The organism is Streptomyces sp. NPDC046308 (genome assembly GCF_055588065.1).
In genome coordinates, this window is sequence record NZ_JBVJFB010000009.1 from 170,386 (window position 1) to 225,294 (window position 54,909).

The following is a 54,909-nucleotide window of genomic DNA, read 5'->3' on the forward strand; positions in this document are numbered from 1 at the left end:
ACGAGATCTGCTCCGGCAACGCCTGGCTGCACAGCGTCTCGGTGCCCGTCTCCAACAGCTACCACCCCACGGCCGCGGGCCACTCCGGCGGATACCTGCCGGCCTTCCGCTCCGCCGTGTGATCTCCCCGGGCCGTACCCCGGGGCCTTCCGCACCCCGAAAGTCGACGCGGGTAGACCCGCTGGTCCACCGCTCCGCATCCGCGATCCGCACCAGGAGGAACAAGGCTCATGAAGTCCCCCGTATCCGCAGGTCCGCGGCCCGGCTACGCCGCCCCGAGCCGCGCCCGAGGAAACACACTCCGCTCCGTCCTCACCGCCCTCGCCCTCGTCCTCGGCGCGCTCTTCGCCCCGGGCATCGGCGCCGGGGAGGCTCAGGCGGCCACCAAGATCAGCCACGCCACCGCGACGTCGATGTTCCGCGGCTCCGGGATCACATGGTCCTCGTCCGGCGGCTGCTCGGACCGCAACAACCCGACCTGTACGTCCTTCGAGCAGCTCAACCTCGCCACGGCGAAGGGAGCGCAGACCCTCAAGAGCGCCAGCGGCTGCTCTCTGAACATCACCGGCGGCACCGAGACGGGCCACGCCGGCGGCACCTACTCCCACTGGAACGGCTACAAGCTCGACTTCAGCAAGTACACGTGCGTCGGCAGCTACATCAAGAACACGTTCACCTACATCGGGGTGCGCGGTGACGGCGCCCCGCAGTGGAAGTCCGGCGCCGGCAACATCTACGCCGACGAGGGCAGCCACTGGGACGTGACGTTCTACAACTGCGGCGGCTGCTGAGCCGGAGCCCGCTGCGTAAGGGGTGCGGTCCGCCCGGACTTCCGGTTCGGGCAGACCGCACGACGGGTGCCCGCGCGGTGCTGCGGGTGACGGACACCGTGTGGTCGGTGGCCGGTGAGGCGGACCGTCCAGGCGCCCCGGCACGCGCGATCCGCGCATCAGTCACGTGGGGGGCGTCGTCCGTGCTGCTACGGGCTGGCGTTCCTGTCCGACGAATTGCGGCGATACGTCAGTTGCGCCCTCCGCTGCCAACTCGGTCGCGCCCTCCCGGCCGTAGTTACCCGACTGGAACGACGCGAGTCGTACCCGCCACCGGCAGCGGCCGGGCACCGGCCCAGTCGGCGCCCGGCCGAAAATGGCGGTCGGCGCCGCTTGGGTACCGCACTCTGCCGGACCGACGCGGGGTGGAGCAGCTCGGTGGCTCGCTGGACTCATAACCCAAAGGTCGTAGGTTCACATCCCGCCCCCGCTACCGGAGGCGGACGCAGCCGAGCGCAGCAGACGAACACCGCCACGGCGGGGGCGGTCACGATGTGAAGGCAGCTCGGCGCGCCGCTTCTGTGCCGCGGCCTCCCGCTCGGCGAGCAACCCGACGGACGCCCTCGACCACGTCGTCAGCATCGAGGTGGTGGACCAGCCACCACTGGCGGGCATCGTGGTTGGCGACTCCCTCCCACGGCCACACCAGCCACACCAGCCGGTTCCACGCCTGCTTTTGGGCCTTGAGCGTCTCGATGCCCTCGTCTTCGAAGCACTCGTTGCGGGCGTCGATGTGCCGGCCGAGCGCTTCCTTCAGGGTGCGACCGGGCAGGCGCCGAGCTTGTTGCCATCGTCTTGCCCGACTCGACGAGAATCTGCGGCTTCCGGTCCGAGACGTAACGCCGGACCCTCTCCTAGGAGACCTCCGCGGTGTGCTCCTCGACAGGTGCCCTGGTCGCGACGACGCGCCGACCGTACGGCCGTGCACCCGAGCGAGGGCTGGACGCGCCCTTGCCCCGGCAAAACTCGGCGAGTCTGCCGGGGCGAGGGCGACCACGGGTGGTTCCGGTGCGGTCGTCGGGTCGTGGGTCCTGCACCGACGACCGCACGACGGCACGGAACGTCGCGGTCAGGAGGCGGCGCTCGGGTCAGCGGATCTCGGTGACCCGGTGCTCCTTGCGCGCACCACAGTTGGAGTTGTACACCTGCACGTGCACGTTGCTGATGCCTCCGCCCCAGTCGACGCAGTGGCCCTTGCCGTACACGTAGGCCGGGCCCGCGTACGACGTGTACCGGCCGTAGTCCTCGCCCCGCGCCGAGGTGTCGGGGACTTCGATCCAGAGGGCCATGTCCACGGCCGCACCCGGGTTGTTGCGGATGGTGGCGACGCAGTTCTTGCCGTTCGAGGCGTTGTACGTCAGGTAGACGGTGCCCAGCGAGCCGATGGCGGCCGAGTTCACGGTCTTGTAGGCGCTTCCGCAGACCTTCTGCGGCGTGGTGTTGGGCGCGGCGGTGGCGGGCGTCGCCAGCGCGGTCGTGGCCCCTAGGGCGAGGGCGGCGAATGCGGTGGTGGTGAGGACGGGACGGGTGAATTTCATGTTTCCCCCTGGTCGTCATTGGAGTTGGTCGCTCCTGCATGGTGTGACATGCAGGAGTGGCGGAGTGGTTGCGCATCGTAGGCAAAAGATGCAAACCGCCACCTGATTGGCGCATTCTCGGCGCTCCCGGGCCTGGGACGCTTCGAGAGTGAGCAGCCCTTTCCCCGAGACAGGGCGACCTGATTGGACCCGGGGGCGCAATGCCGGTGCCCCGCGTCGATCCGGCCGAGCCCGGCGGTGGGTGTCCGGCGGCCGCTGGGAGATTGCGCGGGTCCGGGTAAGGGACCCGCGACACGACGACAACGTCCACGGCCCCGGGACGGTCATGACGCGCGCGGTGGGCGGTGACGACGCCCCTTCTCACGCAGCCGGCCCGGCGGCCGTAGCCAACCCCCTCAACCGCCCTCGAGTCGTCGCCCCGGGTTTCGACTACCAGGACGGATGAGCTCCGAGCGGAACGGGAACGATGCCGTCGGCGCCGGTGGTGACCTCGCCTGCCGTTCGTCGACGGGCGGAACGCCGCCCGTCGAAGCAGGAGCGCCGGCGCGCCCGGGACCGGCCGACCGCCCCCGAATACTTCGATCTCCCTCAGGACGTCGGCCGAGCCAACTACGCCAAGCTGTGGGGCTGATCGTGAACGTGAAGACGTGGGGGACCGCAGGGACCGCGGCCGCCGTGCTCCTCGGCAGCGATTGGTATGCCCGGGAGAGCAGCGGCACCTCCCACACGGAGGGCCCGCGCGGGACACCGGCGCGGGACACCGATGCCGAGGTGGCGACGAGCGCGCGGGACATCGCCGGGGTGGAGGCCGCCGGCGAGGCCGCGCACGACCCGCAGGCCGTCGGCGCGGACCCCGACCTCGTCACAACGCCGGTACGGATCGTGCAGACGGTGAAAGGTCCACCGACATCGACGCCGACGCGCTCGCCGCCCTGGCGGCAAGCACGTTCGGGTGGTGCTGGCGCCGCCGGCACGGGCGTACGGCGAGGCCCCCGACCCGGGGAAGTGGGGTCGGGGGCCTCGCCGTGATGGGACCTGTCCGCGGGTCAGTGGCGGAAGGCGTCCTTGGTCTTCTCCTTGGCCTCGCGGGCGTCGCCCTTGGCCTGCTCGGCACGGCCTTCGGCGGTCATCCGCTCGTTGCCGACGGCGCGGCCGAGGGCTTCCTTGCCCTTGCCCTTGGCCTGCTCGGCATGGGCCTTGCTCTTCTCGGTGCCCGACATCGGGGACCTCCTCGTCGTTGTACGGATCGGTCGTGAACGCTCTTCTGCTCCCATCCGCTGCCTGTAAACGCGGTGGGTCTTTGAGTTGTCGCGCCCTGCTCCGAGCGGGGCCTGCATTCCGATGCGGGCCGGCCGGGCCGGACCGTGGCAGGCTCAGGGCGGCCGTGGCGTTCGCCCGCCCTGGAGGGGGCTGCCAGCCGGTACGAAGGGCCCGGCCCGGCGGCAGCCGCGCCGCACGCCATCGACCACCTGGGCCGGAACGCTTCCTCACCCCGCGTCAGCGAGCCGGAGGGGCGCACGACTACGACGAGCGGGGACTACCGGACCGGACATGGAGAGGTCTCCGGCCCGGACGGCAGCGTCGGCCCCGGTAGCCGGACCGATGCCTGGCCCGCCGCTGTCACCAGAGCAGCCTTGCCGACCACACCCGGTGCATCGTTGCTTGATGAACCTGGAGGCTCCTTCTGTCCGCATGTCAGAGATGGCAGGGCTGTCTCGTCTCAGGCTGTGAAGACGGGTTCCGAGAAGAACCCGCCTCGACAACAAGGAGCAGGTCATGAGCGAGAAGAAGAGCACGCACCGGGAGATCGCGCTGGTCACCGGGGCGAACAAAGGGATCGGGCGTGGCGTTGCCGGAGAACTCGCCGCGCGGGGCATGACGGTCGTGATCGGGGCCCGAGACCCGCAGCGCGGCGAGGAGGCCGCTGCGGCGCTGCGCGTGACCGGCGCCGATGCGCACGCGGTCAGCTTGGACGTCACCGACCGGGCCACCGTCCAGGAAGCCGCGCGACGCATCGAGGAGTGCTTCGGACGGCTCGACGTACTGGTCAACAACGCCGGCATCACCGGCTCCGGACAGGTGTCACCCGAAGACGCCTACGATCAACTCCCCAGCTCCGTCGATCTGGACATGGTCCGTGGGGTGTTCGAGACCAATGTCTTCGGGGTGATCGCGGTGACCAACGCCATGCTGCCGCTGCTGCGGCGGTCACCGACGCCACGCGTGGTCAACGTGAGCAGTCACGCCGCGTCGCTGACTCTCACGAGCGATCCGGACGGCCCCTTCACGGCCCTGCTGCCCTCGGCCGCGTACGCGCCGTCCAAGACCGCGCTGACCGCTCTGACCGTGCAGTACGCCAACGAACTGCGCAAGGACGGCATCCTGGTCAACGCGGTCGCCCCCGGCTTCGTCGACACGGACAGCAACAACCACACCGGGTTCCTCACGATCGCGCAGGGAGCCGCGGTCGTGGTGCGCCTGGCCACGCTCGGCGCGGAGGGGCCGACCGGCGGGTTCTTCGGTGCGGAGGGCCCGCTGCCCTGGTGAGGGCGGCCCCGGGCAACCGCGTTGCACCGGGGCCGGGCAGCAAGCAGTGGTAACGGAGTGCCGAGGGGCCCGGCTTCTGCCACGAGGAGCCCTGCCGCCCCTCGTGGCAGTGTGACTTCAAGGAGGATCGGCCGATGACAAAGACCCAAGAGTTCCAGGAGCTGCGGCCGCTGCTCTTCTCGATCGCCTACCGGATCCTGGGCAGTGTGAGCGAGGCAGAGGACGCGGTCCAGGAGACATGGCTGCGTTACGAGGCCACATCCACCCGGCCCGGATCGGCCAAGGCCTTTCTGTCGAGGGTGGTCACCCGGATCTCGATCGACGTGCTGCGCTCGGCCCGCGTCCGGCGGGAGGAGTATGCCGGACCGTGGCTGCCCGAGCCGCTGCTGACCGATCCGTACGAGGATCCGGCCCGGTCGGCGGAGCTTGCCGACTCGCTGTCGATGGCGGCCCTGCTCCTGCTGGAGCGGCTCACCCCGCTCGAGCGCGCGGTCTTCGTGCTGAGGGAGGTGTTCGCCTTCGGCTTCGCGGACATCGCGTCGGCTGTGGGGCGGTCGGAGGCGGCCTGCCACCAGCTCGCCGTACGGGCACGCCGTCACATGGACGCGGGCCGGGTCCGGTTCGAGGCCGATCGGAAGGAACGCGAGAACCTAGCCGAACGGTTCTTCGACGCTTTCCGGGAGGGAGACGTCGACGGGCTGGCCGCGCTGCTGGCCGCCGATGTCCACATGATCGGCGACAGCGGCGGCAAGGCCCCGCAGTTCAAGCCCGTCATCTTTGGTGCCGAAAACGTGCTCCGGGCGCTGGCGACGTTCGGCCCGCTGGTGATCAGGAGCGGGGGCCTTGTGGAGCCGCACCAGGTGAACTGCCAGCCCGGCTCGGTCTTCCGCGACAGGGAGGGCCAGGTCCTCAGCACCTGGGCGCTTGACGTGCTCGACGGGCGGATCCAGACGATCCGCACGGTGAACAACCCCGACAAGCTCGGCCACATCGGTCCTGTAGGGGATGCCTGGGAGGCTCTCCGCAAGGTGAGCCAGGCACACCGACCCGCGGATTGACTGATGAGCCGCCCGCGCTCACGGGTGGGGAGAGCAGTGGTTCGCCCGCGGAAGGCGACTGCGAGTAGCGGGCGCGAGCTGAGAAGGGAGAGAGCCGAGCGCGTGGGCACGTCATGGCTGGCGGGTGCCGGCGCCGATCCCGATCCGAGCGGCTGACCTCGCAGTTGCGGCGGCAGCCGCTCCAACCCGCCTTGATCTGGCCGGCGGAGACGGCGTGGAGGTTCGGGTCCGTGACCTGGTGGAGGCGAAAGCGTCTGCTGCTGGTTCAGAGAGTGGGTCGCGCAAGGCATTTCCGAGGCCGTCCACGCCATCGCCCTCCAGGCGTACGACCGCATGATCGGCCTGAAACTGTCCGAGACATCCGTCGACGGCTGCATCACCAAGGCCCCGGGCGGCGGCGAGTGCCCAGGCCGGTCCCCGGTCGACCGCGGGAAGCAGGGCTTGAGGCGCTCGCTCGCCTCCAACGCGTGCGGCGTCCCGCTCGGCCTGGTATCGCCGCAGGGGCCACCGCCACGACTCGCCTCTTCTCGGCCCGACCCTCGAAGCGGCCATCGGACAGGTGGGACCCCTGCCCGAGATGTGAACGTCAACCTCGACCGAGGCTACGACAACGACAAGTCGCGCACCCTGCTCCGGGAGTTGGGCTTCACCGGTGAGATCGCCCGCAAGGGTGTAGCCGCCCCGATCCAGGTCGGCAAGCGGTGGACCGTGAAACGGACGACCCCGTGGATGATCGGCTACGGCAAGCTCCGGCGCTGCACCGAGAGGCCGGTCGGTCTTAATCGAGTGCGAGAGGGCCGGTACGGGTGGTACAAGGACCGCGTGACTGATCATCTTTCCTTCCCCACCCTGCTGCGCATGATCGACGAGCGTTCCGCAGCGTTCCGCGCCGCCGTCGCCGCGGCCCCCAGCCTCGACGCCGACGTCCCGTCCTGCCCGGGCTGGACGCTGTACGACCTGGCGAACCACCTCAGCGAGGGGGACCGCTTCTGGGCCCACATCGCGCTGAACACCGCGCCGGGCGACGAACGGCCGAGCAAGGACGGGCTGGCGGCGCCCAGGGAGCGCGAGGCGCTCATCACCTGGCTGGCCGACTCGACGCAGCAGCTGCTCACTGCTCTGCGCGAGGCCGGCCCGGACCGGGGCTGCTGGGCCTGGTGGGAGCCGCTGGCCTCGCCGCACACGGTGGCCGCCGTGGCCCGCCGCCGCGTCCCGGAATCGCTGATCCACACGTACGACGCCCAGCTGGCCTCCGGTACCCCGCAGGAGCTGCCGACGACCGAGGCGGTCGACGCCATCGAGGAGTTCCTCGCCACCGTCTGCACCGGCACGGTCCCGTGGCCGGGCGAACCCGCCACCATGGACTACCACGCAGCCGAGGCCGGCTCCTGGCGCCAGACGGTGGACGCCGCCGGTTCCCGCTTCACCCGCCTCACCGCGGCGGAGGCCGCCGAGAGCAAGCCCACCGCCGCCATCTACGGCACGGCGAGCGAGATGGCCCTGCTCATGTACATGCGCATCCCGGCCGGCTCGCTGCGGATCGAGGGCGACGCCGACCTGCTCCGACAGCTGCAGGACTGGGGCTGAGGCCGACCGGCAGATGGATCACTTGAGGCGTCGGGTGATGGGGCGGCCGTCCTCGCGGTAGCGGCTCGTCGAGCGTCGGATGAGCATGCGGAGCCTGATGAGAGTGGCGGCGGCGAGATAGAGGCGGAAGTGCACGACGCATAGCCGGAGCCGTGGACCAGCGCGAGCAGGATGTACTCGAAGACGGTCCGGTCTGGAATCCGTCTCCGGTGGCAACCCAGCGGAGGGCTCTCGGCGTATCCCTTCGGCACGGCAGCAGAGCGGCGAAGTGGCCCTGCAGGGGTTCCGTAAGGCATGCGGGCACCGCAGGCACGAGCCCTCCGGTGATCACAGAGGGTCAAGAACCCCAGATCCCTCAGGCTCGCCCCTGCCTTGCGTTCGGGCCCGCCTGGGCTGCCCCCACACACCATTTGCCAGTCAGTCTAAGCTCGTTGTAGAAGTCGCCCAGGAACTCGCGGTCGGAGTCGAAGGGTGCGTCGGCGAACACGAGTGCCGCGTGTGGGGGTGCCGGCTTGTAGGCGAAGCGGTCGCTCACCACAGTGCGGAAGATCTCGCGGATTCGTGGTCCGGGGCCTGGTCCGGTGTTCCCGGGCGGCTGGGTGGGCATGTTACAGACCCTAGTGCCAGGGCTCGGTGCCCTGGCTGGCGGGACCCGCTGGTCAGCCAGCTTCGACCCTGTCGGACTGGGGCGGCAAGGTCGAGGAACTCGGCCGATCGCTCACCGCTCAGAGCAGGCCAGCCCAGGGGTCATCATCCGGTTCGGGCTCTTCGGGGTGGAGCATGCGGCGAACGCAGCGCAGGAGTCCCGGTTCACCGGATCCGGCGGCGACGGTCATCCACGGCAGGGCGTCCATGGTCTGCGCGCGTTCCTCGTTGGCCAAGGTGTCAAAGAGGTGGTGCAGGTCCCCGGGGGCGGGTTCGTCTGTAAGGCAGAGCCAGGCAATCGCCGCGGCCAGGCGGGCTTCAGGGCCTTCTGTTCGGTTCTGCCACTGCTCGCGGAACCACGAGGCGGTCGGCTGGTGTGTGTGGGCCCGGGTGGTCTCGGCTGCGGCGAGGAGCAGTGCGGCGCGGACCGTAGCGTCGCGTTCCGTGGCGAGCCTGGTGGCGAAGGCGTTTCGGACCGTGCGGTCCGGGTCGACTGCGGTGGCCAGCGCGTAGGTGGCGTCGATGCGGAGGGTGGGTCTGGGTCGTCGAGAAGGGGCAGGAGTGTGGGTGTTTCGGCAGTGATCGCGGCTCGGGCAGCGGCGACCGACCAGCCCGCGGGGTAGCCGGTCACCTCAACGCCGTAGTCGTCATAGTCGTCTGGGGCGTGGCGCCGAGGGTCAGTGCGGTGGAGAAGGAACTCCTCGCGGGAGGCGACGCCGAAGTACCGGGCGCGGGCCGGGGCGGAGAGTACACCGAGGGCGTCGGCACGGTATGGGTGACGGAGATCGGTGGCGATGTGGATCAGGAACGGTACGGCGAGGGCTGCTGCCGCCCGGCTGTCGTTGGCACACAGACCGTCAAGCACGCCCGTCGCGCGGCAAGGGGGGCTGTCGCCGGTGTGCAGCAGGTGAGCAGCCTCCCGGGCACGGTCCCCGTGGGGGAAGTTCCCCCACGGGACGGCGTCGAGGAGGAAGGCGCGCTTGGCCTCGGGCCGGATGACGGCCACCACCGCCCTCACATCGAACACGCCTCCCACAAACGAGGCCAGATCCGCTCCGTCCACCAGCGCACGGCACATCGCGAACGTCGGATCGGTCCGCCAATCCCCCACACCACACCCCCACCAGGATTCCCAGAAACTCGATCATGCACTCCCTTCCCCGATGGCCGACGGCCGGGCGTCCAGAGCACCTCCCGACCCACCACGAACCGCCGCGAATCCGGAGAGCACCCTGCTCAGGGAAAACCTTCCGCAATCTATTTGGCCGACTAGCGTGCTCAAGCACCAACCATCTCGGTCAGTCTCACCAATCCGCACAAGGCACTGCCCAGCCAGGTCCACGCTCACTGGCCAGCAGAACACTCCGGGCCAACGAGAACGCACAGTCACAGCTGCGGCCGATCGACGGAGCAGTGCCATTGGCCCTTGTATTCGAACATTTGGTTGAATTAGCGGATGACGTCCATCCGCTTCCCTGACGACCTGCTCGCGACCTTCAGGCCGCGTGGCTGCGCACCTACGCCTACCTGGCCCGTCGGCCCGCGCAGGCCGGCACCACGACGCTCCGACGTCGGCTAATCACGCTCTCCTGCCGCATCGAGGCGCACCTTTTCTGGGTGGTTCCGGGCCGCTCCCGGGCTGCCCGGGTCGACCTGCGCCGGCGCGCCCTGGCCCGCGCGTGGGTGGCTGCGGCGTGAGCGGTGAACTGGGCGGCCCGAGACCGGTGCCCGGGTTCCCCGACGACGTGGTCGCGCTGCAGCAGCGGCGGACTCGGATTTTTAACCGGCTGGCTGGAGATCCTCCGGGAGACGGGCACGCGCTGCGCATGGCACGGCTCGGGCTCAGCTCCGGGTAGACGCTCACCCGCACTGGGCTGTCACCGAGGCCGGCTAGAGCGGTCCCGCCCGGCGAAGCCGAGCCGGCCACGGTCGCGTCCCGGCGGTGGAGCGGTGAGCGCCCCGGCACCCGTGGCTCCGCACTGGCCGACCACCCTGGTCCTGGTCGACGGCCGGGCTCTCCAGGTACGGCTGTACGAAGGTCAGGACCTTCCCGACCGCTGGGTCCACAAGATCGGCATGCCCACGTACGTCACCCTCGGAGGCGGACCGGCCCAGCCGTCGGAGTACACGGTGCGGGTGACAGCCGACCTGCGGAGTCGGGCTGGACGCTCCAGATCCTCCCGGCGGCCAGGACATGGGCACCCTGGAAGCGCTTGGCGCCCTGCATGCGGCCCAGGGTCGACGCGCCGTGACTGCACGGCCGCCGAGGTGCCGGTCCAGGCGCTGGCGGCCGGCTCGGGAGGCGCATAGCGGCCCGTCACTGGCCCCGGGACGTCTTCGGACCCTGGTCACCTGGCTCCCGCACTCCGAAGGGCTGCAGGTCAGAGCCCTTGGTCTCGGGCCGGTGCCGCTCGGGCGGGGGCTTGTCACGTGCCTGTGACAGTCGGCGGACTGCGTCGTGAAGTGCGGCGGTCAGTCTTTTAACCAGACGGACAAAACAGACATTTCACCACTGTCCTTCGATTCTTACCCCCACCCCCTCTTTTTGGAGTAATTCTCATGGCTCGCACTTCTCGGAAGCAGCGTTTCTCGATGTTCGCCGTCTCGGCCGCGATCGTCGGGGGAGGCGTGCTGCTGCCCACCAGTGCATTCGCCGCGCCGGCCAAGCCGCAGGTCGGCGAGTCGGTCACGCTGGTCGCCGAGCACGCCAAGAGCGGCCACGAGAGCAAGGGCAAGAAGGACAACCGCAACCACAAGGGCAAGAAGCACGGCAAGAAGAACCAGGGCAAGGGCAAGAAGCACGGCAAGATCAAGGACGTCGAGAACATGCCGGGCTGCAAGTTCTACCAGGGCACCGTCTACTGCGAGCACAAGCCCGAAAAGCCCGCCCCCACCCCGGAGACCCCGGGCACGGAGACCCCCACGACGGAGACCCCGGGCACGGAGACGCCCACCCCGGAGACGCCGACCACCGAGGAGGCTCCCGCCGCGGAGCAGACCCCGGCCGCGGAGGAAGCTCCGGTACAGGAGTCCGAGTCCTCCCCTGAGACCGGCGAGGCCCCGGCGGAAGCAAGCCCAGGCGCTGCCGGCTGAACCGGAGACCCGCCGGCGTAGCTTCCCGCGCCAGACCGGTTCAACCGGTGCAACGTTCGTGCAGCGGATCAGCCCCTCCGTGCCCGTCGGGGCACGGCAGGGGCTTTGGTCTGCCCTGCCGCCCGGATGCCGCTCCTACCCGAATCGGACCGCAAGCGCCGGATCGGCCAAGGTGACGCGATGGGAAGTCCGGCGTTGTCCTGCATGGATGCGCTCCTCAACAGGTCACAGAGCCGCGCCTGAATTGATCAGCGGGGGCGAGGCCTCCCCGGGGCGCTGACCGCGACGCGCAGCCCACGTAAGCGCAGTGGTGGGTGGCGGTCGGGGGCAGCCGTTCGGCCGGGTCCATGTCGGCCTTGGATAGGTTTGACTTCGCGGTGACGAGAACGGCCACCTGGTGCTCAGGGGTGAACCTCCTCCCGCTGAGTGGATCTCCCGACTTCATAGATGGCCTGACGTGCGGATGGAGCCCCGCAGGGCAGAGGAACCCCCCGTTGGCAGCCGAATCCATGGACGTGGCGGGAGGGGGCGGTCAGCGTCGGGAGCGGCTGCGGGTGATCAGCCAGGTGCCGCCGACGATGAGCAGGGCGAAGACGGCCAGCCCCGCGCCCAGAGCAGTGAGCAGCCACAGGCGCTCGCGCAGCTTCAGGGTGCCGCTGAGGGTGACTTGGAGGGAGCCGACCGCGAAGGCGATCGCCGAGGTGAATACGGCGACGAGTTCGACGGCCCGTACGCCGGAGCGATGCATGGCGCGCTCCAGGTCGGCGTTGGCGGTGTCCTGGCGCCGCCAGCGGGCCTCGTGCTCTGCCTCGCGTGCCGCCCGTAGCCGGGCCTCCTGGATGGCGTCCCGCTTGACGAGGTATTGCTCCAAGAGCAGTTCGCGACTGAAGGCCCCATGGCGGGCGAGCATGGCCAGAGCGGCGTCGACGTGTGACAGGGCCTGCTCGTGGTCGGCGCACAGGTGGTGGGCGGTCGCGAGGCGGAAGCGGAACATGTGGTTGTCGGGGTAGGTGTCCACCGCCTCCTGCGCGAGCCTGCGAAGGATTTCGCCCTGCCCGTCGAAGGGCACCGAGAACGCCAGCCCGTTCAGGCACACGTCCACCACGTGCCGCGAGCGGTGCGGAGCCGTCCACGCCCGGTCGAGGAGGTCGCGCGCGTGTTCGGTGGTCAGGGCGCGGCTGCCGAACGCCGCGAAGGAGCGCAGCGCCAGGACCACAGGCTCGTCGCGGCGGGGGCCGGCTGTGGTGGCGAGGGCGGAGGTGGTGAGAACGGCGTTCAGGTCGTCGAAGGCGAAGTTCGCGCGGAGTTTGCCCGCGTGGTAGAGCAGCACGGTCAGGGCCAGGTCGGCGGCCTCAGGGGTTCCGGCTATGTCTCGGGCCGCTTCGTCGAGCTGTTCGCGGGTCTCCAAGTGGGACCGGTTGATGAACCCGTTGCCCAAGGTCCACTGCTCGCGGACGGCGGAGCGGCATCCGGCCGTGGTGTGCACGGCGATCCAGCGTGCGCAGGCCAGCGCGGTGTTCGAGGACGGACTGTCCGCGAAGCGCCGCCGCCAGTAACGGTCGGCGCAAACGAACAACGGATCGGTCGCGAAGTCCGCGGACCGCACCTCGAAGTCGGGTTCCTGCCCGCTCTCGTGCAACTGGAGGGCGGCCTCCTCGGCGATGCGACCGAGCTCGGCGGCATCGGCGCCCACCACCTGCGCCAGCCGGACCCGGATCTGCTCGTGCACCTGTTCCTGAGCGGCCGACGTGTCCATCACTTCCCCCTGTGTGATCGTTCTCCCACGGGAAAACCTACAGGTGCAGGTCAACGCGGCTCCACCAATGGGCGCGGCGTTCCCGGCCACCCCGAACGGGCCGGGCTGGTCGCGTCCGCCCTGCGTGGTCGGGCGAGCCTGACCGGACTGGAGGCCGACCGCCGGGCCGCGCGGGAGCAGGCGGAGCGGATGAGTCGGCGACCGGGTGTTGCCCCCGAGCCCCACGTGGAGACCTTGAGGCCGCGCACGACGCGCTGTCCCGCGTGCAGTGGTCGGCGGGCGGTCCACGTCGATTCGCCCCTGGTTGAGGCCGGCGTACATCGTCCGTGTTCACGTTGATGTTCCGGCAGGAGCGTCAGCTCGACCGCGAGTGCACCGCACCCGGCGCACACAGCACCGCGTCCGCCCACTCGAACAGCACGTTCGCCGCGCACGGCCAGACACACGTACAGCTCTCCCCGGAGCGGCTTCAGGCAGCACGTGATCAGACCAAGGTCGCCTCTGCCGCCGCCAAATCCACAGGCCCGCCGCCCCGTTTGAGTCATTTCCGCCGCCGGACCCCACAGGGCGGGGTCAGGCTCCCTCGGGGGTGATCAGGCAGAAGGGATGGCCGACGGGGTCCTCGTACACGCGGTATCCGATCGGCTTGTCCGAACCATCCAGCAGCGTCGCGCCGAGGGCGAGCACCTGGGCCTCAGCCGTGTCGAGGTCCGGGACCATCACGTCGATGTGCATTTGCTGAGGACGCGCGGAATCCGTCCAACGCGGCGCGCGAAAATCGTCCACCCGCTGGAAGAGGACCACCGGGGTGCCAGCCGCGTTCTGGAGCACGACGAAGTCGCCGGTGTCGGGCTGTCTTGAGAGCGACAGCAACTTCTCGTAGAAACCGGCGAGTTCATCCGGGTCGGGACAGTCGATGACAACGGTGTACAGGTGTCCGATCATCCGGCTCAGTCTGCCACTGCTCGCGAGCGGGCCGAACGGCAGGGAGCTTGTGGCTGGACTTTCGGTGACCTTGAGCAGAATCGAGCTCGCAGACTGGCGAGGGGAAGTCGCGGCGGAAGCCGGGCGGTGCGATCGGCTGTGTGCCTGCAAGGTCACTCACCTGGGGTCGACAGCCGGTCGGTCAGCGCGGTGAGCAGTTCGCGCTCGCGGGTCGTGCTCAGGCCGGCTCGGCGGGAGCGGTCCAGCCCCTCGGCGCGCTCCCACCGCAGGAGATCCTCCAGCATCTCCACGCGCGGGCGGTGGCGCAGGCCGGCCGCGCGCGCGGCGGCCCCGCTGCGTGCGGAGAAGCCCGCCCATTGCGGATCCGTCATCCACATGGCCAGCGACTCGGGACCCATGAACTGCCCCACCCCCTGATCCAGGAGCCACTGCGGGTCCGCCGTCGCCACCGGGCCGTCGTGGCCGGCCACGCGCCGCGACAGGTCGACCCACTCGTCGAAGGGGACGACGGGCCCGACGGCGTCGAAGGTCCCGGTGGATCCCCGCTGGGCGAGGTCCAGCAGCCAGCCCGCGAGGTCGCGCACGTCGACCGTCTGTGTCGGCAGTCCGGGGGAGTGCGGTACGAGCATGGGCTGGTCCACCTCGCGGGCGGAGCGGGCCACCCAGTACCCCGTACGCCCGCTGTGGTCGCCGGGTCCGCCGATCAGGCCGGCCCGGGCGACGACGAGCCGCTCCCCGACCGCGGCGCGCGAAGCCGCTTCGCAGGCGACCTTCGCCTCCCCGTACTCGTCCCGTTCGACGTACTGCCCCTCGGTCGGCGCCAGCAGCGCGGCCGACTCGTCGGCACCGACCGTGCCGTGGTCGGCGTAGGCGCTGACGGAGGAGACGTAGGTCCAGTGCCGGGCCCGCCCCGCCAGGGCGCGGAGCGCCCCGTGGACGAAGGCCGGCTGCCACGACACCTCGATCACGGCGTCCCAGTCGCGGTCGACCAGGCCGGCGTAGGCGCAGTCCTGCTTCCGGTCCGCCGCCACCAGGCGTGCTCCGGGGACGACCGTCCCGCTCTCGCCGCGCGCCAGGCACGTCACGGCGTGCCCGCGCCCCAGCGCCTGCCCTGCGATCTCACGGCCCAGCCACGCGGTTCCGCCCAGTATCAAGAGGTCCATCCGCCCACTTCAGCAGATCGGGAGCGCCGGAAGCCCCGCGGTTCGCGCTCGGCGAAGGGTCGTCACAGGTCGCGCCGCATGCAGGCGCGGGGCCACCGGTCCAGGCCGTGTTCCGACTCGCGGGCGCGGATCTCCCGCAGGCCGGGGGTGAGGGCGCCGTCGTCCAGTAGCCGGAAGCCGCAGCGCGCGTAGTACGGGGCGTTCCACGGCACTTCGGTGAAGGTGGTGAGCGTCAGGGCGGGCACCCCCTCGCGCGCCGCGAGGCCGGCCAGGTGTTCCAGCAGGGACCGGCCGATTCCGCGGCGCGCACGCTCCGGACGTACGGACACCTGCTCGACGTGGAAATTGCCGTCGACGCGATCGGCGATCAGGTACGCGACCGGGACGCCGGGGTCCGGGTCGACGCCGGCACCGTCGACCCAGACCCAGGCCATCGCAGCCCGCTGGTAGCGGCCGAGCTCGTCGAGCGTCAGCGGTTCGTCGTCGGCTATCTCCGCCATGCCGATGTCCCGGAAGGACATCCCGGCGGCCCTCTCGATGTCCTGGAGGGCGGTCAGTTCGTCCATGTGTGCTGCGCGAAGGGGCATGGGCGCATTGTCGGGGGCAGGGCCGTCCGCGGTCACCCGGATATCGCCGCCCCGACACGCCCCTAACCGGTCGGTCCGGCCGGGCGGTTGTGCTCCGTACGAGTTCTCTTGGGGTGCCCGTTCGGCCCCAGAGCCGAGTCCATGATCATCATTTTGGCCCTCCATTGGTTTGATACGGCTATGCCACGAATGCGACGGACGCGACCGACCAGGACGTGGGGCGCCGTTGCTGCGGTGACGGGGGCCATGCTGGTCGTCGCCGCAGCGCCGGGCCGGGCGCCCGATACGGACACGACGGAGCGGACCCTCGCCGGTCCGCAGCGGGAAGCAGCGGTCACGCTGCTGGTGGGGAGGGTGCTGGAGGAAGGCCACGAGGCCGACGGAGGGCGGTGCGCGGTACGGATGTTCCGGCCCGGACTGTGCAGCGGCTGGCAGGAGCAGCGGGTGCTCGCCACCGCCCGCGGGGTGGGGTCCGTACTGAAGGAGCCCGCCCTGTACGAGGGCTACGCGGCGCGCGCCGCCCGGCAGCAGGTGCTTCCCACGGACGCCGGCGGGCCGCTCGAGATCGCCCTCGCCGATTCCGGCCGCATCACGGACGTGACCGTGCAGGACGGACACGGGCGCCGGCTGGCCGGGGAGCTCGGCCCGCACAGCGAGCGGTGGCTGAACACCGAGCCGCTGCGGGCGGGGGAGACGTACACCGTGCAGGTCGGCGCCCAGGACGCGGACGGCACCCCGGTCGGCGTGACCATGGCCTTCCGGACCGCCCCGCCCGCCGACGGCGGCAGGCTGACGGCCGAGTTCGGGCCGGGCCCAGGCACGTACGGGGCCGGGGAGATCGTGACGGCGTCCCTCAGCCGGCCGGTGCCCGCCGAGGACCTTCCGGCCCGCGCCCGCCTGGAGCAGGCCCTGCAGGTGACCTCGGAGCCGCACGTCGAGGGGGCCTGGCACTGGGTCGACGACTCCACCCTGCACTACCGGCCCCGTACGTACTGGCCCGCGCACACCGTGGTGCGCGTGCGCAGCGGCCTCGACGGGGTCGAGCTCGGGGACCACGACTACGGAGGCCCTTCCGACGACGTGCAGTTCACCATCGCGGACCGGATCGAGGCCGTCACCGACTCCGCCACCCACCGCATGACCGTACGCCGCAACGGCCGGGTCGTCAGGACGATCCCCGTGACCACAGGAAAGGCCGGCTTCCGGACCCGCAGCGGAATCAAGGTCGTCCTGGGCAAGGAGCCCAAGGTCCGGATGCGCGGGGACACCGTCGGCATCCAGCGCGGCACCAAGGAGTTCTACGACCTGCCCGTCCTCTACGCGACGCGCGTGACCTGGAGCGGCGAGTACATCCACGCCGCGCCCTGGTCGGTCGAGGCGCAGGGTGAGGAGAACGTCAGTCACGGCTGCACGGGCATGAGCACCGAGGACGCCGCCTGGTTCTTCGACACGGTCCGCGAAGGCGACATCGTGGAGGTGGTCAACAGCGGCGGGGCGAAGATGGCCCCCTTCGACAACGGCTTCGGCGACTGGAACATGGACTGGCGGACCTGGCTCGCGGGCAGCGCCCTCGCGGACGGGGCGGGAGACACGCACGGTTCACCGCCCTCCCCGTCCCGGCTGCACCCGACCACCTGACGCCCCGCCACCGGTCCCCGCCCGGCCCGGCCGGCCCGGCCGGCCCGGCCGGCCCGGCCGGCCCGGCCGACCCTGGCCTACGATCACCACATGATCAAAGGAGTGATGTTCGACTTCTCCGGCACGCTGCTGCGCATCGAGTCGACCGGCGAGTGGCTCGCCGCCGCCCTCGCGGCGACGGGCGTGTCCCTGGCCGAGGGGGAGTTCGACGAGACGGTGCGGCGGCTGACGGAGTACGGCGCACTGCCGGGCGGGCCGGCGCCCCGGCAGGTGCCCGCGCACCTCGAAACGCTCTGGCGCGAACGGGACATGAGCGCCGACCAGCACCGGGCCGCCTACGGCGGACTGGCCCGGGAGGCCGGCCTGCCGGCACCGGAACTGCTGACTGCCCTCTACGACCGCCACATGAGCCCCGCCGCCTGGCGCCCCTACCCTGACACCGGGCCGACGCTGCGCGAACTGCGCCGGCGGGGGCTGCCGGTGGCCGTGGTCAGCAACATCGGCTGGGACCTCCGGCCGGTCTTCCGCGCGCACGGGCTGGACCAGCTGGTCGACGCCTACGTGCTCTCCTTCGAGCTCGGCGCGCAGAAGCCCGACCCGGAGATCTTCCGGGTCGCCTGCGGCCGGCTCGGACTGGCGCCCGCTGACGTCCTCATGGTCGGCGACGACCGCCACGCGGACGGCGGCGCGCGGGCCCTCGGCTGCCCGGTCCACTTCGTGGACCACCTGCCGGTCGACCAGCGCCCCGCCGGGCTGGAGCCGGTCCTCGGCCTGCTCGCATCGCCTTAGCCGAGGCGGACGAGGGGTCGGCCTCAGACCGCGGCGCCGGCCTCAGGCCGCGGCGCCGGCTCAGGCCGCGCCGTCGTCCACGTTCCACTGCCGCGGCAGCGCCCCGTCGCAGAACACGCAGAAGAAGTCGTCCTCCCGCACGATGTTCAGCTCCCGGCAGGCGGGGCACCTGCGGAACACCACCTCGTGGGTGAAGCCGGGCGGGTGCGCGAGCCCCAACCGCGTCCAGCGCGTCCGCGACGGCCGGCCAGGAGCCGGGGTCGGGGCAGTAGCCCGTCGACTGGTTGCTGACCTCGTGGACCGCCCAGCGACCGGACTCCCGGCGGAAACCGATCTCACCGGCGCCGAGGACCGGCAGGCCGCCGGCGCACACCACGTGCTCACTGCGGCGCGGCGCCAGCCGGAGGACACCGGTGGTGTCGACGACGAAGGTGAAGGGCTCGGCCCGTTCCGTCGGCGTCCGGGCCGACACCGACGCCCAGGCGTCGAAGTCCGCCGCCGAGCGGATCGACCGCCCCTCGCTCCCCGGCCCGACCAGCGCCCGTAGTTCGGCCGGCCCGACGTACCGGTAGCGTCTTCCCCGCCCCTCCATGTCCGGCACCCTAAACCGGCAGGCGGAAAGCCCGCCGCCTGTGCCATCCTCGGGGCCATGCCCGATACCGGCTCCGACACCGACGGCGGACTCGCCCTCAACCGAGCGCTGTGGGACGAACGTGCCCGGATCCACGGCTCGACGCCCACCGACCGGTTCTACGACGTCGAGTCGTTCGTCGCCGGGCGCGAGACCCTGTACGCCCTCGAACGGGAGCTGGCCGGCGACGTGGCCGGCAAGGACCTGCTGCACCTGCAGTGCCATTTCGGGATGGACACGCTGAGCTGGGCCCGTCTCGGAGCCCGCGTCACCGGCGTCGACTTCGCGCCGACGGCGGTCGAGCGGGCCCGGCTGCTGGCCGACCGGACCGGTCTCGACGCCACGTTCGTCGAAGCCGACACCCAGCGCCTGCCCGCCACCCTGGCCGCCCGCTTCGACCTGGTCGTCGCCACCTACGGGGTCCTCTGCTGGATCGCCGACCTCGACGGCTGGATGCGCGGTGCGGCGATGGCGCTGCGCCCCGGGGGCAGCCTGGTCGTCGTCGATCTGCATCCGGCATTCCAGGCGGTCGCCGCCCTCGATCCGCTGGTCGTCGACTGGCCCTACGGCGGCGGCGCGCCCCACCTCGAGACGGTGACCAGCACCTACGCCGACCCAGGCCTGAGCCTGCCGGCGCAGGACTCCGTCCAGTACCCGTACTCGATCGGGGAGATCGTCACCGCGGCCGCGTCCGCCGGCCTCACGGTGAAGCACCTGGGCGAACACGTCGCCGCCGAGCTCGACCCGCGCGGCTTCCTGCCCCAGGGCCAGGACGGCCTGTACCGGCTCCCGTTCGGGGACTCCCACCTCCCCGTCCTGTACTCACTGCGCGCCGAGTCGCCGCCCCCGCACTCCTCCTAGTACGCCGCCTGGTGCGGCGGGAAGGGGTGGACCCCGGGGGCCTCAACTGTGGAACTGGCTGTAGTGCCGGGCGAACTCGTCCAGGTAGCCCGCCTGGCCCCGGTACTTGATCTCGTCGAAGTCCGGGGCTGCCTTGATCTGGTCCTTGGTCCGGTCGACGTAGACCTTCCGCTCGGCCGTGTCGATGCGCTGGATGGTGCCGGCCGGGAGGAGCACGTGCTTGCCGAAGATCCAGACGCCCGTGTCGACGACGAGATGGGCGGCGTCGACGGCATCGGAGTGCTTGTCGACCTTCCCGATGCCGCCATCGGTGGCCTCGACCTTGAACCCGACGAGGTCGAGGCCCGGCTCGTGTCCCGAGGCCGGGTCGTAGCCCCAGATCTCTTTCTCGGTCATGGTTCATCCCTCTCCGTACGAGGTGACCGTCCCTGGCGGGCACGCGTCACCGCCCCGCACCACCGGCTCCCGGGCGCCTCCACGGATACGGCCGGCCCATGCGCGGGCGGCAGGCACCCGGTCGGCCGTCCCTTTCAGTCCCAGGATGCGCCTCGGTTGAAGCTTTGCCTGCGGCAGGTGCACGGCGAGTAAGCGAGGGTAAACCCTTCATGACCCCGTTGAGGCCCCCGTTTGCCTTCGGTTGAAGGGATGATTCCGTATGGCTCCTCGTATTCGTCGATCCTCGGCCGGAAATCCCTCCGATGTCACTACGGGGAGAGCGTCCGGCGGCGGCCCTCTGGCCGGCGATCCGGAGGTGGCGCGGGCCGTGGGGATGATCATGGCGTTGACGCCGTGCTCCGCCCGGGACGCCCGCGTCGTCCTCGCGGCGGCGGCCCAGGCCGCCCACGTCACACCCGCCGAACTGGCCCGGGTCATCGTCGCCGCGCCGCACGGTACGGCGCTTCCGGCCCACGTCGAGCGGGCCCTGCGCCACGCGGTGGAATCCGCCCGCAGCCCGGTGCGTCCGGCGCCCGCACCGGCTCCACCGGTGGCCATGCTCGCCAACCGCGCCCTCACCGAGAAGCTCCTGGCCCGGTTCCGGGCCTGTCAGGCGAGCCTGGCCGCGGAGCCCGGCAGCGAGGAGGCGCGCCGCGAGATGGACGACGTGACGTACACGCTGTGCGTGCTGATGGGCCGACTCCGCGCGTACGACGCCGTCATGGCGGCACAGGACCGCCTCGACCTGTCCGCGTAACGCCGACACGGGGACAGCCGTTTTCGGCCAGGGAGAGTTCTCTGCCCCAGGGGGTCGGTGTGTTGTCTCCAGCATCTCCTCCACGCGGGCGCCGGTGTGCCGCAGGAACTCCACGGTGGCACAGGCCCAGAAGGCGCGGTGCTCGACGCGGTCGCCTTGGCCCGGGTAAGCCGTTTGCGGTCGGCGGTCTCGGCCGCCTTGGGCGGCAGGGCGCCACCCACGGGCCCCAGCGGCCATCCCGGCCGCTGCGGCATGACCCGCGACGGACTGCCGGCGGCCCTGGCCGGCACTTGCAACGCGGCGTAGGGGTGCCGCATGGGCCGCGCCCTTCGGGGCAGGCGCCGACGAGTGGATCCGGGCGACCGCCCGGACGGATCCGAATCGGAGGTAATCATGGGACACGGCGGAGACGTGGTGCGCGAACTGACCTTTGACCACGACGAGGTGAAGGAGTACTTCGCGCAGCTGCGCGCCACCACCGACGGGAAGCGCCGGCGCGAGCTGGCCGATCTGCTGACCATCGAGCTGGTCCGCCACTCGGTCGCGGAGGAGGAGTACCTCTATCCGGCCATCCGCGAACACCTCGACGGCGGCGACCGGATCGCGGACAAGGAGATCGCGGACCATGCCCGGACGGAGAAGCTGCTCAAGGAGCTGGAGCAACTCGATGCGGAGGCAGCCGAGTTCGCCGACCTGGTGGAGGAACTGCGCACCGAGGTGCTCGCCCACATCAAGGACGAGGAGGAGAACCTCTTCCCGGCGCTGCAGCACAACTGCCGGCAGAGCGAACTGGACCGCCTGGGCGACAGCATCCGCCGCGCGAAGAAGCTGGCGCCCACCCGCCCGCACCCGGGCACTCCGTCGACGCCGCCGGCCAACAAGCTGCTCGCCCCCGGCATCGGCCTGGTCGACCGCGCCCGTGACCTCGTCACCGGACGGGGCAAGGGAGCCTGACCGGCCCGGCCGGCCCTGAGGGGCTGACCGTCACTCAGGGCCGGCCACGGGGGCCGATGACGCGCAGCCGCTCCAGGAGGTACAGGAACGCGTCGGCCAAGGGCGCCGACCGGTGGTCGTCGTCCAGCCGCCGCCAGTCGATCTGCTCCCGCAGCATCCGCGCCATCGGCAGCAGGTCCCCGAAGTCGCAGTAGTGCTCGCACAGGGCCGCGAGCTTGCTGTCCATGAGGTCCGTGGGCGACAGCACCGGCATCCAGACCGAGTCCACCGGCACAAGCACCGCCCGGTCCAGCAGCTCCCTGCTCACCGGACGCCGGGCGAGCTCGAAGATCAGGTCGATCTCCTCCCCTCCGGACCGGCCCTTCACCAGCCAGTCCTCGGGGGCACGGCGCATCGCGATGCCGCCGTCCTCCAGGGCCTTGATCACGGCCTCGGAGTCCTCGGGACGCACGCAGAAGTCCGTGTCGTGCTGGAAGTGGGCCGGGACGCCGTGCGCGAACGCGGCGACGCTGCCGGCGAGCGCGAAGGGCTGGTCCGAGGCCTTGAGGAGCGCCGCCACGCGCTTGGTGGTCTCCAGAATGGCCTGCGTGTGGTCCTGTGGCAGCCGGGCCCGGTCCTCGGCCTGAAGATCCCGGTCTGTGCTGGGACGTGCCTTCATGCGGCGCGCCTTACCGTTCGGATGCCGGGCAAACCCGCCTTGCCGCCCGCGCGGCCACCACCGGGCGCGAGCGGCGTCTGCCGGGCGGGACACGCGGCACACCCATCGGTAGACAGCCGACACACGGCGAACGGCCGCCTTCCTGTACTGGGGGCGGCCTCATCGGCTTCGCCGGCGGGACCGGCGTGGATCCGTCCCCCTGCCGGCGGCGAAACTGGTCCGCCCCGGGTTCGTGACCACGGGGCGGCAGCCGAAATCTGCCCGGCCCGTACGTCCTCAAACCACCCGGCCTCAAACCACCCCGCGGGGCATCACCGGAGCCCGCGCCCCCACGAGCCGGCCGAAGGCCAGGGCGTCCGCGACGGCCGCCCCGCCCGCGTCGTTGTTGAAGTAGGCGAAGACGTCGGCCTCCGGAGGCCAGGCGTCCGCGATCCGCCCGGCCCATGACGTCAGCGCGGTCCGGCCGTACCGGGGGAAGGGCCGGGCGCGGCCCTCGTGGAGGCGTACGTATCCCCATGCGGCCGTCCGCCACAGCGGCGTGACGGGCCGTGAACCGCGGTCCGCCCAGCACAAGGCGGCCCGGCGCGCGACGAGCACGGAGCGCACCTCGGCGGTCCACCACGAGTCGTGCCGCGGCTCGACGGCCACGCGCGTGCCGCGCGGGAAGCAGGCGAGACAGGTGTCCAGGGCCTGCGGGTCCGCGCGCAGGGTCGGCGGCAGTTGCAGCAGCACCGGCCCCAGGCGGTCGCCGAGCGCACCGCTGTGGTCCATCAGGCGCCGGACGGGCTCCTCCGGGTCCCGGAGCCGCTTGATGTGCGTCAGGAAGCGGCTCGCCTTCACGGCCATGAGGAAGCCGGGCGGCGTGCGCTCCCGCCAGGCGGCGAAGGTCGCGGGGTCCGGCAGCCGGTAGAACGCGTTGTTGCTCTCGACCGTGCCGAAGTGCCGGACGTACTCCTCCAGCCACAGCCGTTGCGGCACGCCCGGGTACAGGACCCCCGCCCAGTCCTTGTACTGCCACCCCGAGGTGCCCACATACACCGGCATGACGCCGTTCACCCCTCGCCGCCCGCAGGGACCTCCCATCCGAGGCCCTGCTCCTGCACGGCTGCTGCCCGCTGCGCCGGTGGCCATGCCTGCCCGGGCCCGGTGCCTGCCCGGCTCCGGCACCGGGGTGTACCGGGGTGTACGGCAGTGGGGTATGCGGCAGGCGAAAACCGGGCGATTGGGCGAGTCGACAGCCGCGCAAGGGGTATAAATCGGGGTGAAGCCGACTGAACGGTCCGGTTTCCCGTCGGAGGCGGAGGCCCCCTCTCATGACTCCGAATACGTCCAGTGCCACCCCGCACCCCTCCCGCGCCCACCCGTCGTACACGGCGTGCCGCGACCCGGCCGATCCGCTGGCCGAGCCGCGGAAGGCCAGCACGGCCGACGCGCGGACCCTGTCCGTGGTCCTCTTCCGGAGACTGAGCACCCTGACGGAGGGAACCGCGGAGTACTCGTACGTCCGCAACACCCTCATCGAGCTCAATCTCAGCCTGGTCAAGTTCGCGGCCCGCCGCTTCCGCGGCCGCAGCGAACCCATGGAGGACATCGTCCAGGTCGGCACCGTGGGCCTGATCAAGGCCATCAACCGGTACGACGTGACGCGCGGGGTGGAGTTCACCTCGTTCGCCCTCCCCACCATCACCGGCGAGATCAAGCGCTTCTTCCGCGACACCAGCTGGGCCGTGAAGGTACCCCGCCGCCTCCAGGAGCTCCGCCAGGGGCTGGCCAGGGCCTCGGACGAGCTGGAACAGACCCTGGGCCGGCTCCCCACCGACGCCGAACTGACGGCACACCTCGGGATCAGCGACGCCGAGCTGGCGGAGGGCCGGCAGGCCGCACAGGCCTACTCCTCCCGCTCCCTCGACATGACCGTGCAGGACGACGCCGACCCCGGCACGGCCCAGCGCGCACTGGGGCGGGAGGAACCGGCCTACGAGCGGATCGAGGACCTGACGGCCCTCAAACCGCTGATCGAGCGGCTGCCCGAGCGGGACCGGGAGATCCTCTCGTTGCGCTTCGGGCAGGAGATGACGCAGTCCGAGATCGGAGAGGTCCTCGGCATCTCGCAGATGCACGTGTCGCGCCTGCTCAACCGCACCCTGCGGAGCCTGCGCAGCGGACTCCTGGCGGACGCCCCACCGGCCGACGAGCCGGAGGCGGAGCCGTCGTCGGGCCCCGTACGGGAGCCCTCGGCGTCAGGCTGACGGCGTAGGAGGGGGGCGCGAAGGCGCGAGGGCACGGGCCGGCACCGTACGTGACGAGATGCGCGAGACGCGGCAGGAGACGGCGCCAAGCCGTCCCGGCCAGGGCGGAGGACCCGTGGATGAGCCGGTGGAGTACCGCATAGAGCGCCTGAGGCGACGGCTCGCCGCGGCGGACATCGCCGAACTCGGCGTCCGCGTGGAGCTGCGCGGGAGCACCGTCGTCCTGTCCGGGACCGTGGGGTCGCCCGAATGCCTGGCGACGGTACGGGAGATGGCGGAGGCCGAACTGGCGGGCGTACCCCTGCTGACCGACCTCGTGGTGGGCCACACGGACCCCCCGGAGCACTCGGAGGTGCTGAGGTGATCCGGGTGGCCGCCGTCGGGGACATCCACCTCGGGCCGGACAGCCAAGGACTGCTGCGGCCCGCCTTCGAGACGCTGCCCCGCCACGCGGACGTCCTGCTGCTCGCCGGGGACCTCACCCGCCACGGCACGGCCGCCGAGGCCCGTGTGGTCGCCGCCGAGGTGGCCGAACTGCCCGTGCCGGTCGTGGCCGTGCTCGGCAACCACGACTACCAGAGCGACGAGCAGGAGACGGTGACCCGGGTCCTGGTGGAGTCTGGGGTGAGCGTGCTGGAGGGCGAGGGCGTGGTCCTCGACTTGGACGGCGTCAAGGTGGGGGTGGCGGGGACCAAGGGGTTCTGCGGCGGCTTCGTGGGGCGCAGCGGAAGCGAGTTCGGCGAGCCCGAGATGAAGTCCTTCATCGGCTACACCCGCCGGTGCGCCCAGGGGCTGTCGCGCGCGCTGCACGAGGTGACGGACGCGGGCTGCGACGTACGGATCGCCCTCACCCACTTCTCCCCGGTGCCGGACACCCTCGCAGGGGAGCCGCCGGAGATCTACCCCTTCCTCGGGAGCTATCTGCTCGCCGAGGCGATGGACGAGGTCGGGGCCGACCTCGCCGTGCACGGCCACGCCCACCGGGGCACGGAACACGGCGTGACGGCGGGCGGCGTACGGGTCCGCAACGTCGCGATGCCGGTCATCGACCGCGCCTTCGCCGTCTATCACCTGGGCGGAGGGGTTTGAGGGACCGTGCGCGGGTCAGACGCCGGGCATGGTTGCCATCGGATACACCATGATGACGGAGCAGGCCGGCCCGCGGGAGCTCGTGGAGCACGTGGTGGGGGCGGAGGCCGCCGGATTCGACTTCTCGGTCATCTCCGACCACTTCTTCCCCTGGCTGGACGAGCAGGGCCATTCGCCCTACGCCTGGAGCGTGCTCGGAGCCGCCGCGCAGGCGACCGAGCGGATTCCCCTGATGACCTTCGTGACCTGCCCGACGTACCGGTACCACCCGGCCGTCGTCGCCCAGAAGGCCGCGACGATGCAAATCCTCTCGCAGGGACGGTTCAGGCTGGGCCTCGGCTCCGGCGAGAACCTCAACGAGCACATCGTGGGTGCGGGCTGGCCCTCCCCCCGCGAGCGCCTGGAGCGGCTGGAGGAAGCCGTCGTCATCATCCGCAGGCTGCTCGCCGGCGAGACCGTCGACCACGACGGGCCCCACTTCCGCGTCGACCACGCCACCCTGTGGGACCTGCCCGAGGAGCCCCCGGAGATCGGCATCGCCGTGTCCGGCCCCCGGTCCTGCGCGGTCGCCGGCCGGCAGGCGGACCTCCTCGTCGCCATCGAGCCCAAGCAGTCCCTGCTGGACGACTTCGACCGGCACGGGGGAGCGGGCAAACCCCGCGTCGGCCAGGTCGCGGTCTGCTACGACCCGGACCGCGATGCCGCGGTGGCCCGCGCCCACGAGCAGTTCCGCTGGTCGCTCGGCGGCTGGGAGGTCAACGCCCAGCTGCGCGGGCCCGCCGCCTTCGCCCAGGCCAGCGAGGCCCTCGGCCCGGAGGACGTCGCCAAGGCCATCCCCTGCGGAGCCGACGTCGAGGAGTTCGTCGAGGCCGTGCGCCCCTACGCCGAAGCCGGCTTCACCGAGGTCGCCCTCGTCCAGATCGGCGGCGACCACCAGCGGCCCTTCCTCGACTGGGCCGAGAAGGAGCTGCTGCCCGCCCTGCGCCGGCTGCGGTGACTCAGGAGCAAGCGGGGAGCAAACCCAGGAGCAACCCAGCAGCAGACCAGGAGCAACCCCGGAGCAACCCAGGAGCACGACAGGACCCGCGGGAGCAGTCATGAACACCGTCCACAACACCCGTAGGCGCGAGGGCCGGCCCGGCCGGAAGGCGCGGGGGACGTCATGAGGGTCGTGGTGACCGGCGCGACCGGCAACGCGGGCACCAGCGTCGTGCGGGCCCTGGCGGAGGACCCGGCGGTCACGGACGTCCTCGGCGTCGCACGTCGCCTGCCGGGCCTGCGGATCCCCGGGGTGCGGTGGGCGGCCGCCGACATCGATCCCGGCCGAAGCGACCTCACCGAGCTCTTCGCGGGCGCCGACGCCGTCGTGCACCTCGCCTGGCGGTTCCAGCCCACCCACGATCCCGTGACGACGTGGCGCACCAACGTCCTGGGCAGCATCAGGGTCTTCGAGGCGTGTGCCCGCGCGGGCGTCGACACCCTCGTCCACGCCTCCTCGGTCGGCGCCTACTCGCCCGGCCCCGAGGACGGGCGACCCGTCGACGAGTCCTGGCCGACCCACGGCTGGCCGGGCGCCGCCTACACGCGGGAGAAGGCCTACCTGGAGCGCTACCTCGACGGCTTCCAGTCGGCCCACCCGGGGCTGCGCGTCGTACGGATGCGGCCCGCCTTCCTGTTCAAGGAAGTGGCGGCGAGCGAACAGCGGCGCATCTTCGCGGGCCCGCTCCTGCCCTGGCGCCTGATCCGCCCCGGTCTCGTCCCGGCCGTGCCCGCCGTCAGCGGCCTGCGCTTCCAGGCCCTGCACACCGAGGACGCCGCCGAGGCCTACCGGGCGGCCGTCGTCCGCCCGGTCCGCGGGCCGTTCAACCTGGTGGCGGATCCGGTGGTCGACATGGCTTCCATAGCGCGCCTTCTGCACGCCCCTACGGTGCCACTGCCCGCCGCGGCCGCCCGGGCCGCGCTCGCCGCCGCCTGGCGGATGTATCTGGTTCCGGCCGCGCCGGGCCTCTTCGACGCCGTCCTGCGACTGCCGCTCCTCGACGCGGGCCGTGCCCGCGAGGAGCTCGGCTGGATCCCCACGCGCACCGCCACCGAGGCCGTGGGCGCGTTCCTGACGGGACTGCGGCGCGGGGAGGGACTGGACACGCCGCCCCTCGCCGGACCGGGCCCCCGGGCGGGTGCGCGAGCATGACGGTCCGGCCGTCGTGAGGATGAGGGGAGACGGTCCTCGTGTCGATGACCAGCGACGAGGTGTTCGGAGCGCCCTGCTGGGTCAGCCTGGCCACGCACGACCTCGGTGCGGCACAGGATTTCTACGGAGCCGTCTTCGGCTGGTCGTTCCGCAGGACCAGGCTCGGGGAGGGCTTCCGCGTGGCCTCCCTGGACGGGCTCCCGGTCGCGGGCCTGGGCACGGCGAACGGGCAGGCGATCATACCGGTGGCCTGGACGCCCTACTTCGCCGTCCCGGACGCCGACGTCACCGCCGCCCGCATCCGCGAGCGCGGCGCCACGGTCGCGGTCGGCCCGCTCGCCCTCGGCACGGGACGGGCGGTGATCGCCGCCGACCCCGCCGGAGCGGTGTTCGGCGTCTGGGAAGGCGAGGTCATGTCCGACTGGATCGGCGACCCGGCCGGCTCGCAGGCCTGGCTGCGGCTGCGCACGCAGGACGCGTTCGCCGCCGCCGTCTTCTACGGGGAGGTCCTGGACTGGGCCTGCGAGCGCCCGGGCTGCTGCGACGTGGCCTACGAGCACGACCACGTGGTGGTTCGCAGGGGAGGCGCCACCGTGGCCCGGATCGACGTCGGCGCCGCGAAGGGCGCGGTCGACGCTCTGGCCCGCCCGCGCTGGGTCGTCCACTTCGCCGTCGCCGACCTGGACGCGGCCGTCGGAACCGCTGTCCACCGCGGGGCCGCCGTCGTGTCCCCCGTGGAGGCCTCCCCCTTCGGCCGGCGGGTCACGCTGCGCGATCCCGAGGGCGCGCTCTTCTCGGTCAGCGAGGAGACCACATAGCCCGGCCCGGCCCGGCTCAGGCCGGGCGGGAGAAGACCCGCCGGGTCAGGCGGTGCAGCCGGGGGTAGCGCTCGCGCCGCATGCGGGAGTGCCGGTCCAGTTCCTCGATGAGCCGTTCCGAGCGCTTGTCCACCCCCAGTTCGTCGAGCACCCGGTCCGCCTCGGCGAGCAGCGCCCCGTACAGCTGCCACGCCGCCGGATGGGCACCCGCCTCGTGCGGGAGCAGCACGGCGAGGCGGTCCCGGCTGACGCGGGCCGTCGACAGCTCCCGGGTGAGCTTCTCCTCGGCCTGCTCGGCGTTGGCGCTGACCTGCGCGGTGATCAGCTCGGCGAAGCTCTCCACGGCGATGGCCAGGTGCCCGTACAGGTCGCGCAGGGCATCGGCGATGGGCGGCGGAAACAGCGCCTCCGCCTGGCGCGCCTTCGCGAGGTCCGTCAGGGTCCGGCAGGAGACCCGCAGCACCACCGCGCAGATCTCCAGCGTGTCCAGTCCCGTACGCAGCACCAGGCGGAACAGGAGTCCCTCACGGACCCGCGGGTTCAGCCGCAGACTGTCCTCCGCCTGCCGCAGGGACGCGTCGACCAGCGCGATGTCGTTGTCGAGCCGACGGGCCTCGTGGAGGTGCGCGGCGGCCGTCTCGACCGGCGTGTGTTCGGCGAGCTGGTCGCCGATGTGACCGAGCAGGGCGCGCATGCGCCGGGCGAGGTCCGTGATGGCCTCGCTCGCCGGCCCGATCCACACGGGCGGTACGAACAGGAAGTTGAACAGCAGGCCGACCGCCGCGCCGATCAGTGTCTCCAGCACCCGGTCCCAGGCGGTGTCCGTCACGCTGGTCACGCCCAGCACCAGCATCGCGCTGATCGCGACCTCGGGTACGAACTCCCCGGCCTTCACCAGCGGCCCGATGGCGAGCGAGACCAGGATGATCAGCCCGAGGCTCCACCAGGTGAGGCCCACGAGCGCGCTGAAGCCGATCGCGAGCAGCACCCCGGCCACGACGGAGTTGACCCGCCGGATCCCGGTGGTGAGCGTGGAGTAGAGGGTGACCTGGACGACGAGCAGTGCGGTGAGCGGAGCCGTCAGGGGCGCTGGTTCGTCGCTGAGCCTGAGGGCGACGACGTACGAGATGACGGCGGCCGCGGTCGAGCGCACCGTCTGCACGACCGCGGGCTCCCGGTGGCGGCGGACGAGGGCGCGCAGGGGGTCAATGGCTTGTGGCATATTCCGCCCCTTCCCCGCCGAGGGGAAGATCAACGGGGTGTCGACGCGCCTCTTGCGGCGCCCGGTCCGCCGCGGCCGTCGCCGCCCTCGCCGCCGAACCAGTAGTCGCCCGCGGCCAGCGGCCACGAGGGCACCGCCCGGTCCCGGGGCTCGCCGCCGCCCCGGGGGTGGCGGACCTCGGCCTCTTCGTCAGGACGCTCGAATTCCAGCACAGGAAGACTCCCTTCAGCGGGGTGGGGGACTGGTTCCATCCTCGGGGCCCGCACCCGATGCCGCACGACGAGAGCCGGCCCGGCGGCTTCCGGGCCGGCGCAGCGCGGCCCCTCAGGGAGCGGTGCTCTGGGTCGTGATCAGGTCGATCAGTGCCGGCAGGCCGCCGTCGCGCAGCGACCGGCGCTGCCGTTCGGCCGCGGCGCCCTCCCGCAGCAGCCGGTGGACGAGGGAGGTCACCTCACGGACGTCCCCGGCCTCCTCCAGTGCGGGCAGGATGTGCCGGACGAGCAGGGCCACGGCCGCGCGGGCCTCCAGGCGGGCGCCGTCCGGTCCGACCAGAGGCCCCGCCACGCCGTGCCGGGCGGCCTGCCAGGTCGCGGCCTGCAGCATCTCCGGCGTGCAGAGCGGCGCGGGCACCCCGCGGGCGGCGTCCTGGAGGGCGGTGGCGACCAGCGCCCGCACGATGCCCGCGAACATCACCGCGTCGTCGGCCCGCAACTGCACGTCGGCGCACCTGATCTCGACGGTCGGATACTTCTCCGACAGCCTGGCGTGCCAGTACAGCTGGCCGATGTCCGCGATGACGCCGGATTCCACCAGTTCGGCCGCACGCAGGTCGTAGTCGGCGTCGTCACGGAAGACGGGCGTGGGGCCGCTCACCGGCCAGCGTCCGAAGACGACGGTGCGCCAGCTCGCGAAGCCGGTGTCGTGTCCCTCCCACAGCGGGGAGTTCGCCGACATGGCCAGCACGGTCGGCAGCCATACGCGGATCCGGTTCAGCACGTCGACGCCGTGCGCCCGGTCCGGGACTCCCACATGCACGTGCATGCCCGTGATCAGCTGCTCGTCGACGAGGCGGGCGGCGTGCGTGCGCATGGCCAGGTAGCGGCTGACGGGGGTGACGGGCACCGGCGTGACGCCCTTGACCGGCGCGGTTCCGGTCAGCGCCGCCTTGCAGCCGCTCTTCTCGGCGGCGGAGCCCACGGCGTGCCGCAGGCGCAGCAGGTGGCCGCCGATCTCCCCCAGGTCGGTGCAGACGGGCGTGGCGACCTCGACCTGGGCCTGGAGGAGCTCGGCCTGCACCTGGTCCCCGGCGGAGACCGGATCGAGGCCGGCCGCGACCCGAACCGCGGCACCGTGGGGGACCGGCAGGCCCGTCTCCGGATCCACCAGCAGATACTCTTCCTCGACCCCGACAGTGATCATCTGTGTGCGTACCCTGCCGTCGTCCGATGTGTGCGAGCGATGTGTGCGTCCGTTTGCCCGCCACGGCCGTTCCGCAAACCGGCCGTCACCTGGGGCGAGCCGGTGCCGCCCCCCGTTCCGACCTCTCGCGGAAGCCGGTGTTCCGCGTCTGCCCGCCGCACGGACCCCGGCGTGTACCCGACGGGAAGCCGGCTCGGGTGGCAGGGTGGACGGTATGTGCGGCCGTTACGCCTCCACCCGCAGCCCCGAGGACCTGTCCGGCCTCTTCGGAACCGCGCCCCCGGACCCCGGTCACCTGCTGGAGCCGAGCTGGAACGTCGCCCCCACCGACGCGGTGTGGGCGGTGCTGGAGCGCGCCGACCGCGAGACCGGGCTCCTGGAGCGCAAGCTGCGCCCCCTGCGGTGGGGGCTGGTGCCGTCGTGGTCCAAGAGCGCGACGGGCGGCGCGAAGATGATCAACGCGCGCGTGGAGACGGTGCACGAGAAGCCGGCCTACCGGCGCGCCTTCGCCAAGCGCCGGTGCCTGCTCCCGGCGGACGGGTTCTACGAGTGGGAGCCCGTGCCCGCCTCCGGCACGGCCAAGGCGTACAAGCAGCCGTACTTCATCCGCCCCGAGGACGGCGAGGTGATGGCGATGGCCGGGCTGTACGAGTTCTGGCGCGACCCCGCCGTCGCCGACGACGACGCCGCCGCGGCGTGGTGGGCCACCTGCACCATCCTCACCACCGAGGCCACCGACGCGGCCGGCCGCGTGCACCCCCGCATGCCGCTCGCCCTCGCCCCGGCCGACTACGCGGCCTGGCTCGACCCGTCCCACCAGGACGCGGACGAGCTGCGCGCCCTCCTCGCCGCACCGGCGGGCGGCCGGCTGGACGTCCGCGCGGTGTCGACCGCGGTCAACAACGTCCGCAACAACGGCCCCGAGCTCCTCGAAGCGCCGTAGCACGTACGGGCCGTACCGAGAGCCGTACCCAGAGACGGCCGAGGGCTCCGGCCGTCGAAGCGTGTACAGAATTCTTGACATCGTGTTGTGTCTGCTTGACACTCCAGGTGTCGGGTTTTCTTTACATGGGGAGTGGGCGTGGCAGTCGAGGAGAAACGCGCGTGGATCATGATCGTGGTGACGGTCGTGTCCTACGGGGCGTACCTGGCCGTGGTCCTGGGGCGGTCCGGGGACAGCCCGCTCGCCCAGGCGCCGTACGTCGCCGCGCTGCTCTGGAGCGTCGGCGCGGCGATCGTCGCGTCGATCGCCCTGCACATCACCGTGGCGCTGCTCGCCCCCGAGGGGGACAACACCAGGGACCAGCGCGACCGGGAGATCCACCACTTCGGTGAGTACATCGGCCAGTCCTTCGTCGTGATCGGCGGTGTGGCCGGACTCGTCCTGGCCATGGCCGAGGCCGCCCCGTTCTGGATCGCCAACGCCATCTACCTGGCGTTCGTCCTGTCGGCGCTCCTCGGATCCACGGCGAAGATCACCGCCTACCGGTTCGGCTTCCAGCCGTGGTGAGGCCCACGAAGGTCACCAACAGCATCCGCGCCCTCCGCTTCGCCAAGGGCGAGATGACGCAGGCCGAGCTCGCCCGCCGCATCGGCGTGACCCGGCAGACCGTCATCGCCATCGAGCAGGGCCGCTACTCGCCCTCCCTGGAGAAGGCCTTCCAGATCGCCCGCGTGTTCGCCGTACCGCTCGACGCAGTGTTCCAGTACTCCGTGACCGAGGCAGAGGAAGACGACTCATGAAGGCCATGGTCCAGGACACCTACGGATCGCCCTCGGTGCTGCGGCTGGAGGAGACGGACCGGCCGGAGCCGGGCCCCGGCGACGTGCTCGTACGGGTCCACGCCGCGGGCGTGGACCAGGGCGTCTGGCACCTCATGGCGGGCATGCCGTACGCACTGCGCGCCATGGGCTTCGGCCTCCGGGCGCCCAAGGCACGCATCCGCGGCATGGACCTCGCGGGGCGGGTGGAGGCGGTCGGCGCGGACGTCACCCGCTTCCGCCCGGGCGACGAGGTGTACGGCAGCTGCGACGGGTCGTTCGCCGAGTACGCCTGCGCCAAGGAGGACGCGCTCGCACCGAAACCGCGCAACGTCGGCTTCGAACAGGCCGCCGCCGTACCGGTCTCCGCCTGTACCGCGCTCAAGGCCCTGCGCGACGTCGGACGGGTGAAGGCCGGGCAGTCCGTCCTCGTCCTCGGCGCGTCGGGCGGGGTCGGCACGTACGCCGTGCAGCTGGCCAAGGCCTTCGGCGCCGCCCACGTCACCGGAGTCTGCAGCGCCGCCAAGGCGGACCTGGTCCGTTCCATCGGCGCCGACGAGGTCGTCGACTACGCGCGGCGGGACCCGGCCGACGGCAGCCGGCGCTACGACCTCGTCCTCGACATCGCCGGCAACCGGCCCGTCTCCCGGCTCCGCCGCGCCCTCACCCCGCGCGGGACCCTCGTCATCGTCGGCGGCGAAGGAGGCGGCCGGTGGCTCGGCGGGAACGAGCGGCAGCTCGGCGCGCTCCTGCTGTCCCCGTTCGTCGGCCACCGCCTGCGCTCCGTCGCCGCCATGGAGCACCACCACAGCGACCTCCGGGTGCTCACCGAGCTCATCGAGGCCGGCTCGGTGACCCCCGTCGTCGACCGGAGCTACCCGCTGGCCGAAGTACCCGATGCCATCCGCTACCTGAGGGAGGGCCACGTCCGCGGGAAGGTCGTGATCCGGCTATGAGCCGCCGAGCGTGATGCGGGCGGCGACCGGCAGGTGGTCGCTGCCGGTCGCGGGCAGCGTCCGGACGTCGGCCACCGTCGCCGAACGGGTCAGGACCTGGTCGATCCGGGACACCGGCAGGGCAGCGGGCCAGCTGAAGGCGACACCCCGGCGGGCCGCCCGCAGCCGCGAGGTCAGCGGGGCGAGACCGCGGTCGTCCACCGTGCCGTTGAGGTCGCCCAGCAGGATCACCGTGTCCAGCCGCTCCGCGGCGACGGCCGCACCCAGCAGATCCGCGCTCTCGTCCCGCGGACCGGAGCTGAAACCGCTCGGCCGGATGCGCACCGAGGGCAGGTGGGCCACGTACACGGCGATCTCACCCCGGGGCGTGCGCACCCCCGCCCGCAGACCACGGCTCCAGCCCTCCCCGATCCCGGCCGGCCTGATGTCCACGGGCCGGACCTCCGTCAGCGGATGCCGCGACCAGAGTCCGACCGTTCCCTCGACCGCGTGGTGGGGGAACTCCGTCGCCAGGGCCGATGCGTAGACCGGCAGTGCGGCGGGCGTCAGCTCCTCCAGGGCGACGAGGTCCGGCGCGGCCCGCAGCAGCGCCGCCGCGGTGCCCGCGGGATCGGCGTTCTCGTCGCTGACGTTGTGCTGCACCGCCGTCAGGTCGTGGGGGCCGCCGCCGGAGGGCAGCAGCAGCCCGCCGAACAGCACCGCCCACGCGGTGGCGGGAAGCAGCAGGGCCGACAGGGCGGTGGCCGAGCGGCGCACCACGGCCGCCACGAGCAGGACCGGAACCGCGAGGCCCAGCCAGGGCAGGAAGGCCTCCAGCAGACTGCCGAGGCGGCCGACGCCGTTGGGCACGGCCCGGTGGAAGGCCAGGAGCCCGGCGGTCAGGACGGCGAGGGAGGCCGTCACCCGCCCCCGCGTCCAGGCCGAGCGGCCCCGCGCGTCCCTGCCGTGCCACCGGACGCTGCCGCGCCACCGGCCACTGCCGAGCCGCCGTACGGCCGCCCGGCGCCACCGGCCGCCGCGCACACCGCTGTCGACCTGCTCCACCAACGCCGCCCCGCCCCTCCGCCTTCTCACCCGGTTCCCGTCCCGCAGCCATGAGCACGACGTCGCCCCGTACGACGCACCAGCCACCGGCCGGGTTCCCTCCCGCCGGCGGATCGTGCGTGCAAGAGTGATCGCCGGCACGTGACGAGGGGAGAGCCGCATGAGTGCTGCAAGGATCGCGATCGTGACGAGCGAGACCGGCGTCGACGAGGACCCGGACCTCTCACTGGTCCTGGCGGCCCTGCGCGCCGCGGGCCTGTCCGCGGAGGCCGTGGCCTGGGACGCCGACCCGAAGGTGTGGGACGGCTTCGACCTGGCGGTCATCCGCTCGACCTGGGACTACGTGGGACGGCTCGAGGAGTTCCTGGCCTGGGCCGAGGCGACGGCCGAGGTCACCAGGCTGTGGAACCCGGCGCCGCTGGTGCGCTGGAACAGCGACAAACGCTATCTGCGGGAGCTCGCCGAGCGCGGGGTCCCCGTGGTGCCGACGTGCTTCGTCGAACCGGGCGGGCCCTGCGCGGAGGAGGACTTCGACGGGCCTCACGGAGTGGTGGTCAAGCCCACGGTCTCCGCGGGCGCCCGCGACACCGCACGGTACGAACCCGGCCGCCGGGCCGATGCCGTGGCCCATGCCCGGCTGTTGCTGGACCAGGGCCGTGCCGCCATGGTCCAGCCCTACCTGCGCCGCGTGGAGGAGGGGGAACGCGCCCTGGTCTTCTTCTCCGGCACCTTCAGCCACGCCATCCGCAAGCAGCCGGTGCTCACCGAGGCGGGGGTGACGGACAACTTCCGGGTGCCGCACCCGGGAGCCACCCCGTACCGGCCCTCCGAGGCGGAGCTCCGTACGGCGCGGCAGGCGCTGGCCGCGGTCCCGGCACCGGGCGACCTGCTGTTCGCCCGAGTGGACCTGGCCCTGGACGAGAGCGGGCAGCCGGTGGTCATGGAGCTGGAACTCATCGAGCCGAACCTGTTCCTCCGCCTCGACCCGCAGGGGCTGGAACGTTTCGTCGAAGCCGTGGCGGCCGAAGTCCGGCACGCCACGGCTTAGTTCGTCTTCAGCCGCCCCCTAGCCCAGCCCGAGGCGGATCCGGCGGCGCCGGCGCAGGAAGAGGCCGACGGCCGCCCCGGCCAGGGCGGTCGCCGCGACACCCGCCGTCGTCCACCAGAGGGCGTCCCCCTCGGCGTCGGAGTCGGCGGCCGGCACCTGCGCCGCGGACGCGGCCGGGGCGGCGGCCGACGGGGAAGCGGGCGACGGCTGCGCGGCGGACGGCGTGCCCGGAGCCGCGGCGGAGGCGGTCGGCGCACCGGTGGCCGGCGCCGGGTCCACTACGGGTACGGCGACTTCCAGGTCTCCGTGCCCGAGGGACGGGAACCCCACGTCGACGCTGACCTTCCACGAACCCGGCGGCAGGGCCTCGGCCGTGGTCCAGCCGGCCGGCGCCGCGGCCGGATCGCGCACCAGGCGCCAGGGGCCCTGGGTGCGGGTGCCGTCGACGCTGACCGCGTTCACGGTGGCGGCGACCGCCTCGTCGACGGCGTCCCCGTCGTTCTCCCAGGTGATGTCGGCGGTGACGTGGCCCGCCCGCTGCCCGGTCACCACCACCTTCACGGTGTCTCCGTGGGCGTGGGCCGCAACAGGGGTCAGCAACATGAGGCCGAGTGCGGTCAGGACGGCCGAGAAAGCGATTCGTATGCGCATCGTCGGAGTGCTCCGGTCGAGATGAGGGATACCGGCGGACGGCCGCGCGGGGCGGCCGTCCGCCGGGGCGGGTTCACGGCGTCAGGGCCGCGAGGGCCCGCCCGGCCGTGGCGTCGCGTCGCGACAGGGCTCAGCCGGCCTTCTGGAGGGTCCAGGCCTGAGCCGCGCGGCCGTCCGCACGCTGGAGGTCGAGCAGCCAGTTCCCGTAGTAGGGGCGGTTGCTGACGGTGAGGGCGAAGCCGCCGCTCGGGTCGGTGACGGTGACCGCGCCACCGCGGGAGGTCAGCTTCCAGGCCTGTGCGCCGTTGCCCTTGTCGCAGGGCTGCTGCGCGACCCACATGCCCGCGGCGGGCGTGCCGCCCGGCTGCAGGCACTTGCCGGAGACCGCGGACCGCATGCGGACCTGGCCGTTGCCGGCGTCGTCGAAGAACCACTGCTGCTGGGCGTACCCGTTGGCGCGGCCGCCGACGAGCACGGTGCCGTCGGCGGTGCGGCCGCCCCATACCTCGGCCGCCATGCCGGTGCTGCCGTTGCCGAGCGTGTACTTGGTGCCCGGGGTGGTCGCCCCGCCGCCCGTTCCCGGCGTCTTGAAGGACGCGGCCTTGCCGGGTCCGCTGTCACGCCCGGAGCTGTCGCGGACGGAGACGGTGACCGAGTACGAGGTGTTGGGCTGCAGGTTGTAGATGCGCAGCGCCTGCGACTGGACCCAGGTCAGGTGCTTGCCGTTCAGGAGGACCTGGTACCAGGAGGCACCCTCGACCTTGGGCCAGCTCACCACGACGGAGTCGGACTGGATCTGGGCCGCCGTCGCGGCCGGGCCGCCGCCGGGCTTCTTCGTCGGCGTGGGCGTCGGCTTCTTCGTCGGGGTCGGCGTCGGGTTCGGGTTCGGGTCGGTACCGCCACCGCCCTTCGTGCGCATCAGGAACTGGTTGTCGGCGATGTTCCAGTGCGTGGCCAGGTAGCTTCCGGCCTTGGGGCTGGTGTGGAAGTAGTCGTCGTGGTTGCAGTCCAGGATGTTCTCGGACGCCTGGTTGGTGCAGACGTTGCGCATCTGCGGGTAGTACGGGGTGTCCGAGTAGCACATGACGTCGTACTCGTCGGTGCAGTGGGCGCCACGGCTGGTGTTCGGGGCGCTGTTGTTGACCGCGCCCAGGTTGTGCCCGAGCTCGTGGGCCGCGGTGTGGCCGCCCCAGCAGCCGGAGTCCGTACGGCCGTAGGACGGGCCGAAGTTGCTCTGGTTGGCCTGGCCGGGCCGCTCGTCGCCCGCGAAGGTGCCGATGCCGCAGTAGACCTGGGTGTCCGCGAAGATCATGTACTTGCGGTCGCGGCGGTCGAGGCCCTTGCCGGCGAGCGCGTTGTTGGTCGCGCTGAACTCGGCCAGCGCCGAGGCCGGGAGCTCGATGTTGAGCACCGTGGGGGTGCAGTCCGCGGCGGTGACGTAGCGGATGTGGCGTACGCCGCCGGTCTCCTGGGCGCTCGCCGCGTAGATGAGGTCGGCGTCGGCCGCCCACTTGCGGAACGAGGCGACGTACTCGGAGTAGCGGTCCTTGCCGGGGGCGTGGACGTACACGACCTGCACGCGGTTGCCGGTGCTGCCGTCGCCGTCGCACTGGACGGTCTGGCCCGCGGGGCCCGCGGCGACGGCCTGGCTGCCGCCCGCGGCGGCCGGTTCGGGCGCCTTCGCCTTGGTCGCCGAGGCGTCGGCGGCGGGCGCGTCCTGAGGACGCCCGCCCCCTTCCTTGGAGGCGGGGTCCTCGGCGGCGGGGCGGGAGGGATCGGCCGCCGGAGCGGTCTCCTTGACGGCCGGGGCTATGTCCTTGGTGATGTCGACGCCCTTGGGCGGTGCGTCGGGGCCGTGGGTGCACAGGCCGGTGTCGGTGCGGTAGACACCGACGCACCGGTCGCCCTTCGGCGCGGCCTGGAGGCCGTCGTAGACCATGCCGCGCTCGTTCTCGTTGGCGGGCGCGGCGGCGATCGGATCGGGCTCCTGGTCCCGGGCGGGCGCGGCGGCCGGTGCGGCGGCCTCCGCGGCCTGAACGGGCGACACCGCCTGGGCGCCGTCGCCGAGTCCGGAGTAGGCGATGCCGGCGGCTATCACCGCCGCCGTTGCCGTGGCGGCGGTGACGAGTATCAACCTCCGCGGTTTGCGGCGGTGGTCGGCGGCGGCGCGACGTCTGCGTCGTCCTGTCATGGGCACCTCAAATCGTTGTCGGAAGACTGGGTGCGCGGAAGCCTGCCAGACGAATGCCGCGGAGAATTCGGACAAACGGGAGCGCGCTGCGGGAAATCATTCCGTTACCCGTCGGCTTGATTTGACGAACACTCAACTCTCGTTAAAGCAAGGCGAGTTACGCGCGTCGCAAGCCAATGGTCCAGGCCATTCGAGACGGGTTGTTATCAAATCGAGATACTATGTGGAGGCTTATTGACGGGAATTCAGTCAGGAATTCACCCAATTACTACCTGCCGAATTCCCTCCGTCACGACCCGTGAGGACCCGTCAGCGTGCGTGCCCCGCACCGCCGTCGACCCACACGGCCCGCAGCCCGAGGGCGGCTGGGTCCGGCACCCCCGCCGCCCCTCGGACCTTCACCCCCCCCGTTGGCTTCACCCCGGGAACCGGCCTGTGGATCGCAGACGCCAGCGGCGCTCGGCGTAGGCCAGGTCATCCCTCCACAGCCGCGCCGCCGCCGTACGCATCAATGGGCGCAGGGCCGGGGCGGCCCATCGCGCGAACGCGAAGCCGGCCCGGTCGGAGACCGCCACCACGGCCTCGGTCACCGCCGTGCGCGGCCGACCTCGTTCGTCCGGCTCGAGGGGAGTCGCGTGCGTCTCCACCACCGAGCCCACGCCTTCCCCCTCGGTGATGTGCATGACGACGGTGCGTGGTTCAGGAGCGGTGAAGACCGCCTGCACCGGTACGACCAGCCGACCGGCCAACTTGAACGAGACCTTGACGGTGAAACCGTCCTCGGTCTCGCCCAGCCCGGGCGCGCCGACGACCGTGAGATCCACGAACGAGTACGGGTGGAACCAGGCCCCGTGCCACGGATCCAGACGATTGGCCACGACGTCCTCGGGTTCGCAGAACCCGCGGGCCTCGTACACTGCGGCCACCCCGCGGGCGAGAGCCGGCCGAGCCGGCACGACGGGGGCGTCCAGCGGCGCCTCGCCGCCGACCTCGTCGAGCCTCACCCACAACAGGATGCCGTCGTCGAAGGCCGGCAACGGTTCCCAGCCCGCGAACGACGTGCCGTCCAGGGCGAGTCCGTGCCAACGGCACACCAGCGTTCCGCACCGGACCCGGCTGTCCGCGAGAGGCGCTCCGAGGTGCGGGCAGAGACCGGGGCCGGCGTGGAGACGGCCGTCGGCGCCGCGCCAGAGCACGACCTCACGGTCGGCCACGGTCCGGGCGACCGGGCGCTCGCCACCCAGTGACGAGGACGCCCCCACGACGTACCAGTTCCCCGACGGACGCGCCTGCGCCCGCTTCAACGCCTGCGCGATCAGGCTCGGCCTGGCGTCCCGCCAGGTCGGGGCCTGCCGCTCCCACGGAACGTGCTTGCCGCGCAGCGAAAGGGGCAGCCGGGTGGGCCGTGCCCACCGTCCGCGATTCACACGACCTCCTCGGAGACCGGCCCGGCCGGGTCGGAGGGCCGGACCAAAGGCGCCCGGTCGTACACCGGCATGGAGCGCCGACGGTGACACAACCTGATCGCCGCCACCTGGGACAGCGCGCCCGCCGCGACCCTCGCGCGTCTACGGCGCGGCACCACGGCACGGCGGTGCAGCACGGCATACCCGTCCCGCACGACGGCGTCCAGGATGCTCCCGTACAAGACGTAAGCGGTGCGGATGCAGGGCACGGAGACCGGATCGAGCAGGGCGAGTCCGGGCCGCGCTTCCCGGTAGACGCTGCGGGTGAGTGCCTCGAATTCCCGCAGGGCGGCCAGCACCCGACGGTCCTGGCGGCCCGAGCTCCGGCACCAGTGCATCAGCTCCCGCTCGACGCCGTGCCCGGCCAGCAGATCGGACGGCACGTACACGCGTCCGCGGTCGAGATCCTCCCCGACGTCCCGCAGAAAGTTGGTGAGCTGGAAGGCGACCCCGAGCGCTGCCGCGTGCGGCTCGGCTTCCTCCCGCGCCACCACCGTGCCCAACACCGGCAGCATCTGCAGACCGATCACGGCCGCCGAGCCGTGCATGTACCCGCGCAGGTCGGCATAGGTGGGATAGTCCGTCACGACGAGGTCCGACCGCATCGCCGCCATGAAGTCCTGGAAGTGACGGTGATCGATGGCGTAACGGCGCGCGGTGTCGGCGAGGGCCGCCACCACCGGGCCGCCGCCGTCACCCCCTCGCAGCCCCTCGTCCAGACACCGCTGCAGCGCCGCCAGCCGGGTACCGCGCAGCCCGTCGTCCGCACCGGGATCCGGCACGTCGACGATGTCATCGGCCCACCGGGCGAACCCGTACAGTGCGTGCACGGCGGGCCTGCGTCCGGCCGGCAGCAGCCGGGTGGCCAGGAAGTACGTCTTTCCGTGCGCCGCGTTGAGCTCGCGGCAGCGGCGGTACGCCGCCCGTAGCGCCGGGTCGGTGATGCCCGCCGCGTCGAGTTCACGTCTCGTCATCGCGCGACCCCGGTGGTGCGCGCGGGAGTCGGCCGGGCGACGCCGGTGATCCTGGCCGCCGCCAGCTTCCCCGACACCAGAGCGATCGGCACACCCACGCCGGGAGTGGTGCCGCAGCCGGCCAAGACGGCGTTCTGCGTGCCTCGCACCAGGTTGCGGGGCCGGAAGGGGCCCGTCTGCAGGAACGTGTGGGCGGCCGAGAAGGGGGTGCCCGCCGCATGTCCCTGGCCGGCCCAGTCCGCCGGGGTGACGAGGCATTCCTCCTCGATGGCCGTCTCGATGCCGTCGAGGCCGCGCCGGTCCAGCTCGCGCAGCAGGTCGGCGCGGTAGCGGGGGCCGAGCTCGCCCCAAGCAGCCCCTTCGGGTCCGATCTCGGTGTTGGGGCAGGGGGCGAGGATGTAATGCAGATGACGGCCTGGTGGGGCGAGAGCGGGGTCGGTGGCAGTGGGCCGGGTGATGAGGAGGGACGGATCGCTCATCAGCTTCCCCTGCCGGGTGAGTTCGTCGAACGTGGTGCGCCAGGCCGAGCCGAAGGAGATCGTGTGGTGGGCCAGTTGCGGCCAGGTGCGGTCGGTGCCCGCGTGCAGGACGACGGCGGAGGGGGAGTGCCGCAGCCGCACCGGCCTTCGGGGCCGGCGCCCGAGGAGCCGGTAGCTGCAGGGCAGGTCCGGGGTGAGGACGACCGCGTCGCAGGAGATGCGGTCCTTCGCCGTGACGACGGCGGTGATCCGCTCGCCGACGCGTTCCAGTGCGGTCACCGGCTCGCCGAACCGCAGCTCGGCGCCCGCGTCGGCGGCGGCGTCCGCCATGCCCTGAGGCAGGGCGTGCATGCCGCCGCGCGGGAAGTACACCCCGGCCACCGTGTCCATGTAGGCGATGACGGCGTAGGCGGCGAGTGCTCGGGACGGCGGGACGCCCGCGTACAGGGCCTGGAAGGAGAAGATGCGCTGCAACCGCTCGTCCTTCAAGAAGCCGGCGATGCGGCGCTCCAGCCGCCCGAAACCGCCGAGTGCCGCCAGCCGGGCGAGGTCACCGGTGATCAGGTCCAGTGGCGAGTCGAAGTTCACGTCGATGAAGCGGCGCATCTGAGCCAGGTAGAGCTGTTCCAGCCATGCGCGAAGCCGCCGGTAGCCTGCCGCCTCGCGGGCTCCGGCGAACCGCTCGACCGCCGAGGCCATTTCCTCGCCGTCGGTGTGCACGTCCAAGGTGCTGCCGTCCGCGAACGACGCGCGGTAGGCCGGGTGCAGCGGGATCAGCTCCACCCGCCCGGCCAGGCTGTCCCCGACCGCCGCGAAGGCTTCATCGGCGAGGTCCGGCATGGTGAGCACGGTCGGGCCGGTATCGATCCGGTAGCCGCCCCGAAGAACGCGGCCGGCCCGCCCGCCCGGCAGGTCGTCCCGTTCGACGACGGTGACCCTGCGCCCCGCACCCAGTAGGTGCAGAGCCGCCGACAGGCCGGCGAGGCCCGCCCCGACGATCACCACGTGGTCCGTACGGCCGCTCACGGTACGAGTCATCGCCCGCCTTCCCGCACGCCGGAGCGGACCGGCAGTTCAGGGAACTCGGGATGCGAGCGGGCGGGTGGCCGCTCTGCGGTGCGGCCGGCCTGCGCGGTCAGCAGGCCGCGCAAACGGCCCGCCGGGCCCGCGTCGGGCAGGGCGCCGTCGAAGTGACGCAGCCCTTGGGTCGACAGGCGCTCGATCTTCGCCTCGACAGCCGCCCGGGCGCCCGTTCGTACCATCACCTCCCGCACCTCGTCGAGACCGTCACATGTCAGATCCTCGTTACCCAGAGCCCGTTCGAGCACCTCCAGCGCCGCCCGGTCGCCCGTCGCTTCGGCGCGCGCCACCGCCAAGGCGGCCAGATAGGTCGGTTTCCCCTCGCGAATGTCCCCTCCGCAGTCCTTGCCGGTGTGCCGCGGGTCGCCGAAGACGGCCTCCAGGTCGTCGCGCAACTGGAAGGCCGTGCCCACGTAGCGCCCCGCCGAGCACAGTGCCCGCATGGTCCGGCCGTCCGCGCCGGCCACCGCCGCACCCAGCGCCAGGGGCCGCACGACCGAATAGAGGGCGCTCTTGAGCTGGGCGGCGCGCAGCGCCTGCGACGGGGAGCGCGACCGGGACAGCTGGCCGCTGAGGTCGAGGAACTGGCCCGCCACCATCTCCGTGCGCATGTCGCTCCACACCTCGCGCACCACGGTCGCCGTCCACGGGTCGAGCGCGGTGTCCGCTACGACATCGTCCGCCCACGCGAGTGCCAGGTCCCCGGCCAGGACCGCGGCTGCCTCCCCGAACCGGGCGGCGCGGGCCGGCGATGTGTCACCGTCGTACGCCTCCCGCACGTCGGCGTGGAATGCCGCTCGGCCGCGCCGCAAAGCCGATCCGTCCATCACGTCGTCGTGGATCAGGGCACAGGTCTGGATCAGTTCGAGCGCCGCGCCGATCTGCAGGGCGGCCACGGCCGTCGCCTCGTCGTCGCCGCCGCAGGCGCGCATCGACCACCAGACGAGCTGCGAGCGGGTGCGCTTGCCGCCCTCTCTCGTGAAGCGCGCGAGCCGCTCACCCAGAACACCGGCGAACTCGGCATCCAGCAGACCGGCCCGGGTGAGCCGGTCTGCGAGCACCTGATCCAGCGCGTGCCCGATCGCGGCGGGCACGTCTGCGTCCACGACCTCGGGATCGACGGGCACAGGGGCACCGTCCGGGGTGTGTTGCGCGCCGTGCCCGGGGCCCGCGGCCGCCCGGCCGGCCCGACGGCGCCGCACAGCGGACCCCGCAGGGGCCACCAGGCGGGGGACGGGCGACGGTGCGGCTGCGGGCTGGTCCTTCGCCTGGGGCCGGCGCATCCTGGCTCCTCTCGTCGTGGTGTCGATCACTCGGCATGTGTGTCTTCGGTCCCTTCCCGTGATACGGATGCGATTCGGAGCGGATACCCGAACGCGCGGGAATGCCATCGTCCGGACGCAGCTGACCAGGTGATCCGGCACGAGACCGCATCCGATTCCGTGTCGTGGCAGGAAACCTCTCCCATGAACTTCGATGCGGGACGGAGGCGGCAGCCGTGCTGAAGGCGGATGTGGCGGTCATCGGGGCGGGCGCCGCCGGCCTGTCCCTCGCCCACCGGCTGAACGGACACGTGCCCGGAGCCCCGGCCCCGTCCGTGATCCTCCTCGACGCGCCGCCCGGCCCGCTGCGCCCCGCCGCGCGCACGTGGTGCTTCTGGGAGTCCGGCCCCGGCCGGTTCGACGCGGCGGTGCGATCACAATGGCGCCACCTTCGGGTACGGCCGCCCGCCGGCCCCGCGATCGAAGGGGACATCGCACCGCTGCGGTACAAGATGATCCGCTCCGACGACTTCGAGTCCCTGGTCGCCCGGGACCTCGCGCCCAGCCGCAACATCCGGCGCCTGGTCGCGACCGTGAACACCGTGGAAGAGACCCCCTGTGGGCCCCGGGTGCAGATGACCCGGCCCGACGGCACCCAGGAGGTACTCGAGGCCCGCTGGGTGTTCGACTCGCGTCCCCTGGGAAGCCTGCCGGCCGCCCGCACCACCTTGCTCCAGCACTTCCACGGATGGTTCGTCCGTACGGCCCGGCCCGCGTTCGACCGCGGGACCGCCGAATTGATGGACTTCCGTACGCCACAGCCCGCCCACGGGCTCTCCTTCGGCTACGTCCTGCCCACCGGCCCGCGCGAAGCCCTCGTCGAGTACACCGAGTTCTCCCCCCACCTGCTGACGGCCGGCGGCTACGAGGCGGCACTGCGGCACTACGCCGAAGACATCCTGGCCCTCGGCGACCTGGAGATCATCGCGACGGAGACCGGGGTGATCCCCATGACGGACGCCCCCATGCCGCAGCGGGTCGGCGCGTCGGTGTTCCGGATCGGCGCCGCCGGCGGCGCGACCCGCCCGTCCACCGGATACACCTTCGCCGGACTCCAGCGCCAGACCCGGTCGGTCGCCGCCGCGCTGCGGCAGGGCCGCGAACCGCTGCCCCCACCCGCCCATTCCGTGCGGGCCCGCACCATGGACGCGGTGCTCCTGCGCGCCCTGGACAGCGGGCGGGTCGACGGCCCCGACCTGTTCTGCCGACTCTTCTCCCGCGTCCCACCGACCCGGCTGCTGCGCTTCCTCGACGGGCGCACGAACCTCCTCGAAGATCTCCGCATCGGCCGCCACGCCCCAATTGGCCCCATGCTGCGCACCGCCTTCGAGCTGCCCGGCCTGCCACGCCGGCCCTTTCCCTGACTCCCTCCACCGCGATCCCACCCAGTCCCTGGAGACCGTATGACCCTGCTGCGCGACGAGGACCTCGCCGCCGCGTTCGACCACGCCTCCCGCACCTACGACGCACTGGTCGCCGCGAACCCCGGCTACCACGCGCATCTGCGGCGCTCGGTACGACGCCTCGGTCGGCCCCCACAGGCGAAGGGGCTGCGCATCCTGGACCTCGGCTGCGGCACCGGAGCCTCCACAGCCGCGATCCGCTCCGTCCTCCCGGCCGCCGACATCACCGCCGTCGACGCCTCGGCCGGCATGCTGGCGAGAGCCGCCGCCAAGCCGTGGGCCAAGGACGTGCGCTTCGTCCACGCCCCGGCCGAGCACCTGACCGACGCGGGCGTCCACGGACCCTTCGACGCGGTATTCGCCGCCTACCTCTTCCGCAACCTCGCCGATCCCGACGCCGTCCTCGCCGCCGTCCGCAGCCTGCTGCGCCCGGGTGGCAGGCTCGCCGTGCACGAATACAGCCTCAGCGGCCGCCGCGCCGACCGGGCGGTGTGGACACTGGTGTGCCGCGGCATCGTCCAGCCCGCCGCGACCCTGCTGGGCGACGGACCCCTGTACCGCCACCTGTGGCGCAGCGTCGTCGACTTCGACACGGCCGGCAGGTTCGCCGTCCGGCTCCGCCGAGCCGGCTTCGACGAGGTCCGCGCCCTGCCTCTGCCGGGCTGGCAGACGGGCGTCACCCACACCTTCGTCGCCGCGCGCCCGGGAGCCACCCGATGACCGGCCCCGCCACCCGGCAGCCTCCCGCGCGCCGCGGCCGGGACCGACGGGCCCACATCGTGCCGGCCCATCCCGGAGCCCGCCACGCACACGGCCGGTACACGGCAGCCGTGATCGGCGGCGGGATCGCCGGCCTCGCCGCCGCCACGGCACTGGCCGAGCGAGGCGTGAAGGTGACGGTGTACGAGCGCGAGGCGTACCTCGGCGGCCGGGCAGGCGGCTGGCCGACCCGGTTGCGCGACGGCAGCACCGTGACGATGAGCCGCGGCTTCCACGCCTTCTTCCGGCAGTACTACAACCTGCGGGGCCTGCTCCGTCGTACGGACCCCGCCCTGGCCCGTCTCACCCGACTCCCCGACTACCCGCTGCTGCACGCGGACGGCCCGCGTGACAGCTTCCGGCACGTGCCGCGCACCCCACCGTGGAGCGCGCTGGGCTTCGCCGCCCTCAGCCCGTCCTTCCGGGCGGGGGACCTGCGCGCCATGAACGTCGTCGCGGCCCTGCCGCTGCTCGACGTCCGTGTGCCCGACGTGTACCACCGCCTCGACGGCATCAGCGCCCACCACCTCCTGGAGGCCATCGGCTTCCCGGAACAAGCCCGCCACCTGGCCTTCGAGGTCTTCTCGCGGAGCTTCTTCGCCGACCCGCGGCAGTTGTCCGCAGCCGAGATGGCGCTCATGTTCCACATCTACTTCCTCGGCTCGGCCGAAGGCCTGCTCTTCGACGTGCCCCGTTCGCCCTACCCGGCCGCGCTGTGGGATCCCCTGGCCGCGTACCTGGAAGGGCACGGCGCCGAGGTCCGCACCGGTTGCCCCGTCGAGTACGTCGCCCCCGCCCGCGCCGGCGGGTTCGAGGTGGCCGGGGACGGTGAGGAACAGCGCTACGACGCCGTGGTGCTCGCCCTGGACGCCACCGGCCTGCGGTCCCTGGCAGCCCGCTCGGACCGCCTGGGCGACTCCGCGTGGCGGGAGCGCGTGGCGCGCCTGCGCCCGGCGCCGCCCTTCCTCGTCACCCGCCTCTGGCTGGACCGGCCCGTCGCCCCGGACCGACCCGGCTTCCTCGGGACCAGCGGCTTCCCGGGCCTCGACAACATCAGTGTGCTGAACCGGTGGGAAGACGAAGCCGCCCACTGGGCGGCACGCACCGGGGGCTCCGTGGTGGAACTCCACGCCTACGCCGTCGACCCGGGCGCTCCGCGCCCCGCCCAGGAGCGGCAACTCCTCGATCAGCTCCACCGCGTGTACCCGGAGACCCGCGCCGCCGAGGTCGTCGACGTCCGCCACACATGGCGCGAAGACTGCCCACTGTTCGCCACCGACGGCTACGCCGACCGCCCCACCGTCCACACCTCCGATCCCGGCTTGGTGGTCGCCGGAGACGTCGTGCGCAGCGACCTCCCGGTCGCGCTGATGGAACGGGCCGCCACGACCGGCTTCCAGGCGGCGAACATCCTGCTCCGACGCTGGGGTCTCCACGGACAGACGCTGTGGACGGTACCGAACCGCGGTCGCACCGCCGTTCTGCGCGAGGCGGCCGCCCGGGTGACACACCGAGCCATGTGATCCACCATGTGATCCACCGGCACCCGCTCCCGGGTCAACTGCGGATGCGTGCGAGCTGCTCGTTCATCTCGCTCAGGAACCGCACCACGGTGTGCAGTTCGTCCGGGCTGAAGCGGGCGCGCGCCGCATCGGTGGACTGGGCCAGCGGCCGGAAGTACTCGCGTGCGGCCTCCCGGCCTGCCTTCGCGTAGTGCACGTGCACCACTCTGCGGTCGTCGGCCGCACGAACCCTGCGGATGTGGCCGGCCCTCTCCAGCCGGTCCAGGCAGGCCGTCACCGCACCGGACGTGAGGTTCATGCGTGCGCCCAGCCGCCCAGGGGTCATGGGTCCGGCCTCTTGGTCGCGGTCGGCGTCCAGCACGGCGATCAGGGCCTGGACATCGGTCACATGCAGACCTTGCGCCTGTGCGAACTCCTGGGCGATGCGGTTGAACTCCGCGTTCATCGCGCGCAACAACACGGCGAAGGACTGCAACCCGATCGGGTCGTCGCACGGAAGTACGGGAGGTGGAGTACTGGGCATCTCTCCAGCATATGATCTCTCGACCATTGAGATACTTTATGATTGAGTAAAAGGAGGGCGTGCGGATGAAGCACGCTTGGCGGTGGGCCCGCAGGCTGGTGCCCGTGGTCCTGGTCATGGTCTGGCTGGGGATCGGCGGGACGCTGGGCCCCTACGCGGGCAAGCTGGGTGAGGTCGCGACGAACGACCAGGCCGCCTTCCTGCCCCGGAGCGCGGAGTCCACCGGGGTGCTCGAGGCGCGCAAGGCCTTCGAACGCTCCGAATCGGTGCCCGCGATCATCGTCTGGCAGGCGGAGGGCGGCGGCGACGTCACCGGTGCCCAGCAGGAGAAGGCCACGCGCACCATCGCCTCCCTGGCCGGGGCGAAGGGGATCAGCGGAACGCCGTCGCCCGCCCTGCCCTCGCAGGACGGCAGGGCACTCCAGGCGGTCGCCCCGCTCGCTCCGGACCTGGGGGACGAACTGCCGGCCGTCCTGGACCGGGTGCGCTCCGCGGCGGGCTCGGTACCCGGCCTGAGTGCCCGGATCGCCGGACCGGCAGCCACCCAGGCCGACCTCGGTGACGCCTTCGCCGGCATCGACGGCCTCCTGCTCGGCGCGGCGCTCGGCGCGGTGCTGCTCATCCTCCTGCTGGTCTACCGCAGCCTGTTGCTCCCCCTGCTGATCATCATCAGTGCGGTGTTCGCCCTCGGCCTGGCCTGCGCCGTCGTCTACGCGCTGGCCGACAGGGACATCGTGCGTGTCGACGGCCAGGTGCAGGGGATCCTGTCCATCCTGGTCATCGGAGCGGCGACCGACTACGCCCTGCTGCTGGCCGCACGGTTCCGGGAGGAATACACCGCCCACGGCGACCGGACGGCCGCGGCGCTGGCCGCCGTCCGCCGGTCGGCCGGCGCGATCACCGCCAGCGCCGCGACGGTCGCCCTGGGCCTGCTCGCCCTGCTCGCCAGCGACCTGACCAACAACCGGGCCCTGGGACCGGTCGGTGCCATCGGCATCATCTGCTCCGTGCTGGCGACCCTCACCTTCCTTCCCGCCGTACTGGCCCTGCTCGGCCGGGCCGCGTTCTGGCCCGCCGTACCGCAGCCCGGCGACGAACCGGCAGAAGGCCACCGGGTGTGGCGCCGCGTCGCGGCCGTCATCGACCGCGCCCCCCGCCGGGTCTGGCTGTCGACGGCACTGCTCATGCTCGTCCTGGCCGCGTTCTCGCCGGGCCTGACCTCCAAGGGCGTCCCGCTGGACGAGATCTTCGTCAATGACGCTCCCTCCGTCGCGGCGCAGGAGACGCTGAGCCGGCATTTCCCCGGCGGCTCGGGCCAGCCCGCAGTGATCATCGCCAACGCCTCCGAGGCGGACGAGGTGCTGGCCGCCACCCGCGCGACGGCGGGTGTCGCCTCGGCGACCCCGGTGACGGTCTCCGGCGTGCCCGGCGACAGCGGCCCGCTGGTCGTCGACGGCCGCATCCGCGTCGACGCCACCCTCGAGGCCGCCGCCGACAGCGACGCCGCGAGGAAGACGGTCGCCGCACTGCGCAGCGCTCTGCACGCCCTGCCGCAGGCGGACGCCCTCGTCGGCGGTTACACCGCCCAGCAGTACGACACCGGACAGACCGCGGCCCGGGACCGCACAGTGATCGTCCCCGTCGTCCTCGGCATCATCCTGCTCATCCTGATCCTGCTGCTGCGCTCCTTCCTCGTACCGGTGCTGCTCGTCGCGACCGTGGCGCTGAACTTCCTGGCCACCCTGGGAGTCTCCGCACTCGTCTTCGAGCACCTGCTCGGGTTCAGCGGCACGGACGCGTCCGTGCCCCTGTACGGCTTCGTCTTCCTCGTGGCGCTCGGCGTCGACTACAACATCTTCCTCATGTCACGCGTCCGGGAGGAGTCCCTCGTCCACGGAGTACGCCAAGGGGTGCTGCGCGGCCTGACCACGACGGGCGGCGTCATCACCTCGGCCGGTGTGGTGCTCGCGGCGACCTTCGCGGCGCTCATGGTCATCCCACTCGCCTTCCTCGTCCAGATCGCGTTCATCGTCGCCTTCGGAGTCCTCCTCGACACGCTCGTCGTGCGCTCCCTCCTGGTTCCGGCACTCGTGATCGACATCGGCCCGCGCAGCTGGTGGCCCAGCGCGTTGGCCCGCGCACCACGCCCCGCCGCCAGCGACACCAAGCCGTAGCGGCACCAAGCCGTAGCGGATACCGGCCTCCGGGCGTCCACACCCGGAGGCAGGTACCCGCCCACGTCAGACGCCGCAGAGCGCGGAGGTCAGGCGGCGGGCCTCGGTGACCAGCCGGGACGATCTGGTGCGGGCCGCGACGTCCGCCACCTCCGCGGGAAGCGGGCCCGTGGCTCCGCAGCGCTCCGCGCAGTCGGCGGCGACGGCCAGCACCTCGCCCGCACCCCGTGTCGACGGCAGCAGGGCCGGCAGGACCTCGGCGAGCACGGCCCACACCGTGGCGTACGCGCCCGCCGCGGCGGCCGAGCGGGCCGCGTCCGCCAGCCGGTTGGGCTTGACCGTCCCGAGGGCCGCCATCGAGGCCAGCTCCCGGCCCAGCAGCGCAGCGTCCAGCTCACCCCGGCCCGCCAGCACCAGCAGGGCCTCGATCGCCGGGCGGCGGCTCGCCGGGTGCCGTCCGCCCAGCCCCGCCGCGATGGCGGAGTGCAGCCCGGGCCCCGCGGGGCCGCCCAGCAGGGCGAGGTGGGGCAGCATCCAGGAGTCGCCGTGATCGCCGGTGGTCGCGGCCAGCGTCACGCCCGGCAGCAGCCACCGGGCCTGGACGTCCCGGTCCTCGGGCAGTACCGCGGCCCGCACGGCGTGCCCGGCATGCCAGTGATAGCAGCGGGTGAAGCCCTCGTGGGGCCGGCCCAGCCAGTGGAACGCCTCGGGGAACTCCCTTCGCAGAGCGGGCCGTTCACCGCTCGCGAAAGCGACCTGCGGCTCGGCCGCGCCGGCCCGAGACCAGGCCCGGTGCGCCCCGGGATCGGGCATGACGACCCGGCGCCGCCCCGTGCCCGGTTCACCGTCGGGGCCGAGCCAGGCGGCGAGCCGATCGCCCTCGGCGGTCCCGAGCCGGGCCGCGGCCTCGGCGGCCGCCGGCGCCGCCGGATCGTCCCGCCGGACGCGCAGCAGGGCCTGCCCGAAGTCGGCGGGACGGGGACGGGCACCCAACCTCCGGTACTCCGCGAGCCGTTCGACGAGCTCGGCCGCCTCCAGCGAGCCGGTGTCCCAACTGGGTGTGGCCAGCAGGAACGGCTGCGGGGCACCGGAGCGCAGCGCGTAGCCGATCTCCCGCACCCGCGCCGCGATCACCATCTCCAGCCCGCCCTGCGCGCACTCCTCGTGCCCCCGCTGCCGGCGCAGGTACTCGGGCTTGAGGCTGTACCCCGTGACCCGCCACAGCGCCGAGGCCACCACCACGTCCACCGGGGTGAGCCGGTCCGCCTCGGTCTCCTCCTCGGCGTAGCGGTGCCCCAACGCCGCGGAGAGGGCCGACGCGAGCGCGTGGCGGTCGCGGTGCGCCTGCCGCACGAGTCCGTCGAGGACGCGCTCGAACACCGCCACGGTGTGGACGCGGGGCTCGAAATGCTCGAGGTGATCGGCCGTCAGCTCGACGGTCTCGGCGAGCCCGGAGGGCGCGGCGTCGAACCGTCGCGCGGGGGGCACGGGCGGGAGGGTGTCCTGAGCGGTGGTCCAGATCATGCCGCAACGCTAGAGGTGCCCACTGACATCGCCCGCGCGGATCCGCAGCCCTGCGGGGACCGTCTCCTCCCGGCACTTTCGCAGCTCTTCCCGCAGGTCGGCCAGACAGGACGCCGCGTCGCGGACCTCGCCGAACCTCGGGAAGATCCTCCGTACGGCGAACTCGTGCTCGTCCGCGGCGAAGGCGGACATCGCGTCCTCGACGAACTCCACCTCGTACCCGTGGTCGCTCGCCGCGCGGGCGGTGGACTCCACTCCCATCGTCGTCACCAGCCCGGCCAGGACCAGCCGTTCCACCCCGAGGCCGAGCAGCCGCTCGTGCAGGCCCGTCCCGTGGAAGGCGCCGACCGTACGCTTGACGATCTCGATGTCGCCGGGGCGGACGAGCCCTTCGACGAAGCCGCTGCCGGGCGGCTGTTCCGCGACGTTCGGCCGCTCGACGCGCACCACGACCACCGGGCGGCCGCTCGCCCGGAACGCCTCGGCCAGCCGGGCGCACCTCCCGGCCACCTCCTCGCCGGTGTGGGGGGCCAGCGACAGGGCGACGATACGGGGCATCAGGTCGATCAGGACCAGGGCGGTGCCGGGGGTGGTGCCCGGCTCGGGCTTCGAAGTCTCCATCACCGAATGATCGTAGAGCGCGTGGGGCCGGTACGGACGAGGGTTCTCGCCGTGCGGTGCGCGGGGCACGGCGGGCCCGGCGCACCGCACGACAGGCGGTGGTGACGGTGGCTCAGCCCACCAGGAGGCTCAGGTCGACGCGTGCGAGGCGTTCGGGGTCGGTGAGGATGTCGAGTGCGGTGATCCGGCCGTCCTGGACGGTGAACGCCATGACCGAGATGGCCCGGCCGTCCGCTACCGCGACCACCCCGGGCAGCCCGTTGACCAGCACTGGATGGGCCGCCGCGGCGAACCGCGCGAAGGTGATCGCCTGGGAGGCGACCTCGGCCGCGCCACGGCGGACCAGGCCGGGGCGCAGCGTGCCGCCGTCGGAGCGGGCCACGACGTCCGGGTCGAGGACGGCGACCAGCGCTTCGAAGTCCCCGCCGCGCGAGGCGGCGAGGAAGCCGTCGACGACCTCCCGCAGGCCATGCCGACCGAGTCGGCCAGAAGGACCTCCTGCTCGGGGTCGAGGCCGTCCGCCCGGCTGACGACCGGGTCGGGGAGGCGCACCGCACCCGCGTCGGAGCGGCTCAGCTTGAGCCAGTGCCGATCCGTCGGTCGAGGATCAGGCGGGCTGCCACAGCTCGATCCGATTTCCCTCGGGATCGGTGACCCAGCCGAACCGGCCGACGCCCTCCATGTCCTGCGTCTCCACGTCCACGTCCGCGCCCTTGCCGCGCAGCTGCGCGAGCATCGCGTCCAGGTCGCGGACCCGGAAGTTGAGCATGGACTGCTGGGCGCGGGAGCCGAAGTAGTCGGTCCCGGACTCGAACGTGGCGAACACCGTCGGCCCGGCTGCCGGATGCCACAGGCCGTGCTCGTCGGCGTCCAGGCCCAGGCAGTCGCGGTACCAAGCGCCCAGGGCGACGGGGTCGGCGGCTCGCATGAAGTACCCACCGATTCCAAGTACACGTTCCATTCCGCCATCCTGCCACGGGGGCCGTTCAATGGTGGCCGCGCACACGTCGGTTGAACAGCACTCCCTCGCACTGACGTGAAACCGAACGGAACGACGTCCACCCCGCACAACGAGTGGAAGTGATCCGGCATGACAGCGATCGACACCATCCGGCTGCTGGCGGCCCTCACCGTGATCTGCGCCGTCGCACATGGATGCGGGTTCCTCTTCGGCGCCCTGCGCCAGCCCCCCGTCCTCGGCGAGGTCGTCGGCGGCATCCTCCTGGGCCCCTCGCTCCTCGGACTTCTCGCCCCCGCCGCCCGGGCCGCGCTGTTCCCCGCCGCCGGTGCGGTGACCAGCGCCCTGGACGCCATCTACCAGCTCGGCCAGCTGCTCCTGATGTTCCTGGCCGGCGCGGAACTGCGCATCAGGGCGGGCGGCAGGGAACGCCGCACCGGGGCGATCGTGGCCGCGGCCGGACTCGTGGTGCCCTTCGCGGCCGGCGTCGGCATCGCGGCGCTGGTCCCCGCCTTCTTCGCGGGGCCGGCCGGCTCCACGGCGACGACCGCCCTCGTCGTGGGGCTCGCCATGGCGGTCGCGGCCATTCCGGTCATCTCGCGGATCATGATGGACCTGGAGATCATGGACACCGCCTTCGGCCGGATCGTCCTGATGGTCGCCGTGATCGAGGACGTCATCCTCTACGTCGTCCTCGCCGTGGTCCTCGGCCTCGCCCGATCCGGCACCGGCCACTCCGTCGGCCTCTGGGACCTGATCGGCACCACCGCGCCCGTGCCGACGGCCGCGTACTTCACCGTCGTCAGCCTGCTGTTCTTCCCCGTGAGCCTGACCTGGGGAGCCCGGCTCTTCCACCGGCTGGCCCGGCACCGCGCCAACATCGTGGCCCGGCAGAGCCCGGTGGCCTTCCGCCTGATCTTCCTGTGCGCCATGGTGCTGCTGTGCCTCGGCCTCGGCGTCAACGCCGTGTTCGGCGCCCTGATGGCGGGCAT

The 54,909-nt window shown here is 72.3% G+C and carries 50 protein-coding genes, 1 tRNA gene and 4 pseudogenes (2 of these 55 cut by a window edge); 29 read left to right on the forward strand and 26 right to left on the reverse strand.

Annotation, left to right across the window (positions count from 1 at the left end; all coding sequences use genetic code 11):
• The 3 genes from ACZ6JT_RS30575 to ACZ6JT_RS30585 form a co-directional block, all read left to right on the forward strand.
• Nucleotides 1–122: the final stretch of an SGNH/GDSL hydrolase family protein gene (locus ACZ6JT_RS30575; protein ID WP_469214700.1), read on the forward strand. Its footprint begins 682 nt before the window's first position; the window shows 122 of its 804 coding nt (coding positions 683–804); the start codon falls outside the window, past its left edge; its stop codon occupies nt 120–122.
• A 108-nt stretch (nt 123–230) separates the two neighbouring features.
• Complete coding sequence (locus tag ACZ6JT_RS30580; protein WP_469214702.1) at nt 231–791, forward strand: hypothetical protein; 561 nt, start codon at nt 231–233, stop codon at nt 789–791.
• A 398-nt stretch (nt 792–1,189) separates the two neighbouring features.
• Nucleotides 1,190–1,263, forward strand: a tRNA-Met gene (locus ACZ6JT_RS30585).
• Nucleotides 1,264–1,918: 655 nt separating this feature from the next.
• Here the strand turns inward: ACZ6JT_RS30585 and ACZ6JT_RS30590 are convergent.
• Nucleotides 1,919–2,368 (reverse strand): spore-associated protein, encoded by a 450-nt coding sequence (locus tag ACZ6JT_RS30590; protein ID WP_469214704.1) that lies wholly within the window; start codon nt 2,366–2,368, stop codon nt 1,919–1,921.
• 1,046 nt (nt 2,369–3,414) lie between these two features.
• Complete coding sequence (locus tag ACZ6JT_RS30595; protein ID WP_469214706.1) at nt 3,415–3,588, reverse strand: CsbD family protein; 174 nt, start codon at nt 3,586–3,588, stop codon at nt 3,415–3,417.
• Between the two features lie 556 nt (nt 3,589–4,144).
• Between ACZ6JT_RS30595 and ACZ6JT_RS30600 the strand changes: the two genes are divergently transcribed.
• The 4 genes and pseudogenes from ACZ6JT_RS30600 (at nt 4,145) to ACZ6JT_RS30615 (ending at nt 7,560) form a co-directional block, all read left to right on the forward strand.
• Entirely contained in the window at nt 4,145–4,915 is a 771-nt protein-coding gene (locus ACZ6JT_RS30600; protein WP_469214708.1) for an SDR family oxidoreductase, read from the forward strand.
• 134 nt (nt 4,916–5,049) lie between these two features.
• The gene (locus ACZ6JT_RS30605; RefSeq protein WP_469214710.1) at nt 5,050–5,973 is read left to right on the forward strand and encodes an RNA polymerase sigma-70 factor; all 924 of its coding nucleotides are present in this window, start codon (nt 5,050–5,052) and stop codon (nt 5,971–5,973) included.
• A 273-nt stretch (nt 5,974–6,246) separates the two neighbouring features.
• Nucleotides 6,247–6,741, forward strand: a pseudogene (locus ACZ6JT_RS30610) (transposase family protein); the annotation flags it as partial.
• A gap of 90 nt (nt 6,742–6,831) precedes the next feature.
• Nucleotides 6,832–7,560: a maleylpyruvate isomerase family mycothiol-dependent enzyme gene (locus ACZ6JT_RS30615; RefSeq protein ID WP_469215012.1), complete on the forward strand. Its 729-nt coding sequence runs from the start codon at nt 6,832–6,834 to the stop codon at nt 7,558–7,560.
• A 140-nt stretch (nt 7,561–7,700) separates the two neighbouring features.
• Here the strand turns inward: ACZ6JT_RS30615 and ACZ6JT_RS30620 are convergent.
• Nucleotides 7,701–7,873 (reverse strand): annotated as a pseudogene (locus ACZ6JT_RS30620) (IS5/IS1182 family transposase); the annotation flags it as partial.
• A 2,891-nt stretch (nt 7,874–10,764) separates the two neighbouring features.
• Here ACZ6JT_RS30620 and ACZ6JT_RS30625 point away from each other — a divergent pair.
• Nucleotides 10,765–11,298 carry a hypothetical protein gene (locus ACZ6JT_RS30625; RefSeq protein WP_469214712.1) on the forward strand — a complete coding sequence of 178 codons (534 nt, stop codon included), beginning with the start codon at nt 10,765–10,767 and terminating at the stop codon, nt 11,296–11,298.
• A 532-nt stretch (nt 11,299–11,830) separates the two neighbouring features.
• Here the strand turns inward: ACZ6JT_RS30625 and ACZ6JT_RS30630 are convergent.
• The 4 genes from ACZ6JT_RS30630 to ACZ6JT_RS30645 form a co-directional block, all read right to left on the reverse strand.
• Nucleotides 11,831–13,054, reverse strand: coding sequence for a hypothetical protein (locus tag ACZ6JT_RS30630; RefSeq protein ID WP_469214714.1), 1,224 nt, complete (start codon nt 13,052–13,054; stop codon nt 11,831–11,833).
• Between the two features lie 573 nt (nt 13,055–13,627).
• Nucleotides 13,628–13,999, reverse strand: coding sequence for a VOC family protein (locus ACZ6JT_RS30635; RefSeq protein ID WP_469214716.1), 372 nt, complete (start codon nt 13,997–13,999; stop codon nt 13,628–13,630).
• Between the two features lie 152 nt (nt 14,000–14,151).
• A complete protein-coding gene (locus ACZ6JT_RS30640; protein ID WP_469214718.1) occupies nt 14,152–15,162 on the reverse strand; it encodes a Rossmann-fold NAD(P)-binding domain-containing protein in 1,011 nt (336 codons plus the stop codon).
• Between the two features lie 62 nt (nt 15,163–15,224).
• Complete coding sequence (locus tag ACZ6JT_RS30645; protein ID WP_469214719.1) at nt 15,225–15,749, reverse strand: GNAT family N-acetyltransferase; 525 nt, start codon at nt 15,747–15,749, stop codon at nt 15,225–15,227.
• Between the two features lie 234 nt (nt 15,750–15,983).
• Between ACZ6JT_RS30645 and ACZ6JT_RS30650 the strand changes: the two genes are divergently transcribed.
• Both ACZ6JT_RS30650 and ACZ6JT_RS30655 read left to right on the forward strand, forming a co-directional pair.
• Nucleotides 15,984–17,387, forward strand: coding sequence for a L,D-transpeptidase (locus tag ACZ6JT_RS30650; RefSeq protein WP_469214720.1), 1,404 nt, complete (start codon nt 15,984–15,986; stop codon nt 17,385–17,387).
• Nucleotides 17,388–17,477: 90 nt separating this feature from the next.
• Complete coding sequence (locus ACZ6JT_RS30655) at nt 17,478–18,176, forward strand: HAD family hydrolase (RefSeq protein WP_469214722.1); 699 nt, start codon at nt 17,478–17,480, stop codon at nt 18,174–18,176.
• A gap of 60 nt (nt 18,177–18,236) precedes the next feature.
• Here the strand turns inward: ACZ6JT_RS30655 and ACZ6JT_RS30660 are convergent.
• Nucleotides 18,237–18,768: pseudogene (locus ACZ6JT_RS30660) on the reverse strand (hypothetical protein).
• A gap of 57 nt (nt 18,769–18,825) precedes the next feature.
• Between ACZ6JT_RS30660 and ACZ6JT_RS30665 the strand changes: the two are divergent.
• Nucleotides 18,826–19,668: a class I SAM-dependent methyltransferase gene (locus tag ACZ6JT_RS30665; RefSeq protein WP_469214723.1), complete on the forward strand. Its 843-nt coding sequence runs from the start codon at nt 18,826–18,828 to the stop codon at nt 19,666–19,668.
• Nucleotides 19,669–19,710: 42 nt separating this feature from the next.
• On the opposite strand, the gene ACZ6JT_RS30670 is transcribed toward ACZ6JT_RS30665, so the two are convergent.
• Nucleotides 19,711–20,064: a PRC-barrel domain-containing protein gene (locus ACZ6JT_RS30670; protein WP_469214725.1), complete on the reverse strand. Its 354-nt coding sequence runs from the start codon at nt 20,062–20,064 to the stop codon at nt 19,711–19,713.
• Between the two features lie 259 nt (nt 20,065–20,323).
• Between ACZ6JT_RS30670 and ACZ6JT_RS30675 the strand changes: the two genes are divergently transcribed.
• The gene (locus tag ACZ6JT_RS30675; protein ID WP_469214727.1) at nt 20,324–20,860 is read left to right on the forward strand and encodes a DUF5133 domain-containing protein; all 537 of its coding nucleotides are present in this window, start codon (nt 20,324–20,326) and stop codon (nt 20,858–20,860) included.
• Between the two features lie 393 nt (nt 20,861–21,253).
• The gene (locus ACZ6JT_RS30680; protein WP_469214729.1) at nt 21,254–21,814 is read left to right on the forward strand and encodes a hemerythrin domain-containing protein; all 561 of its coding nucleotides are present in this window, start codon (nt 21,254–21,256) and stop codon (nt 21,812–21,814) included.
• A gap of 34 nt (nt 21,815–21,848) precedes the next feature.
• Here the strand turns inward: ACZ6JT_RS30680 and ACZ6JT_RS30685 are convergent, their stop codons facing one another.
• Nucleotides 21,849–22,472 (reverse strand): nucleotidyltransferase family protein, encoded by a 624-nt coding sequence (locus ACZ6JT_RS30685; protein ID WP_469214731.1) that lies wholly within the window; start codon nt 22,470–22,472, stop codon nt 21,849–21,851.
• Nucleotides 22,473–22,763: 291 nt separating this feature from the next.
• A complete protein-coding gene (locus ACZ6JT_RS30690) occupies nt 22,764–23,516 on the reverse strand; it encodes a DUF72 domain-containing protein (RefSeq protein WP_469214733.1) in 753 nt (250 codons plus the stop codon).
• Between the two features lie 269 nt (nt 23,517–23,785).
• On the opposite strand from ACZ6JT_RS30690, the gene ACZ6JT_RS30695 reads away from it, so the two are divergent.
• From ACZ6JT_RS30695 to ACZ6JT_RS30720, 6 genes are all read left to right on the forward strand, one after another.
• A complete protein-coding gene (locus tag ACZ6JT_RS30695; RefSeq protein WP_469214735.1) occupies nt 23,786–24,721 on the forward strand; it encodes an RNA polymerase sigma factor SigF in 936 nt (311 codons plus the stop codon).
• A gap of 127 nt (nt 24,722–24,848) precedes the next feature.
• Complete coding sequence (locus ACZ6JT_RS30700; RefSeq protein WP_469214737.1) at nt 24,849–25,085, forward strand: BON domain-containing protein; 237 nt, start codon at nt 24,849–24,851, stop codon at nt 25,083–25,085.
• Nucleotides 25,082–25,810 carry a metallophosphoesterase family protein gene (locus ACZ6JT_RS30705; RefSeq protein ID WP_469214739.1) on the forward strand — a complete coding sequence of 243 codons (729 nt, stop codon included), beginning with the start codon at nt 25,082–25,084 and terminating at the stop codon, nt 25,808–25,810. Before ACZ6JT_RS30700 ends, ACZ6JT_RS30705 begins: the two co-directional genes overlap by 4 nt.
• A 28-nt stretch (nt 25,811–25,838) precedes the next feature.
• Nucleotides 25,839–26,807: a TIGR03557 family F420-dependent LLM class oxidoreductase gene (locus ACZ6JT_RS30710; protein WP_469214742.1), complete on the forward strand. Its 969-nt coding sequence runs from the start codon at nt 25,839–25,841 to the stop codon at nt 26,805–26,807.
• Nucleotides 26,808–26,972: 165 nt separating this feature from the next.
• Nucleotides 26,973–28,001 (forward strand): NAD-dependent epimerase/dehydratase family protein, encoded by a 1,029-nt coding sequence (locus ACZ6JT_RS30715; protein ID WP_469214743.1) that lies wholly within the window; start codon nt 26,973–26,975, stop codon nt 27,999–28,001.
• A gap of 44 nt (nt 28,002–28,045) precedes the next feature.
• Complete coding sequence (locus tag ACZ6JT_RS30720) at nt 28,046–28,819, forward strand: VOC family protein (protein WP_469215013.1); 774 nt, start codon at nt 28,046–28,048, stop codon at nt 28,817–28,819.
• A gap of 16 nt (nt 28,820–28,835) precedes the next feature.
• Here ACZ6JT_RS30720 and ACZ6JT_RS30725 read toward each other — a convergent pair whose 3' ends face one another.
• The 3 genes from ACZ6JT_RS30725 to ACZ6JT_RS30735 all read right to left on the reverse strand — a co-directional run bounded on the left by ACZ6JT_RS30725 (nt 28,836) and on the right by ACZ6JT_RS30735 (nt 31,460).
• Entirely contained in the window at nt 28,836–30,041 is a 1,206-nt protein-coding gene (locus tag ACZ6JT_RS30725; protein WP_469214745.1) for an FUSC family protein, read from the reverse strand.
• Between the two features lie 29 nt (nt 30,042–30,070).
• A complete protein-coding gene (locus ACZ6JT_RS30730; protein ID WP_469214746.1) occupies nt 30,071–30,253 on the reverse strand; it encodes a hypothetical protein in 183 nt (60 codons plus the stop codon).
• A 112-nt stretch (nt 30,254–30,365) separates the two neighbouring features.
• On the reverse strand, nt 30,366–31,460 hold the full coding sequence (locus ACZ6JT_RS30735) for a carboxylate-amine ligase (RefSeq protein ID WP_469214748.1): 1,095 nt from the start codon (nt 31,458–31,460) through the stop codon (nt 30,366–30,368).
• Nucleotides 31,461–31,674: 214 nt separating this feature from the next.
• Here ACZ6JT_RS30735 and ACZ6JT_RS30740 point away from each other — a divergent pair, with 214 nt between their 5' ends.
• From ACZ6JT_RS30740 to ACZ6JT_RS30755, 4 genes are all read left to right on the forward strand, one after another.
• Nucleotides 31,675–32,403, forward strand: coding sequence for an SOS response-associated peptidase (locus ACZ6JT_RS30740; protein ID WP_469214749.1), 729 nt, complete (start codon nt 31,675–31,677; stop codon nt 32,401–32,403).
• 138 nt (nt 32,404–32,541) lie between these two features.
• Nucleotides 32,542–32,970 carry a hypothetical protein gene (locus ACZ6JT_RS30745; protein ID WP_469214752.1) on the forward strand — a complete coding sequence of 143 codons (429 nt, stop codon included), beginning with the start codon at nt 32,542–32,544 and terminating at the stop codon, nt 32,968–32,970.
• Entirely contained in the window at nt 32,964–33,203 is a 240-nt protein-coding gene (locus ACZ6JT_RS30750) for a helix-turn-helix transcriptional regulator (RefSeq protein ID WP_469214753.1), read from the forward strand. Before ACZ6JT_RS30745 ends, ACZ6JT_RS30750 begins: the two co-directional genes overlap by 7 nt.
• Nucleotides 33,200–34,177, forward strand: coding sequence for an NAD(P)-dependent alcohol dehydrogenase (locus ACZ6JT_RS30755; RefSeq protein ID WP_469214754.1), 978 nt, complete (start codon nt 33,200–33,202; stop codon nt 34,175–34,177). Before ACZ6JT_RS30750 ends, ACZ6JT_RS30755 begins: the two co-directional genes overlap by 4 nt.
• Here ACZ6JT_RS30755 and ACZ6JT_RS30760 read toward each other — a convergent pair.
• Nucleotides 34,172–35,080 (reverse strand): endonuclease/exonuclease/phosphatase family protein, encoded by a 909-nt coding sequence (locus tag ACZ6JT_RS30760; protein WP_469215015.1) that lies wholly within the window; start codon nt 35,078–35,080, stop codon nt 34,172–34,174. The genes ACZ6JT_RS30755 and ACZ6JT_RS30760 overlap by 6 nt on opposite strands.
• A 301-nt stretch (nt 35,081–35,381) precedes the next feature.
• Here ACZ6JT_RS30760 and ACZ6JT_RS30765 point away from each other — a divergent pair, with 301 nt between their 5' ends.
• Complete coding sequence (locus tag ACZ6JT_RS30765) at nt 35,382–36,269, forward strand: ATP-grasp domain-containing protein (RefSeq protein ID WP_469214756.1); 888 nt, start codon at nt 35,382–35,384, stop codon at nt 36,267–36,269.
• Between the two features lie 18 nt (nt 36,270–36,287).
• Here ACZ6JT_RS30765 and ACZ6JT_RS30770 read toward each other — a convergent pair whose 3' ends face one another.
• From ACZ6JT_RS30770 to ACZ6JT_RS30795, 6 genes are all read right to left on the reverse strand, one after another.
• Nucleotides 36,288–36,920 carry a hypothetical protein gene (locus tag ACZ6JT_RS30770; protein WP_469214757.1) on the reverse strand — a complete coding sequence of 211 codons (633 nt, stop codon included), beginning with the start codon at nt 36,918–36,920 and terminating at the stop codon, nt 36,288–36,290.
• A 130-nt stretch (nt 36,921–37,050) separates the two neighbouring features.
• Nucleotides 37,051–39,111, reverse strand: coding sequence for an RICIN domain-containing protein (locus ACZ6JT_RS30775; protein WP_469214758.1), 2,061 nt, complete (start codon nt 39,109–39,111; stop codon nt 37,051–37,053).
• Between the two features lie 416 nt (nt 39,112–39,527).
• On the reverse strand, nt 39,528–40,538 hold the full coding sequence (locus ACZ6JT_RS30780; protein WP_469214760.1) for a DUF5914 domain-containing protein: 1,011 nt from the start codon (nt 40,536–40,538) through the stop codon (nt 39,528–39,530).
• Nucleotides 40,535–41,551, reverse strand: a complete 1,017-nt coding sequence (locus ACZ6JT_RS30785; protein ID WP_469214762.1) for a phytoene/squalene synthase family protein — start codon at nt 41,549–41,551, stop codon at nt 40,535–40,537. The genes ACZ6JT_RS30780 and ACZ6JT_RS30785 overlap by 4 nt, the downstream gene beginning before the upstream one ends.
• Complete coding sequence (gene crtI / locus ACZ6JT_RS30790) at nt 41,548–43,068, reverse strand: phytoene desaturase family protein (RefSeq protein ID WP_469214764.1); 1,521 nt, start codon at nt 43,066–43,068, stop codon at nt 41,548–41,550. The genes ACZ6JT_RS30785 and crtI overlap by 4 nt, the downstream gene beginning before the upstream one ends.
• On the reverse strand, nt 43,065–44,237 hold the full coding sequence (locus ACZ6JT_RS30795) for a polyprenyl synthetase family protein (RefSeq protein ID WP_469214766.1): 1,173 nt from the start codon (nt 44,235–44,237) through the stop codon (nt 43,065–43,067). Before ACZ6JT_RS30795 ends, crtI begins: the two co-directional genes overlap by 4 nt.
• A 371-nt stretch (nt 44,238–44,608) precedes the next feature.
• Here ACZ6JT_RS30795 and ACZ6JT_RS30800 point away from each other — a divergent pair, with 371 nt between their 5' ends.
• The 3 genes from ACZ6JT_RS30800 to ACZ6JT_RS30810 are packed head-to-tail and all read left to right on the forward strand — an operon-like array spanning nt 44,609 to nt 48,117.
• A complete protein-coding gene (locus ACZ6JT_RS30800) occupies nt 44,609–45,796 on the forward strand; it encodes a lycopene cyclase family protein (protein ID WP_469214768.1) in 1,188 nt (395 codons plus the stop codon).
• Between the two features lie 39 nt (nt 45,797–45,835).
• Nucleotides 45,836–46,555 (forward strand): class I SAM-dependent methyltransferase, encoded by a 720-nt coding sequence (locus ACZ6JT_RS30805; protein ID WP_469214769.1) that lies wholly within the window; start codon nt 45,836–45,838, stop codon nt 46,553–46,555.
• Nucleotides 46,552–48,117: an FAD-dependent oxidoreductase gene (locus ACZ6JT_RS30810; protein ID WP_469214770.1), complete on the forward strand. Its 1,566-nt coding sequence runs from the start codon at nt 46,552–46,554 to the stop codon at nt 48,115–48,117. The genes ACZ6JT_RS30805 and ACZ6JT_RS30810 overlap by 4 nt, the downstream gene beginning before the upstream one ends.
• 34 nt (nt 48,118–48,151) lie before the next feature.
• On the opposite strand, the gene ACZ6JT_RS30815 is transcribed toward ACZ6JT_RS30810, so the two are convergent.
• On the reverse strand, nt 48,152–48,640 hold the full coding sequence (locus ACZ6JT_RS30815) for a MarR family winged helix-turn-helix transcriptional regulator (RefSeq protein ID WP_469214771.1): 489 nt from the start codon (nt 48,638–48,640) through the stop codon (nt 48,152–48,154).
• A gap of 65 nt (nt 48,641–48,705) precedes the next feature.
• Between ACZ6JT_RS30815 and ACZ6JT_RS30820 the strand changes: the two genes are divergently transcribed.
• The gene (locus tag ACZ6JT_RS30820; protein ID WP_469214773.1) at nt 48,706–50,814 is read left to right on the forward strand and encodes an MMPL family transporter; all 2,109 of its coding nucleotides are present in this window, start codon (nt 48,706–48,708) and stop codon (nt 50,812–50,814) included.
• A 66-nt stretch (nt 50,815–50,880) separates the two neighbouring features.
• Here ACZ6JT_RS30820 and ACZ6JT_RS30825 read toward each other — a convergent pair whose 3' ends face one another.
• The 4 genes and pseudogenes from ACZ6JT_RS30825 to ACZ6JT_RS30840 all read right to left on the reverse strand — a co-directional run bounded on the left by ACZ6JT_RS30825 (nt 50,881) and on the right by ACZ6JT_RS30840 (nt 53,920).
• Nucleotides 50,881–52,338: a DUF7824 domain-containing protein gene (locus tag ACZ6JT_RS30825; protein WP_469214775.1), complete on the reverse strand. Its 1,458-nt coding sequence runs from the start codon at nt 52,336–52,338 to the stop codon at nt 50,881–50,883.
• Nucleotides 52,339–52,347: 9 nt separating this feature from the next.
• Nucleotides 52,348–52,959 (reverse strand): isochorismatase family protein, encoded by a 612-nt coding sequence (locus ACZ6JT_RS30830; protein WP_469214780.1) that lies wholly within the window; start codon nt 52,957–52,959, stop codon nt 52,348–52,350.
• Between the two features lie 112 nt (nt 52,960–53,071).
• A pseudogene (locus ACZ6JT_RS30835) lies at nt 53,072–53,508 on the reverse strand (sigma-70 family RNA polymerase sigma factor family protein); the annotation flags it as partial.
• 58 nt (nt 53,509–53,566) lie between these two features.
• Nucleotides 53,567–53,920: a VOC family protein gene (locus ACZ6JT_RS30840; protein WP_469214782.1), complete on the reverse strand. Its 354-nt coding sequence runs from the start codon at nt 53,918–53,920 to the stop codon at nt 53,567–53,569.
• Between the two features lie 129 nt (nt 53,921–54,049).
• Here ACZ6JT_RS30840 and ACZ6JT_RS30845 point away from each other — a divergent pair, with 129 nt between their 5' ends.
• On the forward strand, nt 54,050–54,909 hold the 5' portion of the coding sequence (locus ACZ6JT_RS30845; RefSeq protein WP_469214784.1) for a cation:proton antiporter. 517 nt of this gene lie beyond the right edge of the window; 860 of the gene's 1,377 nt are visible here — the first part of the coding sequence; its start codon is at nt 54,050–54,052; its stop codon lies beyond the right edge, outside the window.

Bases quoted from the DNA above. Each gene is read 5' to 3' on its own strand.
- ACZ6JT_RS30630 (WP_469214714.1), bottom strand. From the start codon at position 13,054: ATGGACACGTCGGCCGCTCAGGAACAGGTGCACGAGCAGATCCGGGTC.
- ACZ6JT_RS30815 (WP_469214771.1), bottom strand. From the start codon at position 48,640: ATGCCCAGTACTCCACCTCCCGTACTTCCGTGCGACGACCCGATCGGG.
- ACZ6JT_RS30655 (WP_469214722.1), top strand. From the start codon at position 17,478: ATGATCAAAGGAGTGATGTTCGACTTCTCCGGCACGCTGCTGCGCATC.
- ACZ6JT_RS30685 (WP_469214731.1), bottom strand. From the start codon at position 22,472: ATGAAGGCACGTCCCAGCACAGACCGGGATCTTCAGGCCGAGGACCGG.
- ACZ6JT_RS30715 (WP_469214743.1), top strand. From the start codon at position 26,973: ATGAGGGTCGTGGTGACCGGCGCGACCGGCAACGCGGGCACCAGCGTC.
- ACZ6JT_RS30640 (WP_469214718.1), bottom strand. From the start codon at position 15,162: ATGGACCTCTTGATACTGGGCGGAACCGCGTGGCTGGGCCGTGAGATC.
- ACZ6JT_RS30840 (WP_469214782.1), bottom strand. From the start codon at position 53,920: ATGGAACGTGTACTTGGAATCGGTGGGTACTTCATGCGAGCCGCCGAC.
- ACZ6JT_RS30615 (WP_469215012.1), top strand. From the start codon at position 6,832: ATGATCGACGAGCGTTCCGCAGCGTTCCGCGCCGCCGTCGCCGCGGCC.
- ACZ6JT_RS30765 (WP_469214756.1), top strand. From the start codon at position 35,382: ATGAGTGCTGCAAGGATCGCGATCGTGACGAGCGAGACCGGCGTCGAC.
- ACZ6JT_RS30690 (WP_469214733.1), bottom strand. From the start codon at position 23,516: ATGCCGGTGTATGTGGGCACCTCGGGGTGGCAGTACAAGGACTGGGCG.
- ACZ6JT_RS30695 (WP_469214735.1), top strand. From the start codon at position 23,786: ATGACTCCGAATACGTCCAGTGCCACCCCGCACCCCTCCCGCGCCCAC.
- ACZ6JT_RS30680 (WP_469214729.1), top strand. From the start codon at position 21,254: ATGGGACACGGCGGAGACGTGGTGCGCGAACTGACCTTTGACCACGAC.
- ACZ6JT_RS30725 (WP_469214745.1), bottom strand. From the start codon at position 30,041: ATGCCACAAGCCATTGACCCCCTGCGCGCCCTCGTCCGCCGCCACCGG.
- ACZ6JT_RS30595 (WP_469214706.1), bottom strand. From the start codon at position 3,588: ATGTCGGGCACCGAGAAGAGCAAGGCCCATGCCGAGCAGGCCAAGGGC.
- ACZ6JT_RS30665 (WP_469214723.1), top strand. From the start codon at position 18,826: ATGCCCGATACCGGCTCCGACACCGACGGCGGACTCGCCCTCAACCGA.
- ACZ6JT_RS30580 (WP_469214702.1), top strand. From the start codon at position 231: ATGAAGTCCCCCGTATCCGCAGGTCCGCGGCCCGGCTACGCCGCCCCG.
- ACZ6JT_RS30720 (WP_469215013.1), top strand. From the start codon at position 28,046: ATGACCAGCGACGAGGTGTTCGGAGCGCCCTGCTGGGTCAGCCTGGCC.
- ACZ6JT_RS30645 (WP_469214719.1), bottom strand. From the start codon at position 15,749: ATGCCCCTTCGCGCAGCACACATGGACGAACTGACCGCCCTCCAGGAC.
- ACZ6JT_RS30710 (WP_469214742.1), top strand. From the start codon at position 25,839: ATGGTTGCCATCGGATACACCATGATGACGGAGCAGGCCGGCCCGCGG.
- ACZ6JT_RS30785 (WP_469214762.1), bottom strand. From the start codon at position 41,551: ATGACGAGACGTGAACTCGACGCGGCGGGCATCACCGACCCGGCGCTA.
- crtI (WP_469214764.1), bottom strand. From the start codon at position 43,068: ATGACTCGTACCGTGAGCGGCCGTACGGACCACGTGGTGATCGTCGGG.
- ACZ6JT_RS30775 (WP_469214758.1), bottom strand. From the start codon at position 39,111: ATGACAGGACGACGCAGACGTCGCGCCGCCGCCGACCACCGCCGCAAA.
- ACZ6JT_RS30830 (WP_469214780.1), bottom strand. From the start codon at position 52,959: ATGGAGACTTCGAAGCCCGAGCCGGGCACCACCCCCGGCACCGCCCTG.
- ACZ6JT_RS30625 (WP_469214712.1), top strand. From the start codon at position 10,765: ATGGCTCGCACTTCTCGGAAGCAGCGTTTCTCGATGTTCGCCGTCTCG.
- ACZ6JT_RS30810 (WP_469214770.1), top strand. From the start codon at position 46,552: ATGACCGGCCCCGCCACCCGGCAGCCTCCCGCGCGCCGCGGCCGGGAC.
- ACZ6JT_RS30590 (WP_469214704.1), bottom strand. From the start codon at position 2,368: ATGAAATTCACCCGTCCCGTCCTCACCACCACCGCATTCGCCGCCCTC.
- ACZ6JT_RS30755 (WP_469214754.1), top strand. From the start codon at position 33,200: ATGAAGGCCATGGTCCAGGACACCTACGGATCGCCCTCGGTGCTGCGG.
- ACZ6JT_RS30670 (WP_469214725.1), bottom strand. From the start codon at position 20,064: ATGACCGAGAAAGAGATCTGGGGCTACGACCCGGCCTCGGGACACGAG.
- ACZ6JT_RS30735 (WP_469214748.1), bottom strand. From the start codon at position 31,460: ATGATCACTGTCGGGGTCGAGGAAGAGTATCTGCTGGTGGATCCGGAG.
- ACZ6JT_RS30740 (WP_469214749.1), top strand. From the start codon at position 31,675: ATGTGCGGCCGTTACGCCTCCACCCGCAGCCCCGAGGACCTGTCCGGC.
- ACZ6JT_RS30820 (WP_469214773.1), top strand. From the start codon at position 48,706: ATGAAGCACGCTTGGCGGTGGGCCCGCAGGCTGGTGCCCGTGGTCCTG.
- ACZ6JT_RS30770 (WP_469214757.1), bottom strand. From the start codon at position 36,920: ATGCGCATACGAATCGCTTTCTCGGCCGTCCTGACCGCACTCGGCCTC.
- ACZ6JT_RS30635 (WP_469214716.1), bottom strand. From the start codon at position 13,999: ATGATCGGACACCTGTACACCGTTGTCATCGACTGTCCCGACCCGGAT.
- ACZ6JT_RS30605 (WP_469214710.1), top strand. From the start codon at position 5,050: ATGACAAAGACCCAAGAGTTCCAGGAGCTGCGGCCGCTGCTCTTCTCG.
- ACZ6JT_RS30805 (WP_469214769.1), top strand. From the start codon at position 45,836: ATGACCCTGCTGCGCGACGAGGACCTCGCCGCCGCGTTCGACCACGCC.
- ACZ6JT_RS30600 (WP_469214708.1), top strand. From the start codon at position 4,145: ATGAGCGAGAAGAAGAGCACGCACCGGGAGATCGCGCTGGTCACCGGG.
- ACZ6JT_RS30825 (WP_469214775.1), bottom strand. From the start codon at position 52,338: ATGATCTGGACCACCGCTCAGGACACCCTCCCGCCCGTGCCCCCCGCG.
- ACZ6JT_RS30675 (WP_469214727.1), top strand. From the start codon at position 20,324: ATGGCTCCTCGTATTCGTCGATCCTCGGCCGGAAATCCCTCCGATGTC.